At 36.5% G+C, this 47,226-nt stretch carries 41 protein-coding genes and 5 pseudogenes; 42 read left to right on the top strand and 4 right to left on the bottom strand.

Annotated features, from left to right (window positions below):
- The first annotated feature begins 339 nt into the window (after nt 1–339).
- The 3 genes from AB7942_RS26130 (at nt 340) to AB7942_RS26120 (ending at nt 3,209) form a co-directional block, all read left to right on the top strand.
- The gene (locus tag AB7942_RS26130; protein WP_369449111.1) at nt 340–819 is read left to right on the top strand and encodes an HNH endonuclease; all 480 of its coding nucleotides are present in this window, start codon (nt 340–342) and stop codon (nt 817–819) included.
- 84 nt (nt 820–903) lie between these two features.
- Nucleotides 904–2,208, top strand: a complete 1,305-nt coding sequence (locus AB7942_RS26125) for a ParB N-terminal domain-containing protein (RefSeq protein ID WP_369449110.1) — start codon at nt 904–906, stop codon at nt 2,206–2,208.
- Nucleotides 2,209–2,579: 371 nt separating this feature from the next.
- Nucleotides 2,580–3,209, top strand: coding sequence for a DUF4145 domain-containing protein (locus AB7942_RS26120; protein ID WP_369449109.1), 630 nt, complete (start codon nt 2,580–2,582; stop codon nt 3,207–3,209).
- Between the two features lie 452 nt (nt 3,210–3,661).
- Here AB7942_RS26120 and AB7942_RS26115 read toward each other — a convergent pair whose 3' ends face one another.
- Nucleotides 3,662–4,801 (bottom strand): helix-turn-helix domain-containing protein, encoded by a 1,140-nt coding sequence (locus AB7942_RS26115; protein ID WP_369449108.1) that lies wholly within the window; start codon nt 4,799–4,801, stop codon nt 3,662–3,664.
- 181 nt (nt 4,802–4,982) lie between these two features.
- Between AB7942_RS26115 and AB7942_RS26110 the strand changes: the two genes are divergently transcribed.
- The 7 genes from AB7942_RS26110 to AB7942_RS26080 all read left to right on the top strand — a co-directional run bounded on the left by AB7942_RS26110 (nt 4,983) and on the right by AB7942_RS26080 (nt 9,405).
- Complete coding sequence (locus AB7942_RS26110) at nt 4,983–5,924, top strand: hypothetical protein (protein WP_369449107.1); 942 nt, start codon at nt 4,983–4,985, stop codon at nt 5,922–5,924.
- A 24-nt stretch (nt 5,925–5,948) separates the two neighbouring features.
- Nucleotides 5,949–6,161: a hypothetical protein gene (locus AB7942_RS26105; protein WP_098933705.1), complete on the top strand. Its 213-nt coding sequence runs from the start codon at nt 5,949–5,951 to the stop codon at nt 6,159–6,161.
- A complete protein-coding gene (locus tag AB7942_RS26100; protein ID WP_369449106.1) occupies nt 6,148–6,462 on the top strand; it encodes a hypothetical protein in 315 nt (104 codons plus the stop codon). Before AB7942_RS26105 ends, AB7942_RS26100 begins: the two co-directional genes overlap by 14 nt.
- 3 nt (nt 6,463–6,465) lie before the next feature.
- Complete coding sequence (locus tag AB7942_RS26095) at nt 6,466–6,690, top strand: DUF6241 domain-containing protein (protein WP_369449114.1); 225 nt, start codon at nt 6,466–6,468, stop codon at nt 6,688–6,690.
- Between the two features lie 409 nt (nt 6,691–7,099).
- Nucleotides 7,100–7,879, top strand: coding sequence for a hypothetical protein (locus AB7942_RS26090; RefSeq protein WP_369449105.1), 780 nt, complete (start codon nt 7,100–7,102; stop codon nt 7,877–7,879).
- A gap of 95 nt (nt 7,880–7,974) precedes the next feature.
- Nucleotides 7,975–8,757, top strand: coding sequence for a hypothetical protein (locus tag AB7942_RS26085; RefSeq protein ID WP_369449104.1), 783 nt, complete (start codon nt 7,975–7,977; stop codon nt 8,755–8,757).
- A gap of 288 nt (nt 8,758–9,045) precedes the next feature.
- On the top strand, nt 9,046–9,405 hold the full coding sequence (locus AB7942_RS26080; protein ID WP_369449103.1) for a hydrolase: 360 nt from the start codon (nt 9,046–9,048) through the stop codon (nt 9,403–9,405).
- Nucleotides 9,406–9,620: 215 nt separating this feature from the next.
- On the opposite strand, the gene AB7942_RS26075 is transcribed toward AB7942_RS26080, so the two are convergent.
- Nucleotides 9,621–10,229, bottom strand: coding sequence for a TetR/AcrR family transcriptional regulator (locus AB7942_RS26075; RefSeq protein ID WP_369449102.1), 609 nt, complete (start codon nt 10,227–10,229; stop codon nt 9,621–9,623).
- A 114-nt stretch (nt 10,230–10,343) separates the two neighbouring features.
- Between AB7942_RS26075 and AB7942_RS26070 the strand changes: the two are divergent.
- Nucleotides 10,344–10,906, top strand: a pseudogene (locus tag AB7942_RS26070) (cysteine hydrolase family protein).
- A gap of 127 nt (nt 10,907–11,033) precedes the next feature.
- Nucleotides 11,034–12,251, top strand: a complete 1,218-nt coding sequence (locus AB7942_RS26065; RefSeq protein WP_369449101.1) for a multidrug efflux MFS transporter — start codon at nt 11,034–11,036, stop codon at nt 12,249–12,251.
- A gap of 339 nt (nt 12,252–12,590) precedes the next feature.
- Here AB7942_RS26065 and AB7942_RS26060 read toward each other — a convergent pair whose 3' ends face one another.
- Entirely contained in the window at nt 12,591–12,764 is a 174-nt protein-coding gene (locus AB7942_RS26060; RefSeq protein ID WP_180247543.1) for a hypothetical protein, read from the bottom strand.
- 292 nt (nt 12,765–13,056) lie between these two features.
- Between AB7942_RS26060 and AB7942_RS26055 the strand changes: the two genes are divergently transcribed.
- The 30 genes and pseudogenes from AB7942_RS26055 to AB7942_RS25910 all read left to right on the top strand — a co-directional run bounded on the left by AB7942_RS26055 (nt 13,057) and on the right by AB7942_RS25910 (nt 46,616).
- Nucleotides 13,057–13,746: a hypothetical protein gene (locus AB7942_RS26055; protein ID WP_369449100.1), complete on the top strand. Its 690-nt coding sequence runs from the start codon at nt 13,057–13,059 to the stop codon at nt 13,744–13,746.
- A gap of 170 nt (nt 13,747–13,916) precedes the next feature.
- Nucleotides 13,917–15,125, top strand: a complete 1,209-nt coding sequence (locus AB7942_RS26050; protein ID WP_369449099.1) for a methyltransferase domain-containing protein — start codon at nt 13,917–13,919, stop codon at nt 15,123–15,125.
- A 232-nt stretch (nt 15,126–15,357) separates the two neighbouring features.
- Nucleotides 15,358–16,074 carry a GntR family transcriptional regulator gene (locus AB7942_RS26045; RefSeq protein ID WP_369449098.1) on the top strand — a complete coding sequence of 239 codons (717 nt, stop codon included), beginning with the start codon at nt 15,358–15,360 and terminating at the stop codon, nt 16,072–16,074.
- 183 nt (nt 16,075–16,257) lie between these two features.
- Entirely contained in the window at nt 16,258–17,346 is a 1,089-nt protein-coding gene (locus tag AB7942_RS26040; protein ID WP_369449097.1) for an ABC transporter substrate-binding protein, read from the top strand.
- 15 nt (nt 17,347–17,361) lie between these two features.
- On the top strand, nt 17,362–18,420 hold the full coding sequence (locus tag AB7942_RS26035; protein ID WP_369449113.1) for an ABC transporter ATP-binding protein: 1,059 nt from the start codon (nt 17,362–17,364) through the stop codon (nt 18,418–18,420).
- Nucleotides 18,421–18,434: 14 nt separating this feature from the next.
- Entirely contained in the window at nt 18,435–19,355 is a 921-nt protein-coding gene (locus tag AB7942_RS26030) for an ABC transporter permease (RefSeq protein WP_369449096.1), read from the top strand.
- Nucleotides 19,352–20,152 carry an ABC transporter permease gene (locus AB7942_RS26025; protein WP_369449095.1) on the top strand — a complete coding sequence of 267 codons (801 nt, stop codon included), beginning with the start codon at nt 19,352–19,354 and terminating at the stop codon, nt 20,150–20,152. The genes AB7942_RS26030 and AB7942_RS26025 overlap by 4 nt, the downstream gene beginning before the upstream one ends.
- Before the next feature lie 15 nt (nt 20,153–20,167).
- On the top strand, nt 20,168–20,491 hold the full coding sequence (locus AB7942_RS26020) for a (2Fe-2S)-binding protein (RefSeq protein WP_369449094.1): 324 nt from the start codon (nt 20,168–20,170) through the stop codon (nt 20,489–20,491).
- Complete coding sequence (locus AB7942_RS26015; protein ID WP_369449093.1) at nt 20,481–21,569, top strand: NAD(P)/FAD-dependent oxidoreductase; 1,089 nt, start codon at nt 20,481–20,483, stop codon at nt 21,567–21,569. The genes AB7942_RS26020 and AB7942_RS26015 overlap by 11 nt, the downstream gene beginning before the upstream one ends.
- A gap of 34 nt (nt 21,570–21,603) precedes the next feature.
- On the top strand, nt 21,604–21,933 hold the full coding sequence (locus AB7942_RS26010; RefSeq protein WP_369449092.1) for a (2Fe-2S)-binding protein: 330 nt from the start codon (nt 21,604–21,606) through the stop codon (nt 21,931–21,933).
- A complete protein-coding gene (locus AB7942_RS26005) occupies nt 21,934–23,019 on the top strand; it encodes an NAD(P)/FAD-dependent oxidoreductase (RefSeq protein WP_369449091.1) in 1,086 nt (361 codons plus the stop codon).
- A gap of 56 nt (nt 23,020–23,075) precedes the next feature.
- Nucleotides 23,076–23,411 (top strand): DUF1904 family protein, encoded by a 336-nt coding sequence (locus tag AB7942_RS26000; protein WP_369449090.1) that lies wholly within the window; start codon nt 23,076–23,078, stop codon nt 23,409–23,411.
- Nucleotides 23,412–23,644: 233 nt separating this feature from the next.
- Complete coding sequence (locus AB7942_RS25995; RefSeq protein WP_369449089.1) at nt 23,645–24,424, top strand: fumarylacetoacetate hydrolase family protein; 780 nt, start codon at nt 23,645–23,647, stop codon at nt 24,422–24,424.
- A gap of 170 nt (nt 24,425–24,594) precedes the next feature.
- Complete coding sequence (locus AB7942_RS25990) at nt 24,595–25,686, top strand: low temperature requirement protein A (protein WP_369449088.1); 1,092 nt, start codon at nt 24,595–24,597, stop codon at nt 25,684–25,686.
- Nucleotides 25,687–25,755: 69 nt separating this feature from the next.
- Nucleotides 25,756–26,353 (top strand): annotated as a pseudogene (locus tag AB7942_RS25985) (transglutaminase-like domain-containing protein).
- A 169-nt stretch (nt 26,354–26,522) separates the two neighbouring features.
- Nucleotides 26,523–26,972, top strand: a complete 450-nt coding sequence (locus AB7942_RS25980) for a 2-thiouracil desulfurase family protein (RefSeq protein WP_369449087.1) — start codon at nt 26,523–26,525, stop codon at nt 26,970–26,972.
- A 648-nt stretch (nt 26,973–27,620) separates the two neighbouring features.
- Nucleotides 27,621–29,105: a flavin monoamine oxidase family protein gene (locus tag AB7942_RS25975; RefSeq protein ID WP_369449086.1), complete on the top strand. Its 1,485-nt coding sequence runs from the start codon at nt 27,621–27,623 to the stop codon at nt 29,103–29,105.
- A gap of 277 nt (nt 29,106–29,382) precedes the next feature.
- Nucleotides 29,383–29,593 (top strand): annotated as a pseudogene (locus AB7942_RS25970) (mechanosensitive ion channel domain-containing protein); the annotation flags it as partial.
- A gap of 360 nt (nt 29,594–29,953) precedes the next feature.
- Nucleotides 29,954–30,148: pseudogene (locus AB7942_RS25965) on the top strand (hypothetical protein); the annotation flags it as partial.
- Between the two features lie 165 nt (nt 30,149–30,313).
- Complete coding sequence (locus AB7942_RS25960) at nt 30,314–31,402, top strand: GntR family transcriptional regulator (RefSeq protein WP_369449112.1); 1,089 nt, start codon at nt 30,314–30,316, stop codon at nt 31,400–31,402.
- A gap of 281 nt (nt 31,403–31,683) precedes the next feature.
- Entirely contained in the window at nt 31,684–33,441 is a 1,758-nt protein-coding gene (locus tag AB7942_RS25955) for a glycoside hydrolase family 2 protein (RefSeq protein WP_369449084.1), read from the top strand.
- A 26-nt stretch (nt 33,442–33,467) separates the two neighbouring features.
- Entirely contained in the window at nt 33,468–35,264 is a 1,797-nt protein-coding gene (locus AB7942_RS25950; protein ID WP_369449083.1) for a glycoside hydrolase family 2 protein, read from the top strand.
- A gap of 211 nt (nt 35,265–35,475) precedes the next feature.
- The gene (locus AB7942_RS25945) at nt 35,476–36,735 is read left to right on the top strand and encodes an extracellular solute-binding protein (protein ID WP_369449082.1); all 1,260 of its coding nucleotides are present in this window, start codon (nt 35,476–35,478) and stop codon (nt 36,733–36,735) included.
- A 116-nt stretch (nt 36,736–36,851) separates the two neighbouring features.
- Complete coding sequence (locus tag AB7942_RS25940) at nt 36,852–37,781, top strand: carbohydrate ABC transporter permease (RefSeq protein WP_369449081.1); 930 nt, start codon at nt 36,852–36,854, stop codon at nt 37,779–37,781.
- A 3-nt stretch (nt 37,782–37,784) separates the two neighbouring features.
- Complete coding sequence (locus AB7942_RS25935) at nt 37,785–38,630, top strand: carbohydrate ABC transporter permease (protein WP_483310915.1); 846 nt, start codon at nt 37,785–37,787, stop codon at nt 38,628–38,630.
- A 35-nt stretch (nt 38,631–38,665) separates the two neighbouring features.
- Nucleotides 38,666–39,076 (top strand): hypothetical protein, encoded by a 411-nt coding sequence (locus tag AB7942_RS25930; RefSeq protein WP_369449079.1) that lies wholly within the window; start codon nt 38,666–38,668, stop codon nt 39,074–39,076.
- A gap of 377 nt (nt 39,077–39,453) precedes the next feature.
- A complete protein-coding gene (locus AB7942_RS25925) occupies nt 39,454–43,461 on the top strand; it encodes a carbohydrate-binding protein (RefSeq protein WP_369449078.1) in 4,008 nt (1,335 codons plus the stop codon).
- A 759-nt stretch (nt 43,462–44,220) separates the two neighbouring features.
- Nucleotides 44,221–45,249 (top strand): Gfo/Idh/MocA family protein, encoded by a 1,029-nt coding sequence (locus AB7942_RS25920; RefSeq protein WP_369449077.1) that lies wholly within the window; start codon nt 44,221–44,223, stop codon nt 45,247–45,249.
- 97 nt (nt 45,250–45,346) lie between these two features.
- The gene (locus tag AB7942_RS25915; protein ID WP_369449076.1) at nt 45,347–46,045 is read left to right on the top strand and encodes an SDR family oxidoreductase; all 699 of its coding nucleotides are present in this window, start codon (nt 45,347–45,349) and stop codon (nt 46,043–46,045) included.
- 196 nt (nt 46,046–46,241) lie between these two features.
- Nucleotides 46,242–46,616, top strand: coding sequence for a FixH family protein (locus AB7942_RS25910; RefSeq protein WP_369449075.1), 375 nt, complete (start codon nt 46,242–46,244; stop codon nt 46,614–46,616).
- A 355-nt stretch (nt 46,617–46,971) separates the two neighbouring features.
- On the opposite strand, the pseudogene AB7942_RS25905 reads toward AB7942_RS25910, so the two are convergent.
- Nucleotides 46,972–47,226, bottom strand: a pseudogene (locus tag AB7942_RS25905) (hypothetical protein); the annotation flags it as partial.

Raw genomic sequence — 47,226 nt, 5'->3', positions numbered from 1 at the left:
ATTTTTTCTTAATTATACAAAAAAGTACCCGATAGGTAGACTTTTTTATAAGTGTCTACACTATCGGGTACATTTTAACTGTTGGAAGGATTTTTACTTTCTACCTTTGATTCATTTAATTTTATTATTATATTAATTTCGCACATTATTGAGGTTTGGTGTTTTTTCAGGAAAAGTGAAAAAATGTTTATATCATTTTTTGTGAGGTTATATCAAATTGTTGACAATCTCATTTTTTCTTGATAAATTAAATATATCAAATAATCTATTAAATTATTAAATTACATAATTATTATTAAACATCACGTACCTCAAAAAAACTCTTGGGAGGAATTTTTTATGAAATTATCCAACGAACTAAATTTCCTTGATGACATACAAATTAATCAAGAAGAAATTGCGGCACAAATTCTACCGGAAATACAATATCTTGTACTGGAACAATTACGACCTTCCGAAAAGCAGCTACAAATTTGGCGCTGTAGTGTAGGAGGAAGAAATTTATTTGAGCAGCATTTGTCTTCCTTTTTTAATTACTCATTAAGTAGGAACTTTACTCGTTTTGCATGGGACTACTACAATTTAAATACTAGTAGTATCAGAAATCCTGAAATAAAGAAAAAATTCTTAAGGATGCAAGAGAATAAAATGAAATGTCGTCATTGTTGCACACGTAACGGGGAATTTGAAGTCGATCATAAAATCCCCTTAAGTAAAGGGGGAAAAGACGAGATTAGCAATTTACAAATTCTCTGCAAAAAATGCAATCGAAAAAAATCCAACCGCTTCGATTTCAAATTAAATGTTTTAGTAATGTAAAAGTAAGCCCATAGTTAATATCTTTTGAATTTACTATTGAATTTCTCTTAAAATTTAAAAATATATAAAAGCGAGGGATTACTAATGAGCAAAAAACATTATTCTAAAACCAAAACAGAACACATCACGCTACTAAAAGGATTAATTAATCGTTTTGGAGATTTTTATGAAATGATTCTCCAAAAAATTGACCAAGAAAACAATTTTTCAATGTACACAGGTAAAATGTCTGTCGATGCTACTTTTACATTAATTAAACGGTTACCTCGTGATTATGAAAATCTTGACGGTGTTCAACGTGCATTAAAGCTACCTAAAATTAATAGTATTAAGAAATTAGCAACAGAAGATCCTGCTATATATTCTCAGCCCAACTCAGTAGTTATTAGCCTAGGTAAACCAAACTCACCTGAAGATCAAATTGTTTCTATTAGGACTATTCATAATTTTCCAGACTTGCTTGTTTACAAAATTAACCTTAAACAAATGCTACAACGTGTTGAGGTTGCAGAAGTAGACAGTCTAGGCTATATCATTAATGAAAAAGAACTTTTCCTCGGAACATTGATTGACGCTCATCATAGACTTGAGGGGCTATTTGCTGGCGAACGTTTTACCTTTGAAGTTCCAATAACAGTTTATCTCGATCTTCCTCGCAAAGAAATATATCGGGTATTTATTAATATTAATAAATATCAAGAGAAACCAAGTAATGTTCACACACTAGCAATCGAACAAGAGGCAGGTATTTTCGCCGACGAAGATGAACAATCAAAACGCATTATCGGTATGTTGAATTCTGATATGGATAATCCAAATCTTTATCTTGGAATGGATGAGAAGAGTGCCAATCAGCCACAATGGTCTATTTTATTTGATCGGATTAAGACTGTTGACGCTAAACGTCCTTCTAAAGCCCGAAAAATTTATGTTACAAACAGTACATTCGATAAATTAATTAAAGATAACTTATTTGATGTGGTAAGCAAAGAGTTAAGCGTTAATAGAAAAGCCGAAATTCTTAACGACTATTTCATTGCTTGGTCTAAGTGTTTCACGGGAGCATGGCAAGATTCAAAAGATCATGTTTTAGTTAAATCAATGGGCTTCCAAATTATGATGAAACTATTCCCAACAATTTATGCACCATTAAGTTACGGGAGAGTGCCTACTCAACATGATTTCATTGACTTTATTAAACGAACGTTAAATAATGGTGAACCTCTCATGATGGGTGATACACCTATTGACATAGAGTGGGATAGTAATACATTTGGGGGTTATTCAAGTGGGAAAGGTATTGGACAAATTGTCAAAGCCCTAAAACAACACATAAATTCTCAAGCGCAATCTCAAGCCCCTACACCATCATTAGTAGGTATGCCTTAAAAACATAAAGATTTGGACATGTTATTTGTCCAAATCCTTTTTTTATGAAGTAATCCATCACTGACCCATAATAATTAAGATATATATAATAAAGCCTTCCACAATTTGAGGGCATTTGTGATTATAATAATCATAATGAAAATAAGGAAGCAAGCTATAAAACTATTTAGTCAGATGACACACAAGTAAATAAAAAGTATCCACATAGATTTGGGTTTGAAACATCTCATATTTCTAAATTTTCAAATGTTACCTTTAATCAGTTACAATTTTAACCTTTGAGAAAATTAAAAGAGGCTGTAATGAGGTCACCAATACAAATTGATTATTCCCACTTTTTAGAGTTATATCATGTTGTGGAGGGTATTTTTATGAAATCAATAATGTTTAAAGTAAAGAAACAAGATGTCGAATGTTTTCAGCACTCGGATGCAATTACATATGAATTACATATGAAAATCCCAATATTGGCTGCGTATTCAGTTGAATATTTTTCCGTACATTTTAATCCTGTTTCGGGTTTATTTACTCCAGATTGCATAAAAGAAAACGAGTTGGTGATTGCAGTTGAATATATACCAATAGAAGATATTGAGGTGGTACTTCATTATCATGGAATAAGAGATTATAGCTTATTATTCCCTTGGATTCAGGATGCAAAATTACGTAAGAGAGTAGGCTTGTTTTATGAAGAAGCCGATAAAAACTTTGAAAAAGGTGCTTGGTTATCATTTGCACTAATGTGTGGGGCAGTGTTTGAGGGGATGCTTTTTGCAAAATTGAATATGCCTGATTATCCAAACAACTCTTTAAATAAAATGATTATAAAAGCCTCACTGAATAGGATTTTGACTCAGGATGAAGTGGATATTATGCACAAAGTAAGGGAATCGAGAAATTTGGTACATGGTAATAACTTTCAGAAACCTTTCATTTCAAGGAAAGATGCAATGGATATTAGAAGCACATTAGATCAGGTAATAAAAAAGTTTGCATATTAATTTTTTGGCACTGTATAAGTATACTAAGGCGTTACAAGTAATAGGGACGTGCATTAACACACTATTAAATAAATATCCAAACGACTCAAATATTAATTTGTTGAAGTCTGATAAAAAGTTACATTGTTAGTAATAAATTGATATTGTTCGAGAGCTTTGTCCGAAGAAAAGTTCCTCCCTTAACCGAATTAATTAGAAAGAAGAAAAGTAAATACTGCTACTCTTTTGCTTTGTATTAACATGGTATAATATTCCTATACCGTAGGTGGGGATAATTACTAATTGAAAATGCATTAGTTAGTTGCACAAAATTAAAAGCTGAATATCCGTGTAGTGCTAGAGTGATGTATCAAAAATCAAACTTATTTAATTATTAGTGAATGTGTGATTAAATCTTTAATATTTATAGTAAATAGGGCTATTATAAATAGCCCCATTTAAATCAATGCCAATTACAATATGGTTAATAGAGTCAAAACTTTTCGTAATCGAGGATTATATACGGATTGTTCATTAACCGTCTCATTTTCCTTGGCATCCACAAACCAGCACGATGCCGGCACTTCCCCCTCTCTAATCTCTTCCTTCACGCTTGGGTTCGTAAAAAAACTTGCTGCTTTACTCCTATCGTCCACTTTTTCAAATGAAACTAGATTACGACTCCCTGGAAAACTTTTAATAATTTTAGAATTTTGTGACTGGACAACGGCATATTTTTCATTTGCAAAATCGACTAATCTGTTTAAAAGTACGAACAAAGACACATTATACTTTTTATCAGCAAGTTCTTTTAATGTTTCCATCGTAGCATCTTTTTCAATAAAATCGGTTGTTAGTTCGTTTGTAGGCATTAGTATGCTGAAAGCAAATTGATTAGCTTCCATTCCTTCCACTTCTTCGACTAATAGGGTGGAGTGGCCAAACAGCAATTCGTCTCGATCCTTTTTCTTAACCTCTTCATGATCGTATTTTCTAGAAATATAGCTTGATTTTAAATGCCATGGGAGAATGTAATGTCCAATTAACGCGGCTAACGTAAATTTTCTTCTAGTCTCAATTGTAATTTTCCGATCCAATAGGATGATCGGGTGGTCCACTTGAATCAGAATTCCCTCACCCTCGTCTAAATTATCTTCAAATACCTTTATACCTAATTCTTTTGCAAAACCGTAGATATCTATAGGTAAACGATGATCTAATTTTTCTTCGAGATAATATTTAGCGTATTCTGAGGGTGTTTCAAAAAGAGTATCGATTTTTACTTTTCTGCCCGTTGCTAAAAAAGCAGCATACTCAACTAATTTTTCTTTATCCTGCTGCGACAGTGAATTCACAATTCGAAGGATCACCCGGTCAGAATGTTCAAGGGGCTCTTGCGTTTTTTCTTTGGTTAAACCAGAAAGTAAATATTCAGTGGATACCTTCAAGGCAAAGGATAATTTCCTCAAAACTTCAAAGGAAGGCCGCCTTGCACCAGACTCATATTGGCTAATTGCTGGGGGTTTAAGACCCACTTGATTTGCCAATTCAGCCTGTGACATATTTAATTCCTTCCGCCTATTTTTAATTCGTTCATTGATCGAGTTAGGCATTTGTATAACCCCTTCTTACCATTTGTTAAGTTAATAATAACACATAGAAAATATTGTTGACAACGTTGGTACCATGGTTTATTGTGATATTAACGATTCGTTAGTATTGAGTTCACACTTAGCAAAGTGGATAACCCACTCTAATAACTCTTTACCGCGAAACTATTGAGGAGGAGTAAAAATGTTTTTTAATAATTATGAGAATAGCCTGAGAAAGCTGCCTTTAAAAGGGCTATACCAGAAAGAGGATTTACTAACAGATGAGTTTTTGTATGCGAAGGAAGGAAAAGTTGAGGTTTACTGGGCTCCTTTTGAATACATAAACAAAGATGCGAAAGTCATCATTCTAGGAATTACTCCTGGTTGGACTCAAATGGAGCTAGCATTTAATTACGTACGTCACCATATTGATGAAGAGGAGTATGAACACCTAATTTCTAACGCTAAGAATCATGCTAGCTTTGGCGGGACCACTATGAGAAAAAACCTTATTGAAATGCTCGAAGGGATCGAGTTACATAAATTTTTGAAAATTAATAGCTGTGAACAGCTATTTAATGACGAGCATTCTTTATTACATACTACTTCGGTCCTGAGATACCCTGTGTTTATTGAAGGTGAAAATTATAGTGGCAGCAGCCCAAAGCTTTTTAGTCAAGAAATTTTCCTAAGAATGATCGATGAATTATTAGTTCCAGAACTTAATCAGGTAAAAAATGCTGTTATTATCCCTACCGGTAAGGTAGTCTCTGATGTGCTTAGATATCTAGTTGACGAGGGGAAAATCGCGCATGAATTGATTCTTTTTAATTTCCCTCATCCGTCTGGGGCTAACGGTCACCGTAGAGAGCAGTATGAAAATAATAAAAATACCTTTAAAGAGCTTTTAATAGCAGCTGGAAAAAGAGGCCAATTTCAGGAAACTATCAACCAATTAAAACCATCCGAGGACCAAATGTCTGAATTAATTAAGCATTTGAAAATAATTGGTGAGGAATTAAAAAGAGGGAATGACCTAAAGGAAAGAAATTCCTATAATGAAAAACGATTGTTACAACTTGCTGACGAGATTGAACCATACGATCACAAAATTGCATTAGTCATTGAACATTTGCTTAGATAACAATGAAATGGAGTGAGAGTCAATATGGAAAAGAGGCTTAAAAATATTTACAAGAAGACATTATTTGTTGAGTTAGTGAAACTTGGCCATGATTTTCACCACAGCATGAGAAACAAGGACAATCCTAAATATCAAGTGTACGTTATGGTGGATACACCTAAGTTAAGGAAAGATTTGGTGCAGTTATCAGGTCAAACCTACATTGAAGGGTATGAAGGGTATTATGGGGAAATATAGAAGTGCCATCGTTATCGTTATTGCCACTCTAGTCTTGGGCATTGGGTACTATGTATCTACTAGTTTGCTAGGATCAAAAGAAGCGGTTAAACACGTTGAAAAAAACGAAGAAAAGGAGGCCATTGAAACATGGATCCCTACTGATGAAGCTTCGGAAGCGGATGAAGTAATTGAAACGCAAGTGGAAACAGAATTTCCAGAAGGTATGACTGAAGATGAAGTTCAAGACGCGATCCATTCCATGAGTCATTCTAAGGTATATGCTTCGGAGAAATGGAGTGATTTAGAACCAACTCAATAAAGAATTGATCAATTACTTGATGCGGTTAAACGAGATCAGAACGGTTTAGATCACAGTGATCTATACATAGGCATCTTAGAGAAATGGCAAGTGGGTGATTTTAGTAAAGCTGTTTCAGACCATAATAAAATTTGGGAGCTTCAAGGAGGTTCAGTTGGAGAAGCAACCAGATTGCTTACTAAAGAAGAGGAGGCGGAGTATAGAAAAGAGCGCTTTAACGAGTTTTAAGATGTCGATTTAGACTTGGATATCCCTTTGTTGTACCAATCTTTTCTCATTCAATTGAAAAAAGACATTCATCTTTATAAAATCCCCTAAATTAGCTAAGATTGGAAGTATAGGATAAAAAGGACATTTGCAATCGCACCATCTATGACTGCAAAACTAGGAGAGGTTTTAAATCCTCATGTTCCGTTCATGGTTGGAGCCGTTTTTGTTCTATTCTCTGTACTATTTGTCTGGTTAAATTATAAACCCATTAAGCATGTAAACAGCGTTTCATCAGCTCATTAATAATAATCGAAGGATCTGGCTACGTGGCAGATCCTTTTTTCTTAATTTCTATAATATAACTGACTCCCCTTTCTTCATACCTGAATAGGATATATTGTTCATAAAATATAGGGGGTTTATAGATTTGGATAATAAGAAAAAACCAAGTTTCTGGTCTAGTTTCCTATTTAACAAGTCTCTCAAAAATGAAGAACAAGAAGATGGAGCAAAATATGTTAACCTCGGCAGTGAGACTACGTTAGTTAGAGTAGTGCAAACCGAACATGAAATCATTTTGCAAAGTAAGGATGATCAAACAGGTGAATGGGTAACCGAATATAAGAAAACAAAAATAGCCCCTAAAGATTATCGGATTTCTTCTGGCTATTTTAAGCTAGTTAAGCAAAATGTAGTGATTCTTTCTACCTGGATGGGAAGCGGTGGGTATTTAGATTATACAATCATCGGTAGAAGGAAAGGAAAAATTGTTGAATTGGTTGACACTGGAGGTGTTTATAAGGGAGACATCTTTTTTGAAGATGGCAAATTACTAGAGAAAAGTACTAATAGGTATTCCATATGGGTCATCAAAGATGGCAGATTAATGTTGATTCCCTATAAAATTCCAAAGATTCCCGGCGCGCTTCAGATTGAATATTACCTTTTTCCAGACGGACGTGTAAAAGTTGAAAAAATCCATTATATTGTTCCAGTAGGAACAATCGTTCAATTTATCCGAGCCGATTTAAATGAAAGTCCCTGGCAAGGATACTTTCACGAAGATGAACAATCGATTAAGTTGATTGAGGATTTTCCTGACCTGGCACAAGCCTTTAAGATTGTTAAAAAAGGAAAGGTTGAAGGGAAGATCATTCCTGACTCTCATAGAGATAAGGGGATTACAATTACAATAGTAGCAGAGTAATACACTTTTTTATACGTAATAGATACCCATTGTCCCTTTCTCGAATAGGATTTATTGTTTCACAATATTTTGCTGCTTTAAGGAGGATAGTAGAATTGGATAGACAAAAAAAATCAAAATTTTGGGATAGTTTCCTATTTAATAAGTCTATAAAGGACGAAAAACAAGAAGATGGTATAACCTATATAAACCTAGGTGGAGAGAATAGTTCAGAAAGAGTGGTACAAACGCCTCAAGAGGTTCTTTTACAGAGAAAGGATGAGAATACAGGAGAATGGGTTACAAAATATAAGGAAACGAAAATACACCCTAAAGAATATCGGATTACTTATGGCTTTTTAAACCTAGTTAAACAAAATGTCGTAATTTTTTCCACCTGGACGGGTAACGGAGACTTTTTACATTATACAATCATCGGTAACTTTAAAGGAAAAATAGTTGAATTGGTAAGGAGCAATGATCCGGTATATAATGGAGACATATTTTTTGAGGATGGTAAACTTATACAGAAAAGTGCGAACAGGTATTCCAGGTGGACAGTTAAGAATGGACGCTTAGTTTTAATTCCTTATAGAGTTCCTAAGATTCCCAGTGCCCTCCAAATTGAATTTTATATTTCTTCGAATGGCAATATAAATGTGGCAAACAATCACTATACTGTGCCAGTAGGAACCGTTGTCCAATTTGTCCGTTCCGATTTCAATAAATATCCCGAACGAGGCTTCTTCTACCAAAATGAACAATCACTAGATTTGGTTGAGTATCATCCTGAGGATACACAAGTTTTTAAGATTGTTAAAAAAGGGAAAATCGATGGGAAAATCCGCTGCAACAGTAATTTTGATACTGAGATAACCATCACAATTGATACAGTTTAAATTACCTGAACAAAGCTCAACAAACTAAACATATACAAAAAACCTCCAAAAATTAAAATTTTGGAGGTTTTTCATACTAAAGTGTTTTAAAATGTCGATGAAGACTTGGATATCCCTTTGTTGTACCAATTTTATCTCATTCAATTGAGAAAAGACATTGACCTGTCAAATAAAAAAAGCATGTAGAAAAGTCCAAATGAAATTGTTAATTTGAAATACAGATTACTCATAACCGTTTCAGACTTTCAGAGTTGTGGTATACATCCAAAAAGGATAGGAGATGATCTGATGGATGAACCAAAACACAGCTATTTTATTAACATTCAATCTCACGAGATTTTTAGTGAACCTAATGGAGTGGAATGGGATTTTAAGATTGACGCAACGGAAAGTCAAGTTGCTGTCTTAGAACGGCTGTTTGATAAAACCGAGGAAACAGATTGGGAAAGTTATTTCCGAGCCCACATTCCTTATCTTGAATATCATCATCAGCCCCAAAATAAAGAATACGACCTACGAATTTTGCTGATCTATTCCTTACTATATTATTTGGGTGATGAAAAATCTCGGGCACATATTCGCGAAATGAGAATTTTAAATGAAGACTTTGTAAACGAACAGGCCATACTGGGGTACCGAGAATTTTGATTTATTAAAAAATAGAGGTTATTTTAGTAGTTTAATATTTTAAAGTAATGGGGGTCTGACCCCCACTTTATTTAGCATATTCTGCGAATGTTTCAAAAAGAAAATCGAAATGAGCGGTGAAACCATTCATAATCAAATAATCCACAGTGACGGTTCTCTAGGTTCCATTGAAAAATATTGGACTACATAAACCGTCCCCATGGTCCACACTTCGATTAATTGGAAATAAAAGTTGAACAGAGCAGTTCCAAAATTTCCTCAGGTGAATAACCACGTACATCTTTTTGGAAAAAATACGAATCGCTGCTTAAAGCCATGAGCACCATATCAGCATTAAAGACACTGTACGAATGGATCTGTTCATTTGCTGCCATTTCGTCAAATAGTTCGACGAATATTTGATGTAATTCAACATATAAAGGGCTTTGGGCACGGGACTTAAGTGGGTTTGTTGACTTGGTTTCCTCGACTCCTGTCAGCAGCTGTGCCTTTTTTTCTCTGAAACGAATAAAAAAGCTTAGTATTTGTTTTAATCTTTGTTGGGGCGGAACTGTATGGTTTTCCTTCAAATATTCCTCAATTTCCTCGAAAAATAGATCAATGCTGTCTTTAATTAAATCCAGACATAGTTCACCTTTGTTTCGATAACGGCGATAGAGTGTTCCCGGACCAATTTGTGCTTCAGAGGCAATTTGATTCATACTTACCTGTTCAACACCATATTGCTCAAATAGCCTTTGGGCTGTATTCAATATCAACTGTCGATTCCTGGCAGCATCACGTCGCTCAGTCCGAGTATGGGTTGTATTCTCGTCATTAACCATTCCATCACATCCTAAACATCAATACATATCTTGACAACCGGAGAGGTCTCCATTTAAGATTAAGTGGAGAGGTCTCCGTTTCATTTTAATCCAAAAAGGAGGAACTTACAAGGTATGCAAAATCAAAAAACGGCATTGTTAGTAATGGATCTACAAAATGGTATTGTATCCAGTTTCGCAGAAAATACAGCAGTTCTTCATCCATTTCAAAAAGCTGTTGAAGCCGCTCGTCAAAACGATTTCCCGTTATTTTTGTTCGAGTGGGGTTTAGCGAGGGATATCCAGAGGTCAGCCTACAAAATAAGGTATTCTCCGCTATTTCTCAATACGGCGGAATGACCGTCTCTGATTCAACCACACAAATTCACGAATCTGTTCAACCCAAACCAAATGAACCTGTTGTCACGAAGTATCGGGTTAGTGCATTCGCTGGCAGCAATCTTGAAGTCATCCTTCGTTCCCAGCAAATCGACACACTTGTTCTTTGCGGTATTGCTACAAGTGGAGTGGTCTTATCAACATTGAGGGAAGCGGCTGATAAAGACTTTTCCATTACGGTGCTTTCGGATGCATGTCTCGATGTTGATGCTGTTGTTCACCGTGTTCTTATCGAAAAGGTATTTCCGCGCCAAGCAGATGTAAAGACTGTTGACACTTGGATTGGTCTATTAAAGTGATATCGATTGTCTCAATCCATCCTAAGAAAATATTGCTTTAAACCAACAAGCGCCTCTTATCCCAATGAGGTGCTTATTGGTTTTAATGACGTAGTCACTCCAAATGGTGAAAGGAGAGGGTACATTCATGCCGATTTGGAAAAGGAACTTAATGGTATGCTGGTTTGGAATGTTTATGTCCAGTGTCGGGATGAGCCAAATTGCACCGGTATTACCACTCTATATTAAGCATCTTGGCGTTCATAATACGGCTTTAATTGCTCAATTTTCAGGATTGGCTTTTGGGGCTACTTTCATTATTTCTGCTGTGTTTTCCCCTATTTGGGGAAGTGCAGCTGATAAATACGGACGAAAACCGATGCTCCTGCGGGCAAGCCTCGGTATGGGAATGGTGATAGGATGTATGGGGTTTGTACAAAATGTCTATGAACTGATTGGATTAAGATTATTGCTAGGTGTGATTGCTGGTTATGGTTCAGCCTGTACAGCTTTGATCGCGACCCAAACAGATAAAGAACATGCAGGATTTGCTTTAGGTACACTATCAACTGCAGGTACGGCAGGTTCCTTGATAGGGCCGCTGATTGGCGGTTATCTGGTAGAGAGCACTGGATTGCAAAATGTATTTTTCATAACAAGTTCCTTGCTGGTTATTTCATTTATTACTACTGCTTTATTTGTAAAGGAATCCTTTCATCGCCAAGATAAAAAAGTGCTTCCTATTAAGCAAATATGGAATCAGGTTCCAGAAAAAAGGTTAACGATCACGTTGTTTGTCACATTTTTTGTATTAACTTTCGCTCTTTATTCAATTGAACCGATCATAACAGTTTATATCACACTATTAACAAAGAACTCTAGTCATGTTGCTTTATTAGCTGGAATGACCTTCTCAGCTTCGGGACTGGCAAGTATCATTGCAGCCCCACGACTTGGTGAACTGTCGGATAAAATTGGAGCACAGAAAGTCATCTTTGCTGCACTTATTGTGGCAGGATTAATTTTTATACCGCAAGCCTTTGTTAATAATCCCTGGGAGGTAATGGTGTTAAGATTTATATTAGGATTGGCATCAGCAGGACTAATGCCTTCGGTAAATACATTGCTTAAGAAAATTACACCTGACTCCCTTACGGGTAGAGTGTTTGGCATTACCATGTCAGCGGGGTATTTAGGGGTCTTTGGAGGTTCAACTTTAGGTGGACAGATAGCAGCGTATTTTGGAATCAGATCTGTACTTCTTATTACGGGTGCCTTATTACTTATGAATGCAGTTTGGGTTTATTTAAAAGTCTTAAAAAAACTTAATCATAAAGAAAATACATCGTATCAAGCGATAAAATGAAAACGAAGAAATATATAAATAATATCTGAATAAATACCGGTGAGCCGGCTTGTGGGAATAGAAGGGGCGTATACAAGGCGTTCCTATGGGTGTCATCATCTTTTGTTCAAGTTTTCTAGCTTTTCTTTCCTATTTTGTGTTGGTACGAAAAGCTTCACTGCGTATACAAATATCCAATGACCATTGCTCAGTAAAGAAACGCAGTATCTAAAAATATAAATTTAAAGGAGAACACATTTCGTTAACTCGCAAATGTGTTCTCCTTTATTTTTCTGCTATTAATCTTAATAAGAACATATAGTTTAGGATTTTTCCTTTCAATATATTTTTATATAAAGGTTAATCCGTATATTTAATACCTTTTAAGATCATATTGACTTTTAATTTAGTATCTTGGACGATATTTTTTCGAAATTCCTTTGCCTTTTTGAAGGCATCCGTCATTCCTGATGCTAAAATCTTGATTTCTCTAGTGCCCACCGGTTCTTCTAGTAGAAAAATATACTCCTTCATGCTGTTTCACCTCTCAATTTGTAATTTTAATATAATTATATACGATTTTGTAAGCGATTACCACATTTTTTGTGAACATTTTCACATATCTCAGCATCTTTTGTTTAGGTTAATTAAAATGAAGGTATAGCTGTTTTTGATAGGATTTAGAAAATAATACTTATTAAATGAGGGCCAGCCATTGAATGAATGATTGGCTTTTCGTATTTATATATTAATTTATATAGCTAGCTAATTAAGAACTTCGGTTTTTTTTAACCGAGAGGTTCAGATGAAATAGGGGGAAGTCACTATGTCAACTATAACAGGGTTTCTGCCCAGCACATCCGCTTTTAAATTTGGAAACAGCTTTCCACAAGTTCCATTAAAGAAAGTAGTTCTGGGTCGGCGGATTACAATCGGTGATGCTTCGTATGGTCTCTGTGGCGGCATGATTTATACTGTCATGGATTACTTTGAAGCAAAAATGCCGATCCCCTCCAATCCGACAGCCCCTTCCTCTGGTCCATTGTTCGAATATATCGTAAATCGGCAGATTGAAAGCTTTCATTTGCCCTTAGGTCTTATGAAATATATGGTACTGATGAATCCTTTTCTCCCGGATCGTGAAACAATAGTTAGTAAAATTGGATTTGCGCCGCACGGGAGGTTGTGGAGAATGATAAAAGTGGAATGGCCAAGGATAAAAAATGATCTTGATAACGGAAAGCTTACACCACTTGGGTTAGTCAGAGTAAAATCCCTTAATCCTTTTCAAATCAGTAAACATCATCAAGTTCTTGCATATGGGTATGACTTGAAGGAAAACAATCTATCCATTAACATATATGATCCTAATTATCCGAATGATGATCATGTAACCTTATCATTAAATATAGAAAAGCCGGTATCGACTCCTGTGGTTCATTCAAAATCATCTGAACCGATTTATAGTTTCTTTAGAACGAATTACAAGTTTACAAGGCCGGTAGATTTAAACTAGATTTCAAGCAATTCGTTGTCTCAGGAACGATATTAATCGCAAAATATTAAGGCCTAGCATAGAAGAGGAATTTTTTGAAAAATTAGCAAATACCTATTATAATAAAACTAACATTTTTAAGACCAAGTCCTAATATGTAGTAATAATCTTAACTAAACTGGAGATATACCATGCCAATCGAGACAAAACAAAGGAAACCAAGTATTTCAGCCTATTTTAAGACACTGGGAATCAAGGAATGTAAAAGCAAGCGTGGCTTTTGGAAACACGTTACTGAAGTAGATTCAGTCTTGGCTGAGGATCTTGAACCGCTAATATCCCGAAAAAAGCAGGGGAATCTTTATGTGGTGAAGAATGCTGCACTACCCTTTAGCTTGGCAGTGGAATCATGGACGAAGTCCTTTCATCAGTCTTTCCTGACCTGGATAAACCGCCAAGACCAACTTAAGCCAAAGCGAATTTTGGAAATCGGATGTGATAATGGATTGTTGGCCTGCTGGTACGCCACTCGTTTTCCGGATGCGGAAATAGTTGGGATCGATCAATCGGCAAACGGAATCCGGTGTGCCAATGAGTTGTCTAAGCAGCTGGGTCTTGCTAACGTGAGCTTTTATAGAATCGATTTTAACGAATTAAGAGAGCGTTTTTTGATGAACTCATTTGATCTGATTATTTCCGTGCGAACCTTTCATGAAATTATGGGACCTCTTTTCATTCCAAAGTATTGGTCACTGCCAGATTGCTTGAAGGAAAATCCAACGTATGGAGACTGTTTGTATTTGCAAATAGTGGATGAATTGTTAACCGAGGATGGAACCTATCTCTCTTGTGAGCGATTCGAAAACCCTGCAGATGTCGGGAAGTGGGCAAATTCACTGAAACAAGCAAATCTACATGTCCAATGGGATGACTGCGATATTATCGATTATCATGAGTTAGGAACCAAAAAGCGTTCTCCTATCATTGTGGCGACAAAGAGGGAGACAGGGATTACAACCTTAGAAGGTATGGAACACCTTTTTACGAAAGATTATCCTTTAGTATTAGAAGCAGGGAAATCTTACAATGGGGCGAAAGCTGAGTTTGCCTATCACCGCTTGGGTGAGAAAATCTTCAAATCTGGCCACTCTCTGGATGTGCCCGGCCACTGGCATGTGTTTCGGTTTGAAATTTGGGAGACGAGCGTTTTTCTGCTTGTCTATAGCTATGGGAATATGGGGCATCGTCATTTGGACATTCTTCCTGCAGGGGCAGACTTAGATGCCCAACTGCTGATAGAGGAGGCAATCGTGCAGTACAGTCACCTCGGACCAATTGTACAGTACTACCACCAGGAAGATTGTCCAAAAAGCTATATTATGTCTACCATGGAGAAATAGCAGCGAAGACTATGGCAAACTCTATTGTATAGTGTTTTAGATTAGTACCTTTCGGAAGTGAAGGGTACTTTTTTACAAGAATCTATCCTTATGATTATGGTTGTTAGAATAATATATTTTTAAAAAATTCTAAATATATTGACAACGGAGGAAAATCACGGTAAATTATGTATTAATAGGAAATATAATATAAGATTATAAAGTTATAATATTATAAATTAGGTGTGATTTTATGAAAATAGATAAACATAATCATGTTCCTCTCTATCGTCAAGTGGAACTGGTATTAGAGGAAAAAATTAAATCCAAGCAGTGGGATATAGGTTATCAGCTGCCAACAGAACAGGAATTAGCTGATCTGTTTGATGTGAGTACCATTACGGTCAAACGGGCAGTCATTGAATTGGTAAACAAAGGGTATCTTTACCGGCAAAGAGGGAAAGGTACTTTTGTAGCGGGTTCCACTAATGAACAAGATATTAATGTGTTCTTCTCCAAAACAACAGAAGAAGAGGAACATCCGCATGAATTACTCGGTTTTTCGATTGAAAATGCGGAAAACGTGGTGGCAGAAAAACTAGAATTGCAGCCTGAAGCAAAAATTATTAAGATCAAGCGTTTAAAAATTGAGAATGATGTTCCAGTTGCACTTGAGTACTCGTATCTACCTTATGATCAATGTCCTGGCCTGACGCCAAATGATATAAATAATGAACTTATCTACAATATTCTGAGAAATAAGTTTCATATTTTGTTAGGAAGGGCTAGGCTATTAATTAAGCCGTATATTGCTTTAGGTGAAATGGCAGAATGGCTTCAGGTTGAACCAGGTACGCCCGTGTTTGAATGGGAGAGGTTTACGTATACCAAGCAGGGAAAGGTAATTGAATACTCGAAATTTTATGTACGCCATGATCAAGTTACCTATTATACTGAGATTCATTTTTAGATAAGCATAAAATATAATATTATAATTTAATAGATTATAATATTATATTTTTTTGAAAGCGCTTATCTGAAAATTTAAAAAATTACATCAATGATTACTAAAATAATTTAAAAGGAAAGGGAGGAAAGTCGAGTAGCTAAAGTATTGCCGCATATGAGAGATATCTATATTTGAGGAGGAGTAATGATGAAAAAAAGAAAAGTGTCGTTAGCTCTATTAATTATTCTTGTTCTGGGTATTATTTCTGCGTGCAGCAGCCAAACGGGCAATTCGTCTGAAAAATCAGCAGGAGAAGGCGGAAAAACATTAGTATTTGCTGCCTATGGTGGAAGCTATGAAAAAAAGATGAAAGAGACACTTATTCCAAAGTTTGAAAAGGAATACGGTGTGAAAGTGAAGTATATTACCGGAAGTTCTGTTGATACACTGTCAAAACTTCAGGCACAAAAGGATAGGCCGCAAATCGATGTCGCTTTCATGGATGATGGACCGCAGGCTCAGGCAAAAGCTTTCGGTTTACTAGCACCATTAGATGAGAGTATTGTGACAAACCTAAAAGATGTCTATGATATTGCCAAAGATAAGGACAAGATCGGAGTTGGTTTTGGGATTATTACGACGGGATTAGCTTATAACAAAGATACCTTTAAACAAAATGGCTGGGAGCCGGTTAAATCCTGGAATGACTTAGCAGATCCTAAGTTTAAAGATAAATTAGTTCTGCCATCCATTGCCAATACGTACGGAGTGCATATGCTTCTCATGTCAGCTATAGCAAACGGCGGAAGCGCGCAGGATATTGAACCTGGATTTGAAAAAATGAAGGAAATTGCTAAAAACGCAGTGACATTTGATAAAACCGCTGATGTTTCTAACTACTTCTTACAAGGTCAAACAGTTGCAAGTGCGTGGGGAAGCAGCCGCGTGTACACACTGCAAGATACAGGATTCCCAATTGAGTATGTGATACCAGAGGAAGGTGCCCCTGCACTTATGGCAACGGTTAGTGTGGTAAAAGGTGCTCCAAATGAAGAGCTGGCCCAAAAGTTTGTTAATTTTATTTTAAGTGAAGATACCCAAGCGGAATTTGCAAACGCCTTATTTGACGGTCCTGTCAATAAAAACGTGAAACTAGATGGGGATATTACCAAGAAGATCGTTTACGGTGAAGAGGAAATTGCAAAGCTTGTTAAAGTAGATTGGGAGTATGTCAATACAAAGAGAGCCGAATGGACAGAGAGAGCAAATAAAGAAATTGAAGTGACCCACTAATGAAGGGGTGAAATGATGAGCTATTTATGCCTTGAAAACGTAGTAAAAACCTTTAATAAAACAGAAGTTGTAAAAAAGATGAGCCTTGAAATCAAGCAGGGAGAGCTTGTTTCTTTCCTTGGGCCATCAGGCTGCGGAAAAACAACTACCTTAAATATGATTGCTGGGTTTCTAGATGTAGACGGCGGAAGAATCGTGGTGGATGGGAAGCCTGTTCACCTGCTTCCTCCTAATAAAAGAGAAATGGGCATGGTTTTTCAAAACTATGCTCTCTTTCCCCACATGACCGTATTTGATAATGTTGCCTATGGTTTAAAGCTTCGCAAGGTTAGTAAAAGCGAGATTCATACCCGTGTGACAGAAGCGCTTGAGATGGTCCGGCTGGCATGCTATGAAAAACGCTATCCAAAGGAGCTGTCCGGTGGTCAGCAGCAGCGTGTTTCACTAGCAAGAGCACTCGTGATCAAGCCGAAAGTTTTGCTTCTTGATGAACCATTAAGCAATTTGGATGCCAAACTCCGTCAAGAAATGCGTGAAGAAATCGTGGAAATTCAAAAAAAGGTTGGGATTACCACCATTTTTGTAACCCATGATCAGGAAGAGGCACTTGCGATTTCAGACAGAATAGCGGTTATGTATGAAGGCAGAATTGAACAGGTCGATACTCCAGTGGCCATTTACAACCACCCTCAGACTGATTTCGTCTCTAGGTTTATTGGCGAAGTAAACCAGATTCAAGGTCAGGTGCTCGAGGCACTAAGTGATCATCAATGTTTAGTGTCTTTGGACGGCTATGAGCAGGTTCTATCGGTTCACCAGCCGAAGGATTCTATGATTGACTTTTATATTAGGCCTGAAAAAATACAAATTTCGATAGAAAATAGTGATGGTCTTCAGGTTAGCGTGGAAAGGAAAATGTTTTTGGGTGCGAAAACCCGGTACATTTTATTAAACAAGGAGAATCAATTCATTGCTGATATTTCCAATGTTGCGTTAAATCCTGATCTGGTTCAAGAGGGGAATCATGTATGTATTAAATGGAATCCAGAGGATTTATTAGCTACCAAAAAGTGAGGTGACTCTATCCAATGCAGGCTGAAACAGCGTATCAGGAACAGGAACTGCTATTCAGGGAGAAAAAAAAGCATTTAACGAAAAAAAAGCTTGATTATTTGCTTTTATTACTTCCGACCCTCGGTATTTTTATTTTCTTCTTTTTGCTTCCGTTGTTCTTCCTTTTTATCACAAGCTTTAAGACTTTTGACGCAGCAAGCGGGATTGGCAATGACTGGACGCTACAGAATTATATTAAATTTATTACAGATAAATTCTATCTTGGGGTTGTATGGCGGACGGTCAAAATAGCGCTGATTACTACTCTGGCTGCGATTGTTATTTCGTTCCCAGTAGCCTATCAAATTACAAAAGCAAAGGGAAGGATGAAGAATTATTTAACCCTTTTAGTTCTGTCACCCCTGTTAATCAGCATGGTCATCCGTTGTTATGGCTGGGTCATTTTGTTGTCCAATAATGGAGTGGTCAATCATACGTTAATGAAAATTGGGTTGATTGATAAACCATTAACCTTGCTCTATACGGAGTTTAGCGTGGTCATAGGAATGGTGCACGTGTTATTTCCTTATATGGTGTTAAGTATTATGGGTTCGCTTGAAAGAATCGACCCTTCTGTGATCCGAGCTTCACAAAATTTAGGTGCCAGCTCGATTCGAACCTTCTTTTCCGTCATCTTGCCTTTAACGCTGCCTGGTATATTTGCTGGTTCCGTTATGGTTTTTAGTTTAGGCGTGAGTTCCTTTGTTACTCCTGCGATTCTAGGGGGGCCTCAGGTAAAAGTGATGTCATTCCTTACATATGAACAGGTTGGTATCATGCTGAATTGGCCTTATGGGTCGGCTATTGGGTTCCTATTAATCTTTATTGCCACTATTACCATCATTATTTATAGCAAATTACTAACTAGTTCCAAAAAAGGGGTGGCCATTCAATGAGGAAGTCATTACCAAAATTCGGCTTAAATTTCTTTTGTCTGATCGTCTACATCTTTTTGGCTGCCCCGATTGTCGTTGTTTTATTGTCTTCCCTGACAACCACTGAGTTTATCGTGTTTCCTCCCAAAGGGATCACGTTCAGGTGGTATGTCGAATTAATCCAGCATCCTGAATTTATGCAGTCCTTTATGCTCAGTATTAGCGTTGCATTTGGTACGGCAATCCTTTCAACGATTATCGGAACGATGGCTTCTATTGCCGTTGTCAGATATCAATTTAGAGGGAAAACAGCCATCATGCAATTAGTTGGTTCACCTCTCTTAATCCCCTCCGTTGTATTTGGGGTGGCTCTTTTGCAGTTTTATTCCTGGATTGGTTTGGCCGCGAGCCCGGCAGCTTTAATTATTGGTCATATAATCTTAACCATCCCCTTTGTCATGCGTCTGGTTGTTGCCAGTTTAGTAGGCTTCGACCGCACGATCGAGCAAGCGGCTATGAATCTAGGGGCGGGAAGCCTCAGGGTATTTTTTCAAATTACTCTTCCTATCATTAAATCGGGTGTAATAGCAGGAGCTATTTTTGCATTCATTACCTCTTTCGACGACTTAACCGTTGCCCTATTTATTGTCAGTACCGATGTGGTTACGCTGCCAGTGCGAATTTATACCTATATGCAATATCAGTATGATCCTATCATCACCTCTGTTTCTAGTATCATGATTCTTTTAACAGTCGTATTAATGATTGTCATCGAAAGAGTATTAGGCGTAGGAAAAGTATTTGAGTCGAAAAATTAATAAGTAGGTGTTTTTATGCACATTAAACATCATCCCGTATTGGGGGAACAGCTTCAAAAACAAGTAAAAATCTTTTTTAAAGATGAACCGCTTGCGGCCTATGAACACCAATCCGTGGCTGCAGCCTTGATGGCCAATGATATAAAAAAATTAGGTTTGAGCAGGAATTTAATTCAGCCAAGAGGCTTGTTTTGCTCGCGGGGCAGATGCTGCAGCTGCTATATGACGGTAAATGGGGAGGATCATGTACGAACGTGCATGACGAAAGTCGAAGAAGGCATGAAGATTTATCCGAATGATGGAGATCCAGACGTTAGGAGTGAATGCCGTGGAGACTGATGTTCTAATTATTGGTGCTGGTCCCGCAGGTCTTACCGCTGCTTTGGAAACAGCATCAAGAGGCTTAGATGTAACCATAATAGAAGAATCTTTTTCAATGGGCGGACAATTAATTCAACAGACCCAAGTCCTTCATTCGCTGCCTTCTTCCTATCAACCTTTGCGCGGGTTTGAGTTGGCCGATCTTTTAACGAAACAAGTAGAAGATTACTCGATTCGTTGTTTGCTAGGTCATCGAGTGATTGGTTTTTACAAGGATGGAAGTGTTGGTCTTTCAGATGAGGTAAATGTATTCCCTCTAAAAGCGAAAAAAATAATCGTGGCTACGGGTGCGGCTGAAAATGCCCTTGCTTTTCCGAAATGGACGCTTCCGGGAGTCATGACCATAGGTGCAGCCCAAACCTTAATGAATCGCGATTTTGTAATACCTGGTAAACATGCCGTTATCGTAGGATCCAGTGACTTTGCGATGGATGTTGCCCTCCAGCTTTCTGAGCTAGGTGTACAGATAAAGGGGATTATTGAAAAAACTCCAAGCTTAACGGCACGGGATGCAGAAAAAGGGGAAGAGGTTCGAAAAAAAGGTATTCCAGTTTATGTAAATTCCTCTATCAAGGAAGCCAGGGGAATTGGTAAGGTAGAGGAAATTGATATCGAGAACGGAGAACAGATTCTTACCGTAAGTGTTGATGTCGTATGTATAGATGGCGGCCGATCACCTATTCTCGATGTTTTTTACCAGCTTGGCTGTTCATTCAGTTATCAAAAAGAACTAGGAGGCTGGATCCCGCAATACAACAAATCTTTACAAACAGACCGGGAAGATGTTTTTTTAGTGGGGAACGCTGCCGGGGTCAGTTCTCAGGGAGTTTTACTAACAACAGGTATGATAGCCGGGGTTCATGTTTCTGAATCCCTGGGAGCTATCAGTAAGCAAGAGGCCGATATCGAGACCATGTCTCTATGGAGAGAACTCGAAATTCTTGAGACGAAACTTCATCCAGATACATGGAAAGCAAGAATCCAACATGTTGAAAACTTTGAACATCCCGTCCTTAAGGACCAATTTATCTCTTAGTTCGAAGAGATTAAGAGACTAGAAGGTGAATAAATTGGATAAAACCACGATTATTTGTCGATGTGAAGAAATCAGTTACGAAGAAATTGAGGAAGTCATTTCGAATGGCGCCAAGAGATTTGATGATATTAAAAGAATGACACGCTGCGGCATGGGACCATGCCAGTCAAAAATATGCAATAGCCTTGTGGCCACTATCATTCATGAGAAAACAGGCATATCTATTCATGAGATTCCACTGCCGCGGATGAGGATGCCGATAAGTCCAATTAAGCTTGAAACCCTAGCAACGAATAGTACCTCATTTTCCTTGGTGAAATCTGTTTTAGATGAGGTGGAGCTAGAGGATGGGAAGGTGAGATAAATGGAAACTAGTTATGAAACGATCATTATCGGGGGAGGGGTCGTCGGAAGCAGCATCGCTTATCACCTTTCGGAACGAACAAAGGAAGGAATTCTGGTACTGGATCAAAAATTCCCTCTGTCGGGAACTTCAGGTTCCACACAAGCGTGGGTATGGGTTCATAATAAAACACCGTCTTGGTATGCAGAGTTTAATATGTACAGTGCCGAACTTTATCCTTATTTATCAAAAAAAATTGGGGATGTAGAATATAAACGGACTGGCGGACTTTCCCCATTTTTTAATGAAGCCGATCGTGAAAAAGCGTTACGGCTTGCGGAGGCCTACAAAAAAATTGGCATCAAAATTAAGGTTTTATCCCGTGAGGAGGCCTTAGAAAAGGAACCATCGCTCAATCCGGAGGTTGCAGGCGCTACGTATAGTTCCATTGATGGCAACGTCAATCCTTTTCGGTTAGTCGATAGGTATATGAGGGCGGCCCAGAAAAATGGAGTTCAATACTCTACTTATAATAAAGTAACGGACATTCAAAAGCTTCCTGGGAAATTCATTGTTGTCTCACAAAAGGGAACGTTCGTTTGTAAGAATCTTATTCTTGCTGGCGGCACCTGGTCAAGAGAATTAGGAAAATTAGTAGATATGAACATTCCGGTCAACCAGTTAAGAGGGCAGATTCTTGTTACCGAACCCCTAAAACCATTTTTACATTATACCATCAGCGGGTTAAGACAGGCCTTTAATGGCGAGGTATTAATCGGTTATTCAATGGAAGAAGAAGGATTTAACAGAGCAACCACATTGGATGTCATTCAAGAAACGGCTAATATGGCTGTTCACTATGTTCCACAATTAAAAAAAGCAAAGGTTGTTCGTGCTTTTTCAGGAATTCGAGCCATGCCGGAAGATGGTTTTCCCATTCTGGGGAATATCCCGGGTATTGAAAACCTTTATGTGGCAGCTACGCATAGCGGCGTAACTCTATCGCCGCTAATAGGGACTCTTATGACTGAGTTAATGCTGGATGGGGAAACTTCAATCCCAATTGATCGCTATTCCATCAGCAGGTTTGATTTGGCCCTTAGATAAATTAGTGTCATAATTTATCTAGTAAAAATTTATAAAACCTTACAGGAGAGATTTGTATGCCACATTTAATCATTAGAGGAGTTTCAGTGGATCAGGTAAAAACGGTTAGTACTTCAATAGTACAAGATTTGGCGGATTTATGTGCATGTGGAACGGATAATTTCACCTTTGAAATTGTCCATTCTACCTATGTATTTGATGGCAATGAAGTGCCGGGTTACCCATTAATTGAAGTAAAATGGTTCAATCGCGGTCAGGAAATTCAAGATCAATTTGCCAGCATTGTAACAAAACATATTCAAGCACTCGAATTTCCAGAAGTAGAAGTCGCTTTCAGCACATTTCAGGAGTCCGCTTATTATCTGAATGGAAAGAGTTTTGCCTCATCGTGACATAAAAGATTTTTATTGATTAGAAATCTCTTTTAGTAAAAAAATGGCGTTCCTAAACTAGTATCAGTTTGGGCACGCCATTTTTATAAAATTATTGAAATTTTGGGTAATCATGCTGTTTTTTAAAACAATAACACCGGGTTCCTTGACAGAACCGGTGAGGCTGCCATCAAAACGGAAGTGGCTCGAAAGAAGATTGAACTAGAATACACTGTTTGAGAGGGAGTATCGCAATGAAATTTACTAGATTTACTAAAGGTTCGTCCGTTTACACAGGTGTGATGTCTGAAAACACGATACAAGAAATTAATGGAGATATTTTTGGCGATAATTGGGAGTATACAGGACAAATATTTTCTATAACTGAAGTGACACTGCTGGCGCCTATAAAGCCAAACCAAATTATTGGAATTGGAGCAAACTATGTTTCTAACCTTGAAGACCGACCTTCAGAGCTTCCAAAAATTCCGGTATTCTTCTTTAAACCAATATCCTCCGTTATTGGGCCTGAGGAAGATATCATCATTCCGGAAGGGATCGAAAAGGTGAAGTTCGAATCAGAGTTAGCCATTGTCATTGGTAAGGAAGCTAAAAATGTTCCTGAATCAGAAGTGTTGGAATACGTGTTCGGATACACGGTTGGAAACGATGTAACAGCTCCTCAATTTTTTCATCAGGACGGGCATTGGACCATTGGTAAGTCCTTTGATACCTTCACACCACTAGGGCCAGTTATTGAGACAGAATTAGATCCATTTGCTGTGAATGTGGAAGCGAGACTGAATGGTGTGGAGAAGCAAAATAGTGCAACCGAGCTAATGATTATTCCTATCCGAAGAATGGTATCTTATCTGACAAAAGTGATGACACTTCAGCCGGGGGATGTCATCCTGACTGGCAGTCCGGTTGGAGCAGAGTTTGTCGGTGCCGGAGATACAATTGAATGTAAAATTAAAGAAATTGGGACATTAAGGAATTCATTTGTATTGGCAAAAGAGCAATTTAAATCTTAATCACTAAATAAGTGAATATACATTAAAGTAAACCTTTTATACTCGATTATAAAGCTCTTACTTTCACAATCCTTCAGTTTGCAGTTATACTTCCGTAAATGTGATAATCCATTTATCGACTAAACCATAAAAAATAAAAATGGGTCAAAAAGGGTAGGGAGGGTATAGAAGTGCAAGAAAAGAAAGTTACATGGTTAGAGCTTTTTTATGATTTATTATTTGTGGCGTCTGTTTCGGTTGCTACCCATGTTTTACTTCATGTTGAAGATGGATATATTCATACAGAGTATTTATTAAAGTTTGTGTTGATTTTTATTCCTATCTGGTGGGCTTGGGTAGGGCAAACCATGTTTGTGAACCGGTTTGGACAAGATTTGTTTCATCAACGGCTATTTTTGATACTACAAATGTTTTTTGTCCTAATAATGACATCAAGCTTATCAGTTGATTTTGATACATATTATCTTTCTTTCTTAATTGGATATATTGGTTTGAGAGCAGTAACGGCAATACAATATCTTGTTGTCCGGCGCATAGAAGCGGGTCCTCGTAAAGAGGCAGCACAATATTTGGGTAGGTATTTTTGGATAGGAATCATTATTTCATTATTTTCACTCCTTTTTGATTCTTGGTTCCGATATGTTTTGTTATATTTAGGTATTTTTATTGATATTATGGTCCCTGTGGTTGGCCGAAGGTATTTAGTAAAAGTGCCCACTAATACAGCACATTTACTGGAGCGATTTGGTCTATTCACTATTATTCTTTTTGGTGAGACGCTTATCAGCACCCTTGCGGTAATTCAACCTACACAAGGAGATTGGTATTCAATAGGCTTTTCGATCCTTTCATTTTTGCTGATTATAGCGATGTGGTGGCAGTATTTCGAAAATGTAGAAAAGAAAGTAGACAAGTCGATACAAACTGCTGGCCAAACCATTATATACGGTCATCTGTTTATTTTAATGTCTTTGAGCATGATAGCAGCATCCATTAGACTTTTGTTTTTACAAGAGGTCCAATATTTATTTATCCAATATTTCGTTTATGGTTCTGTATTACTCTATTTCTTCTCCACTACTTTTGTTTTCCACCAATATAGACATCAGCACCACAGATTGAAAATATATCATTTAGGATTATTTCTAGGGATTTTAGCATTCTTTTTTATTATTAATTTGATTGTGTCAGTACCAAATATTGTAGTAATTGGGGAATTAACCTTGTTTTTTATCATCTATGCTAAATTGACAACGACTTAAAAAGGGCTTGATTAGAGGGAACAATATTGTTGAATTTTTTCAACGGGGCAAGAGTTAGGAGTGGAGCTAGTGCATCTAATTTGTGAAACTGATAAATTAGAAGATTATTTGCTTGAATTGAACGAAATTAATTATTCTAACCCTTTGATAAAGTCGAAAGTAGATGAACTTTTTAATCCATCTCAAACTGAAATTGAAAAGGCAAAGGTTGCTTTTGAATTTGTTCGTGATGATATATCTCATTCTTGGGATATCCAAGGGAAACAAGTTACATGTAATGCATCAGATGTATTAACCTATAAAGAAGGGATATGCTATGCAAAATCCCATTTACTAGCATCTTTATTACGTTCTCAAGGAATACCAACAGGTTTTTGTTATTAACGTTTGATGTTGTTTGATACACCAGAAAAAGGGTAATGTATTCATGCTCTTTTTAAAAACACTTAATAAATGGCAAAGGCTAGATGCTCGTGGAAATAAACAAGGAATTGATGCCCAATTTTCAATTGATGTAGACAAATTAGCTTTTACTCCTCAAGAGAAATTTGATGAAAAGGATTATCCTGTTATTTTTGTGAAGCCACATCCAAAAACGATATCTGTGTTAAATGAACATACGGATGTATTAGAGATGTATAAACATCATTTGCCAGAGAGTTTATAGTTGTTTCATTAAAGGGCGCGTTTATTTAGGAACGCGTCTTTTTCGTGAAATGGGCCATATTCTTGAATAAGAGAAGGATTAGAGAGTAAATCAAAAGCTTTAAGTTATTAAATTAACCGGGAGTTAGTTGTACAATGTCATAAGGTGCTATTAAAGTGAGGTGTTACCAATGATTTTAGTGAGTTCTTGTTTAGCAGGGTTAGAGGTAAGATATAACGGTACGCATAGTTTAAATCATAAGATCAGTAAACTAATAGAAGTGAATAAAGCAATACCAGTATGCCCGGAATTGCTTGGTGGTTTTTCAACCCCCAGAGAACCTGCTGAAATAATAGGTGGTAACGGGGAAGATGTATTGGATGGAAAAGCTAAAGTAGTCGAGAAATCAGGTAGAGACGTTACGGAACTATACATAAAAGGAGCTTACACTATTTTAAAAAAAGCTAAAGATGTTAATGCAACAGTAGTTGTTCTTAAGGAGTATAGTCCATCCTGTGGAAGTTCAATGATTTATAATGGTGAATTTATAGGAGAGAAAATTGTAGGGAATGGAGTTACAACTGCTTTATTACAAAATTCTTGTATTCAGTTATATCATACACTAAATCTAATAAATTAATTTTTTGCAATAAACTTTCCAAGTATATTTCTCCTTTCTGAAACAATAATAAATAAGCTATGTAAATTGTATCATTTAAACAATAGAAATAGACAAAAATTATCTTTTAACAGAAGATTAATTGAAAAGTTAGTGAACAGTTCGCACATATTATGTAGAAGCTTATTCAAGAATCGGGGGCTTTAGTTAAAGAAAAATTAAGTGATTTTAAAACTAAGGCTATATTTAATTATTCCATAATAGGGCTCAATTCTGTAGCAAGAATTGCGCTCGTTCTTTATGTATTGGGTTATATTGTGGTAAAAGAGGTTGTAGTTGTTTTAATTAAATATTCTTATTGAACTGATAGGCAGATTTTTAAGATCAACTTCAGTGATGCATATTATCCTCCCTAACCCCAAAATTCTGAACCTTAACGGATTGATTTGATTTCTCCCTATGCTGAATCTAACTTCATTCTCCTATAGACTCTTTAGCTGCTCGTATACCAGATTCAACGGCTATCAATCCCACCTTTTTGAGAGGTAATGTCAGTATGTCCAAGTTTAATAGATTTTTTGTCCTTCCATGCATAATTCTACTTTTTAGTTGAATAAGATGGCAGTAAGCCATATTACGGTCTAATTAGAAGTGTAGAGGAGAAAAAACATGTTAAATTACGTATTTCCTAAGCTATCCTCTGATCAAATGATTTCAATCATCAGAAATGGACTTGAAAAAACCAAAACACCTAAGAAGATCATTATTATTGGCGCAGGTATGTCAGGACTGGTCTCGGCCTCTTTACTTAAGCAAGCTGGACACAATGTTACAATCCTTGAAGCTACTGATAGGGTGGGAGGGAGGATCTATACGTTAAGAGGCGATTTAAGGGATGGGCAATATCTTGAGGCTGGGGCAATGCGAATTCCTCATACTCATTTGTTGACTTTGGAATATATAAAAAAATTCAAACTTCCGGTTAATAGGTTTCTCAATTCGACTCCTAATGACATTATCTATATTAAAGGAATCAAAACTCGTTTTAAGGTGTATGAACAGAACCCTGATATTTTGGGCTTTCCCGTGTACCCACAAGAAAAAGGTAAAACCGCTAAGGAGTTGCTTCAATTAGCAATAAAACCGGTGACAGATTTTATTGAACAAAACCCAAAGAGAAATTGGCCTTGGGTCATAAAAGAATTGGATAAATACTCGATGGACACTTATTTGAGATATAACCCGTTTGGAGTCACATTATCTCCGGGTGCCATCGAAATGATTAAAGTAATTCTTACACTGGAAGGACTTATGGAGCTTTCTTTCTTGGAACTGTTACGTGAACTGTTAATCCTATTTACCCTTGATATCACCTTTTATGAAATCACGGGCGGTAACGATCAACTTCCTAAAGCATTTACGACTCAATTGAAAGAAGAAATATTTTACGGACAAAAAGTGAGGAAAATTGTGCAGTCTGACAACCAAGTAACCATTTATTCTGTCCATAAAATCTTAGAGCCATTTCAAATCACCGGTGATCTTGCGATTGTGACCATTCCTTTTTCAGTGTTACAATTTGTGGAAATCGAACCGCGAAATTCTTTTTCTGAAAACAAATGGAAGGCAATTCGGGAACTTAATTATGCGGGCTCTACGAAGACCGGCATCCAGTTTAAAAACAGGTTCTGGGAAAGGCAAGGTTTGTATGGTGGGCAAACGGTTACGGATCTCCCTATTAAATATATTCAATACCCGAGTTATGACCTCGGTACACAAGGATCGGGTGTTATTTTAGGGAGTTATACATGGGAGGATGATGCTGTACCTTGGGACAGTTTGGAAAATGATGATCGCTTGGAATATGTATTAAAAAACTTGGCAGCCATTTATGGTAAACAGGTGTTTAGTGAGTTTCAAGCAGGAGTGAGCCACAGTTGGGTTCGATATCCGTATTCTGCTGGGGCATTTACGATGTTTAAACCCGAACAGGTAAAAGAATTATCTCCTTATATTTCTACTCCCGAAGGAAGAGTTCATTTTGCTGGCGAACATGCCTCAACTACTCATGCTTGGATCCAAGGTGCAATCGAGTCCGGAATACATGCTGCTTTTGAAGTCAATGACTTACCAAGAACTTTAATTCAGGTTTAATCAGCAAAAAAGGTAAGGTTTATTCAACAATACTAGCAAATAAAAAATGTGTGTTTATTTAATTAAAGGGCGCGTTTTTGGAAGATCATAAGTCTAATTCCCTGCTAAAAATACGGAGGGATTAGGCTTTTTTATCTTTCAAAATCCTTAACATTGTAAATTCGGATTCCTGACGTTACCGATAGGTAAATGCATTGGCGATAAGTGGAAAATCTAGTGGCAATCGCTGGTAAAAAACATGACAGAAGTGGTACATTCTTATGGCTGTAATCACTTAACACCTAGCTTGGAGGGGATAGTAGAAGATATTAATTTCAGAAGTACTAAAATTCGCACGTTTAGTCAAGCACTAGTTACAGTTTCAAATGCAACACTTGCAAACGAAGCGATTACCAAATTGGAGTCGTATGGGGAAAAGACGAATCCCTTTCCACTTAGGACTTAACTATCAAACCACCAAAGAACAAATTGAGAGAGTCGTTAAACGTTATGGGTTAGTCCGAAAAGCATCGCTTCGGGTACAAGCTTCAAGATCACAGATGGAATAATTATACTAAAATAACAGAAAACGTACCAAACCTTCGTAAATCTGCGAGGGTTTTTTTATGAATCCTAAGTGCACATTGAATACGAATGACGAATAACTTGGGTTTTGACAGGCACGACTTTTATTGGAGATAGAATTAAATGGAAATGGAAAGTATACACTATTTTTATGTGAAAGGTATTAACGTTCCCATCTTCACATCAGTATTGATGGGGATATCTAAGTACATTATTTGAATGGAAGTAGTTGCACTGGCTTCAGAAGATATAATAGGCCTATTTTTTTAAGAAGGGATGTTGTCATGAAAAAGCTTGGGTATCCGAGTGCACAAGGTTTATATCTGCCAGAATATGAACATGAAGCTTGTGGAATCGGAATGGTCGCTAATATAAATGGAAAAAAGTCACACGACATCGTGGAACATGCGATAACGATTTTATGTAATTTAGAACACAGGGGCGGACAATCTGCAGACATTAGCACGGGAGACGGCGCTTGGTGCGGATGTTAGTTTAGCAGATTGGTGGTTTTGGAACCAAATTCCTGTATTAGTTGAGGTTTTCTTTTTTAGCAGAGTAACTAAATTTGTTGTTAAAATTTATACTAAGTATTAATATATTTAGTATAAGAATAGAATAAATTGAGCTAAGGGTGAGCTGAGATAAAAAATGAACCTCTATATCAACAAATAAAAAATAAAATTAAAGAGCAAATTCTATCTGGTAAGCTGCGAGTAGGTGATCGTGTTCCCTCCGAAAAAGAGTTAACAGAGGAATTTCATGTAAGTCAGATTACTACTAAAAACGCACTTTCTGGTCTTGCGGAAGAAGGGATAGTAGAAAGAATTAAAGGGAAAGGAACGTTTGTTTGTGAAAGTAACTTAACGACTTCAATCAGACAACCGAATAAACCGACTGAATTAATTGGACTTATTCTTCCTAGTATGAAAACAAGGATTGAACTAGAGTTTGTCAATTTTATTGAAAAGTATGTTTCAAAGAATGGCCATAATCTAATAATAAAAATAACAAGAGAGTCTCAATTTGAAGAAGCAGATGCTATTGAGATGTTTAAAAAAATGAAAGTTAAAGGAATGATTATTTTTCCTACCGAAAAAGATAATTATAATGAAGCAGTGCTAAGGCTTACACTGGATAAATTTCCATTAGTATTAATTGACAGGTATATGGAGAATATTTTAACTTATAGTGTTACCTCTGAAAATGAGGTTGGGACTTTAGAAGCTATCTCATTCTTATTAAATAAAGGCCATAAAAATATTGGGCTTGTGTCTCCAATTATTACAAATACAGTAACTGACGAGAGAGCTAGAGGGTTTGAAAACGCTTTTTTGAAAAGGAGAACTACCATTAATAAGAATCTATGGCTGACATTAAGTTTCAATGAAATTTCTCAGAATAAAACTCCAAAGTTAATTAAAGAATTTCTAATGAGTAGACCTGAAATGACAGCTGTATTTACAATGAATGCTGAATTAGCTGTGTATACTCATTTAGCAATAAGTTCTCTTAAGAATGAAACATGTCGAGATATTGAATTATTAACCTTTGATTCACCAGGTATTCCTGGAATCTCGTTTATAAAGCAGGATATTGCTGAATGTAGTAAAAAAACAGTGGACCTACTATTAGAACAAATTGGAGGAATTTATAAACCGAAAAGAATTTATGTACCTGTCCATCTTAATGTAAGTGAAAATGTAGATTGGTTGGAAACTATAATAACCTAACTATGGTTACACTATATGAAAATAAAGTAGCTCAATGTATATATCCCATTCAAAAGGTAGTAAACCCAAACCTCCTCTGTCGTCGTTTGGGTTTTTTCATGAGATTATTTCTAAGGTAAAAAAGGTAGGAAAAAATTAACTTTTCAACAAATAGTATAATTTATATTAAATTTAGTATATAAAAGTTAATTTACTTAATATAAGATGTAAATGTAAGCACTTCCAATGGCTGGATTATCAAGAAATCATTAATAAGTTTCATTTAAAAGGAGTTATATAAAATGACAAAAAAAAACATTCCAAGAAAAGAATATCCACGTCCCCATTTTGAAAGGGAAGACTGGCTGAATTTAAATGGGGAGTGGAATTTCAAATTTGATAGTGAAAACAAAGGTGAAAAGGAAAAATGGTATGAAAAATTAAACTTTGATAAAAAAATTATTGTCCCTTTTACATATGAAACAGAATCAAGCGGCATTGGAGAGGAAGTATTTTGTCCTAATGTCTGGTATCAAAAAAGCATAATTATTCCAAGTGAATATGAAAATAAGGAGATAATACTTCATTTCCAAGCTGCTGATTATATAACGAAGCTATGGGTTAACGGCACCTTTGTTGGTAAAAAAAAGGGTGGGCAAATAGCTTTTTCTTTCAATATTACTGATTTTTTAGATGGGACAAATGAATTAACTATTGTTGTGAAAAACGAAGATAGTCAAAGCTGTTTTCAGCCAAGAGGAAAACAAAGATGGTTAGATCATAGTTATGAATGTTGGTATGTTCAAACAACGGGAATTTGGCAAACTGTATGGCTTGAGTTTTTAAATGAAGCACATGTTCAGGCAGTCAAAATAACTCCAGATATAGATATAGAATCAGTTGAGTTTGCATATGAAGTTTCAGGTAACATTGATCATTCCTTAGAGTTAAGGACATCCATATATTTTAAAGGTCAGCAAATAAAATCTTTCGACCAAACCGTATGCCGTCCAAATCAAACAATTACTACTAATATTGCAAGTGATTTTCATCATTGGAGAGTTGTATATTGGAGTCCACAATCTCCCAATTTATATGATGTAGAATTTACATTAACTAAGAATGGTAAAGTAATAGACTATGTAAAATCATATTTTGGGATGAGGAAAATCTCTATAGAGAATGGGAACGTATTGCTTAATAATATTCCACTTTATCAAAAATTAATTTTGGATCAGGGTTATTGGGGAGAGTCACATTTAACACCACCTTCAGAAGAAGCGATTATTGAGGATATTGATCGTACATTAGAGATGGGCTTTAACGGAGTAAGAAAACATATGAAAGTGGAAGATCAACGATTTCTATATTGGGCAGATAAAAAAGGGCTACTTGTTTGGTCTGAAATGGCGGCGACATATGAGTTTTCAGATGAGGCTGTTCAAAATTTTACAGAGGAATGGATAGAGGTTGTTAAACAGCATTATAATCACCCATGCATCATTACATGGACACCGTTTAATGAATCTTGGGGCGTGAAAAATATTTATACAGACTTTAAGCAGCAAAAGTTTACAGAGGGGATCTATCATCTTACAAAAGCTATTGATAGTATGAGACCTGTTATTGTAAACGATGGCTGGGAGCATACAATTTCTGACATTATTTCCTTGCACGATTATGTAGAATACGGTGATGAATTTTTAAAGCGATATATTGATAAAGAAAAAGTAGTTCATAACGATTTAGCATTTAATAATTTTAAGCATGCTATGGCACAAGGCTATAAATATAACGGTCAGCCAATTATTATTAGTGAATATGGTGGTATTGCAATCAATTCCGAAAAAGGCTGGGGCTATGGTGAACAAGTAAATAGTGAAGAGGACTTCTTGAATCGTTATGAATCTATTACTCAGGGAATTAAAGATACTTCATATATTAGTGGATTTTGCTATACACAACTTACTGATGTGCAGCAAGAGGTTAATGGATTGCTAAAGGAAGATAGAGTACCAAAAGTAGACTTAAACAAAATTAGAGCAATTAACAGTAAATAAATTTTTAATAGTAAAAGGAGACAGTTATGACAATTCGCCAAGAATACCCTCGCCCACAATTAATAAGACAAGACTGGCTTAATTTAAATGGGGAATGGGATTTTGAATTTGATGATCAGAATATAGGATTAGGTGAAAAATGGTTTAAAAATAATAGGGAATTCCAACAAAAAATAAATGTCCCTTTTGCCTATCAGTCTAAGCTGAGCGGAATAAACGATTCTACTTTCCATGACTGGGTTTGGTATCGTCGTAAATTTGAAATTCCTGATTCAATGATTGGAAAGCAAATTATCATGCATTTTGGTGCAGTAGATTATCGAGCTATGGTATTCATAAATGGAAATTTAGTAGGTACTCATGAAGGTGGGCACACACCATTCTTATTCGATATTACTAATTATTTAATAAATGGAACACAATCTGTTGTTGTAAGAGTTGAAGATCCCTCTATTGAAGAGACGATTCCTCGCGGAAAGCAATATTGGATTGAGAAATCAGATGGAATTTGGTATACACGGACTACAGGAATTTGGCAGACGGTTTGGTTGGAGGCGGTGAATAAAACTCATATAAACAAGGTGAAATTCACTCCAGATATTGACAATGGCGATATTATTATTGATGTTGAATTAACAGGTGACTATATTAATAAAAATCTTGAAATTGATATCACGTTTAAAGGTGATAATGTAGCGAATGATTCAGTGAAAATTCATGAAGGGTTTTTTAGGAGATCAATTAATCTCTATAATAGGAAAATTTTTCGAACAGGTTTCCATCATGCTGGATGGAATTGGACACCAGAAAGTCCTAATTTATTCGATGTGAATATACGTGTAAGAGAGAAAGCGCAAGTACTAGATGAAATTACTACTTATTTCGGGATGAGAAAAATTCATACTGAAAATGGGATGGTCTATTTAAACAACAAGCCATATTATCAAAAACTAGTGCTTGATCAGGGGTACTGGCCAGAAGGGTTATTAACTGCTCCATCAGAGCAAGATTTAAGGAAAGATATCGAACTATCAAAAGAAATGGGGTTTAATGGCTGTAGGAAACATCAAAAGGTAGAGGATCCACTATTTCTTTATTGGGCGGATAAATTAGGTTTTCTGGTTTGGGGAGAATGTGCTGCGGCTCCTTCATATAGTGAGGAAGCAGTTGCACGTCTGACAAATGAATGGATTGAAATCATTAATCGTGACTACAATCATCCGTGTATTGTAACTTGGGTTCCCCTAAACGAAAGCTGGGGAGTTCCTCTTATCTGTAATAATGAACAACAAAAGCATCACTCGGCAGCAATGTATCATTTAATACATTCACTTGACACAACAAGGTTAGTCATTTCTAATGATGGATGGGAATTAACGAAAACTGATATATGTGCTATTCATAATTATAACCATGGACATAAGGATGAATTTGAAAAATACAATGAGTTTCGAAATTCAGTATTAACAAAAGAAAACCTACTTAACTCAAGACCAGCAGGACGAAGGATTTACACAAAAGGATTCGATCACTGTGGTGAACCAATTCTTTTAACAGAGTTTGGTGGAATCGGTTATAAAGTTGGAATTGAAAGTGGATGGGGTTATACTTCCGTTTTGAGTGAAGAAGATTATATAGCTGATTTTGAACGAGTTATGAAAGCAATCTATGAATCTAATTCATTACATGGTTTTTGTTATACACAGTTAACAGATGTAGAACAGGAGATCAATGGTATATTAACATATGATCGCACCCCAAAATGTAATTTAAAAAGGATTCGTGAAATTAATGATATGTGGCACAAAAATGTTATAAATTAATTTTTTACATCATTATCAAGATTGATAACAAGTAGGTATGCACCTGTTTGATTGAAAATTATGAGAATTCAGTTAAATGGGTTTATATAAAGTAAAATGCTTAATTATAAATGTGTTTTTTATTAATTAATCTGTGCCTAAGTAGGAGGGGGTCCAAGTTACAAGCTGTTAGTGGATTAGTTTTAATAATAAAAAATCGGGGGGAAAACAAATGAAGAGAAAAGCAGTATTAATGTTTTCTATACTTTTTACAATTATGTTGGCTTTGTCAGGATGTAGTTCATCCAGTTCAGGTTCTTCAGCCTCGGCTAAAAATGAAATTATCTATTGGAATCCGTTTACAGGACCTGATGGCGAAAATATGAAACAAATCGTTAATGAATATAACAAGACAAATCCAAAATTCAAGATAAAGAATGTATCAATTGAAGCTGATGATATGTATAAAAAGATCCCAACTGTTGTTAACTCTGGAAAAGGTATCCCTGACCTTACAATTGTCCATGCTGAGAGAATTAAACAGTTTGTTGACAATGACCTATTAACAACTTATGACGATAAGTTGGCTGACTATCCTGAAATTAAAGCTGAAAACTATGTACCTGCTGGTTGGAAAATTGGTGAAATCAATGGAAGTAGATATAGTGTTCCATTAGATGTACACAGTTTTGTAATGTATTACAATAAAGATTTACTCGAAAAATATGCACCAAATGCACTCGATGATAATGTTATAACCTTTGATGAAATAAAAGTGGCTGGAGAATTATCTAAAAAAGACAAGATTGCAGGTATTGGAATAACGTGGACACGACCAATCTTTTTATCGATTTACAATCAACTGGGTGGAGATATCACTAGTGACGGTGAAACACCAACTCTTAATACTCCAGAAGCTAAGAAAGCATTAGAATTATTAAAAGGGTTAGTTGATGACAAAATTACTAATAAGGATGGGGAAGATCCTGGTCAGTTATTCAAATCCGGTAAAGCAATCTTTTTTCCAGAAGGAATATGGATGCAAAATAGTTTAAATGAAGCGAAAAAATTAAATTGGGGTTTAACAAGCTTTCCTCAGATTTCACCTGATAAAATTGTAAACTGGACTTCTTCTCATCAATTCGTTATGTTTAAGGACAAAAATCGCTCTGAAGAGAAGACGAAGGGTATTATGGATTTCCTTGATTATGTCAGAGAAAACTCGCTTCCATGGGCTAAAGCAGGACAAAACCCTGCAGCATTAGCGACATTAGAAGATCCTGAATATCAAAACTTACCACAATCATTTTTAGTGAAAAATCCTGAAATGCAAAATACGCTTAAAATCTTTGATTATAAGTACAATGGTTTTGTAGCCGAAGAAGTTGATAAATTGGTCGGTGATGCTATATATGGAAAATTGGATATTGATAAAGGACTAAAAGCGGCTCAAAAAGCAGTTGAGGATAAAATTGCAAATAATAAAAAATAAGAATACTAATAATTAGCTTAAAAATATTGGGTGTTAGCAGAATTATAGAGAAATCCTTATAAGAGCTTAAGGGTTTCTCTCTCTATTCGATAAAGTAAGAATAGGAGTTAAAACTTATGATAAATACTGGAGTGAACAAGGAATTAAATATGTCTGCAGTTATAGACAAAAAATTGAGTCGAAAACGGTTTCTTTCTCCGTATCTTTACATCGGACCCCATCTACTATTATTTGCGATTTTTTTTCTACTTCCCACTTTATATGGTATTTATATTTCATTTACCAACTGGGATCTAATAGGAGATCCCGAATTTGTAGGATTCGCTAATTATAAAGAAATTTTGCTTAATCAAGAATCTACATTTTACGACCAACTTCGTATTGGGTTGGGGAATACATTTAAATTTGTGATTTTTACGGTTCCAGCTTGTATTATTGTTCCTCTACTTTTAGCTGCAGGCCTTAATACTAAACCAAAGGGATTGAAGTTTTTTCAAGCTTTATTTTACATGCCAACTTTGTTCTCGGTTTCTGCAGTAATGATTGTTTTTTCAATGCTTTTTAGTGTTTCTTTTGGACCAATTAATCATTATCTAAAGGTTGATACTAACTGGCTAGCTACGCAGCCATTCTCTTGGATTACATTAGTTATTGTTACTGTTTGGTGGACAATCGGTGCTAATATGATTATTTATCAGGCGGCTCTGAACGGTATTTCAAAAGATTTATATGAGGCTGCCTCTATAGATGGAGCAAATAGTTTACAAAGATTTTTTAGAATCACTCTACCAAGCATACGATCTCAAATATTATATACAGTTGTCATTACGACAATCTCGCAATTCAATGTATATGGGCAACCACTCATGTTAACAAAAGGTGGACCAACGAGTTCAACTACAGTTTTGTTAATGTACATTCAAGAGAACGCATTTGGATCTGGAATTTCCATTGCTGGTATTGGGGCAGCTATGGCTGTAATCCTGGGTTTATGTATTATGGCTGTTTCTGCAATCCAATTCTTCTTTTTAAGACAACGTGATTAGGAGGTGCTTACCTTGGGGAAAAAAAGAGTATCAAAATATGTTTCTTTAATCTTTTTACTATTCATGGTGTTTATATGGATTGTACCTGTATTGTATACAATTATAACTTCCTTCAAAAGTGAAGCTGATATTCAATCAAGAGCTTTTACGATTTTACCCATTAATTGGGTGATTGGTAATTACCAGGATGTACTGTTTGGTAACACAAGTGCTCCAGTTGCAAAATGGTTTATGAACTCGCTTATTATATCAGTATCACAAACAGTATTAGTATTAGTAATCGTTTCATTAGCCGGTTATGGATATTCAAGAATGAAATTTAAAGGAAGAGATGCTCTCTTTGTCTTTTTAATGGCAACGATGATGTTCCCGGCAGTCGTAAATCTTATTCCACTCTATAAAATAATTGATACATTAGGTTGGGTAAATAATTATTTAGCAGCGATTGTTCCAGGGGCAGCTGGAGTATTTAATATCTTTCTCGTAAGACAGTTTATGCAGGGGATTCCGAAGGATTTTGATGAATCTGCAAGAGTGGATGGTGCTTCTGATTTTCAAATTTTCACTAAGTTAATATTGCCATTAATAAGACCTGTATTGACTGTTGTAGCGTTGTTTACATTTACAGCCTCTTGGAATGACTTCTTATGGCCATCGATTGTGTTTAATGATGTTGAAAAAATGCCAATTACACCAGGATTACAATTACTTCAGGGAATGTATGCGCTTGATGTTGCTCATGCTTTAACTGGAGCACTGGTAGCAATTGTTCCAACATTTATTCTTTATCTATTCACACAAAAATACTTTATGGAATCACTATCGTTGTCATCCGGAGTTAAAGGATGATTAAAACAAATGCTGCTTGTTAAGGAGGTTTTATTGTGAATAGAAAACTAGAAAGAAGATTAGTTATGTTCGGTTCTATTTGGCAAATAGTCTCAGGGCTCCTTACCATTTTTGTTTATGCTTCATATATTAAAAATGAAGGACTGAATTCTTCGTATAACACACTTGCTAGACTTGAGGCTGCTCAATCCATTTTTGGTAGTTTGTATATGTTTTCAGTTAGCTTTGGAATGCTATTTGTTATAATGGGAATCTTAAACTTTGTTTTAGCTAAAACATTGAAGGATGATACAGCAGAAGTTAAAAAACCTATATGGTTTATCCTATTAGGGTTTGGATCCTATATTGTGATGGATCTTTTAGGGGCTTTAATGTTTCTATCGGCAGGAATTTTAGCTTTAGCTAAAAATAAATCAATATCAAAGATGGGAAACTATCAATTTTAAAAGCAATAATATAGTTATTAGTCTCACTATTCAATATGGTATATAGCAAATCAATAGTATCTAACCAAAGGGAATGTTAGCTCTCAATCATTTCCTTTGGTTATAGGTTGATTTTTTTTTGGCTGTTTTTTCGATTTTGAGAGTAGCACAAGTTAAATCGTTACATTTTTGCGTAGAAGGATTTGGAGAATTTATGCAAATACTTAATAGAATTTTAGTTTGAATGATTGCTAGGAGTATAAATAAAGGAGGAGATTTTTCTGAAAAAGTTTGTAACGATAGCCATTTTAGCCGGTTTAATATTATCCTTGCCATTATCGGCCTTTGCCTACAATAACCCCTTAAAATTATCAAATTCATGGACATGGGATACAGGAGTGTTTTATGGAGAAGGAGATCCCTATATTTTAAAACACAACGGTACTTATTATCTTTATGTGAGTACGGTGGATGATAAGAGTGGTGTAAAAGCTTGGAAGTCAGAAGATTTGGTCAATTGGGAGTATGGTGGCCTAGTGACGGAAGAACCTACAACCAAGGCTGCCTATGCCCCTGAGGTTGTATATTGGAATGGTGATTTTTATATGTACACTTCACCCGGGGGAAATGGTCATTATGTGTACAAAAGCTCAAATCCATTAGGTCCCTTTGTGAAGCAAACTGGTAACCTAGGCATGGGAATTGATGGTCATGTGTTTATTGATGATGATGGAAAATGGTATTTCTACAGTACGGGAGATCGAAGAATTGATGCACGTCCAATGACAGATCCCTATACCTTTGGTCAAGTATCAAACACTGGTGCAGAAATGGATGGCTGGACAGAAGGGCCAACGATTATTAAAAGAAATAGTAAATATTTTATGACCTATACAGGAAATCATGTATGGAACAAAGCGTATCGTGTTGACTATGCAAGCAGCGATAGTCCGATTACTGGTTTTTCTTATGACCTTGCACAAAATCCCATATTGCTAAATACAGAAGGGGAGAATGTAGGATTAGGGCATAATTCAGTCGTTCGAGGGCCAGATCTTGACTCTGATTATATGGTGTATCACAGTCATGCGAATCCAGGAAGATATATGAATCTAGATCGAATCGCTTGGAATGGAGATAAGATGCTCGTTCTTGGTCCAACTACTGCAGAACAGCCTAACCCGGATTTACCCGATTTTAGTGAGAGGTTTGCCAAAGCTTCACTTGATGAGAATTGGAAAAATATAAATGGGGGAAGTTGGACTATTACTTCAGATATGCCTGGGTGGCTTCAACAAACGACAATAAATAATACTAATTCGTTTAAACAATTGACGAAAGCTTCCACTGCCTCAGACTATACGGCAGAATTTAATATGAAAGCGATTGAACAAGGATCAAAAAATAATCCACAATTGGGTGCTGTTTTCTCTTATAAGGATGAAAACAACTACGGATTAGCGGTACTAAGTCCTAAGAAAAATCAATTAGAAACTTTCTTTATTGTAAACGGGGTCGAACAGAGCAGCGAAGCAACGGATTTACCAGAGGGCTATGATTATTCTAAGCTCCATCAAATTCGAGTAGAAAAGTCTTCCAGCACCTTTAAGATTTTTGTAGATGGAATGCAAAAACAAACTCGTGAAATTGCTGAGCTAAATGGAGGTCAAATCGGATATACCGCTTTTAATCTACATGCCGCATTTGGCTTTACTGCATTCAGCAATAAAGTTAACGGAAGTAACATTTTTAATGCTTATAAACCTTTACCAGGAAAGGTAGAAGCAGTTCACTATAATGAAGGCGGTGAAGGGATAGGCTTTCATGATACAACTACTGAAAGTACAAAGGGAAAATATAGAGGAGATGCTGTTGATTTTAAAGTGAATTCTGAGGGTGGATATAACGTAAGTTTGAATAAAACCGAATGGCTCAACTACAATGTAAATGTTACAGAAGAAGCTGCTTACAATGTTGACCTAAGAGTATCTGCTTCGAGCGATAATGCACAAGTAAAATTAGTGTTAGATGACTCGACTGAATTGACAGGTGTATTAAATATTCCAAAAACAGACGATTGGAAAACATTTTCGATTGAGGGAATTGATTTACCAAAAGGTAAGCATACATTAAAATTAGTCGTCGAGGATGGAACGTTTGATTTATCGAATATGAATTTCCAAAAAAATAAAGAAGTAAATCAAGTGTCATCAGATTTTAATGATGGAAAGAGTGAAGGCTGGGAGGAAATTGAAGGATTTTGGACGGTTAAAACAAATAAACCTAGCACCTTTGATGCATACAAACCGATACCAGGCTCAATCGGTGCTGCCTATTATATAACTGGTGGTGAGGGAGTAGCTTATCATGAAACAACTCCCGAAAATATTGGCGGTGTATTAAGAGGAGATTCTGTAGATATTCGTGATAATCCAAAAGGTGGTACTGCAGTTGGATGGAATCAAACAGGAGAATGGTTTAAATACAATGTCTCTATTAAAGAAACAGGTTTATATAATGTTCAATTAAATACAGCAACAACATTTAATGCGGCAAAAGTTCGGTTATGGCTAGATGATAAAACAGATTTAACGGGTGTGTTGGATGTTCCTAACACACGTGATTGGAATAATTGGCAGCCAGTTATTAAAAAAGGAATTACATTGCCGGAGGGCGAGCATACGATTAAGGTAGAGATAGTAGAAGGAGAATTTGATTTTACTAGTCTAGATTTTACTTCTTTTGATATTCATAAACCAGTTCCTGGAATCATTGAAGCCGCAGAATACAATCTTGGTGGTGAGGGTGTAGGATACCACGATAACACTGTGGAGGAAAGTGGACAAGAATACCGAGACGATTCTGTAGATATTCGAGTTAATCCAGAAGGGGGTTACGCAGTTAGCTCCAACCAAACAGGAGAATGGCTGGCATATGATGTTAACATTGAAGAAGAGGGCACATATGGTTTAGATATTCTTACATCTGCAACTAGAGATGGAGGAAAAGTAAAGCTCCTTTTAGATGATAAGATCGATTTAACAGGAGAAATGACCATACCAAATACAGGAGATTGGAATAGTTGGCAAAACATTTCATTAAAGGACATTTTATTACCAGCTGGAAAACACACATTAAAGCTAGTAACCCTTCAAGGAGAATTTGATATTTCCAGATTAACACTCCACAGATTTGATAATCATAAGAAGCTTCCAGGAAAAATAATGGCGGTTGACTATATTACTGGTGGCGAAGGTTTTGGTTATCATGATAATTCTCCTGAAAACATTGGTGGTAAATATAGAAGAGATTCTGTAGATATCCGCGTTAATCCAGAGGGCGGTTATAATGTTGGCTGGAATCAAGCAGGAGAATGGTTAAAATACAATGTCGATATTGAAAAAGAGGACAATTATCAAGTAGATATACGAGTTGCAACTGATCTAGAGGGAAGTCAAATTAGGCTTTGGCTTGATGATACTGTCGATTTAACAGGTATCATAGATGTGCCAAAAACAGCGGGCTGGGATAACTGGGAAAGTGTTATTAAAGAAGATATTTCTTTACCAGCTGGAAAACATACTATTAAGGCAGAAATGGTAAAAGGAGAATTTGACTTTAGAAGTATTAATTTTACATCAGATAAAGGCGAAGAACCAACAGCACCTGAAGGGGAATATAGTACAGCACCTGGTACCTTTGCGAAATCGGTAATCGGAGACAGCAAGTGGAAGGATTATACGGTTGAAGCAGATATTAATATTGGAGCAGGGACAGGTGACGGTGGTTTAATTTTTAGAGTAAATAATCCAGCCAATGGTATTGAACTTGGTCAAAATAATCCAAATTTCATGCAAGGTTATGTAGCTTATATCAATAAGGATGGTGTTCATTTAGGGAAATTTAATTATAATTGGACATACTTAAAAGGTGCAGAAATCAATGCCCCCTTAAATACATGGCAGCATATGAAAGTTGTTGCAGAAGGAACCAATATAAAGATATTTGTTGGAGATATGGAAACTCCTAAAATAGATTATACTGACAACAGCAGCACAGCATTTACACAAGGAAAAGTAGGATTTAGATCAAACCATAATTACACGAGGTTTGATAATTTTGAACTGAATCCTATAGAGACAACTCATTCATCAATTATGAACTATCTTGATAAGATGACAAAATCTGGTGATGTTGTTCAAAGTGAATATAATAAGTTAATAAATAAGCTAGAGCAGTCAAAGCATCATTTAGATAAAGGTAGATTTGAACAATCCATGAAACATCTTAATGATTTCCGAGTGTTTCTGGAAAAGGGGAGTAATTTATCAGAGGATGTAAAGCAAGTACTTGAGGCAGACTCTTTAAGACTATTAAAAAAAATAGATGATAAAATTAATGAATGATTAGGAGCTAAAACAGCAAATAGTTTACCAATATTTTTCATTAAAATCTAAATTCTTCATGATATACTTCAAAAGGGCATGCCGAAAAACCTTCCATTTTCTCCTTTTTGGAAGGTTTTTCAGCATATAGTTAGATTTAGGTTCAATGCTATATCCTGGAAAGTAGTTTTATTACCATCACAATTGATGCAGTATAAATTACTCTGAACTATGCTCAACAAATTAAACATACACAAAAAACCTCCAAAAATTAAAATTTTTGGAGGTTTTTCATACTAAAGTGTTTTAAAATGTCGATGAAGACTTGGATATCCCTTTGTTGTACCAATTTTATCTCATTCAATTCTGCAATCTTCTTCTGAAGCAATTCAGTGAGAATGTCATATAGGAGTTGAACAGCGGCAGAATTGAATCGTTCTTTTAGTCCTTACAGTCTGATGAGTACCTATATATTCAAATTAGCTCGATGGACATAGGTCTGGACCCCAAAAAGAAAGGTCTGGAGGGTGTTAAGCGCAATTCGGCCGGAAAATCGATTCAATAATGTCCAATTAAAATGTTAATATTCTCTAATTCTCTGATTCTGGGATTTTGTTATGATGAAAGCGCAAACAAAATTAAAAAACACGAAAGCCCGCATGAATGTCGCTGATCGATTTCCCTGTCTGTAGCCCATTTGGGTCGTATATTCAGAATACAAAAAAACAGCTCAAGGCAAAGGTTTTCATTCCGTTTTGTGTCTTGAGCGAAGCGAAAGGAATGGATATAACCATGGAAAGTAAAATAAAATGGGGATTAATGGGGTCAGGGAGCATTGTAGACAAATGGATTTGTGGTGCAAAACAGTTGAATGATATGGAAATTGTGGCTATATCCTCTAGAACAATAGAAAGTGCGCAGAGGATGGCCCAAAAGTACAATATTTCCGTGGCATTAGAGTATGAAGCTTTGGTAAAGAGAACGGATATTGATGTCGTCTACATTCCAGTACCACATACAGCCCACAAAGAATTGGCAATTATGGCAATGGAGCATGGAAAATCAGTATTGGTAGAAAAACCGGCATGTGTCAATGAAAACGAATTGATTGAAGTGTTGGAATGTGCTAAGAAGAACAATGTATTCTTCATGGAGGGCATGTGGACAAGATTTTTTCCAATAATGAATAAGATAAAGTCACTCTTCAATGATGAGGGCATCGGTGAAGTAAGAGCCATGAATATGGCATTTTCTTTCAGATTACCGGTTGAACTCCGTGATCAACGATGGATGAATCCCGAGCTTGCTGGTGGCGGTCTTCTCGATGCAGGTGTATATAATCTTCATTTTGCCGAAGAAATATTAGGGAAATATCCAGTTGCACTTACAGGATACGCAACTATTGATTCTGATGATTACCATATACAAGTCGATGAGCAAGCAAGTTACATTGCCAAGTATGACAAAGGTGAGCTTGTCGTCATGAGTAGCGGTGTGAGAACGGATATGCTTGATGTTGCCATGATCTATGGTACTCAAGGCTATATTGAAGTGCCATCCTTTTGGAAACCTACCTTAATTAATGTGATGAAGGATGGTAAGATCACTACCTATGAAGAAAATATACCTCAAAGAGTCGAAGGCATTAATGATGATGGATTTCAATATGAGATTGCACATGTGAATGAATGTATAAGGAAGAATCTGAAAGAATCGCCAATCATGACATGGAAACAAAGCTTATCCATTATCAGGCAGTGTGATGATTTACGACGTCAATGGGGGCTTAAATATCCTTTTGAAGACTAATCGATAACGAGAAGGTGAGCCAGGCGTACACGGAATTTTTTGGCTTTGAGAAGCCGCATATCATCATTACCGAAGGCATAATAAAGGAGGAATAACTATGAATCTGCTAATTTCAGGCGCGAGCCGCGGATTGGGCTATGAAATGACGGCCGAAGCGCTGAGGCGCGGTCATACCGTGATTGCCGGCGTTCGCAGGCAAGGAACGAGTATTGGCAAACTGGTCGAGCTTGCCGATAAGCACGGCGATCGTCTGATTGTGGCCGACCTGGACGTAACGGACGAAGCGTGCATCGCTGCGCTTGCCTCTCAGTTGAAGAATGAAGGCAGGGAGCTTGGCGCGATTGTGAACAATGCGGCGATCCTTACGGCGCGCAACACCCCTATCGAGAAACTGTATATGGACGAAGTCATCCAGTCGTTCGATACGAATTTGTACGGGCCGCTGCGTGTTGTCAAGCATTTTTTGCAGCTGTTGACGGAGCAGGACGCATCGGTCATCAACATTTCCTCGGAAGCGGGGAGCATCAGCAACGCCTATCCAAACGATTACCCATACGCAATCTCGAAGACGGCGCTGAATATGTTCAGCCAACAACTGCAGGTTTACGTCAAAGACCGGGGAATTCAGGTGCTCAGCATTCATCCCGGTTGGATGAAGACGGATATGGGCGGAGAGAACGCGCCATCTGATCCTCGCGAAGCCGCACGCGGCATTCTGGATCTGATCGAATGCAAAGTGATGCCCAAGACAAAGTTCCAATTCGTCGATCATACCGGCAAGGAGATGCCGATCTAAGAGGATACGGGCGAGAAGGACAACACTAAGCCAGATATGCCGAAGCATATCTGGTTTTTTCGTTTCCACAATAAAAAATATAGCCCTTCCGTTCAAATGAAATATTTGTAACTGTCATAGTTTTGGATGATAATCTTAAAGGGTGAGTGCCTCATTTTATATTATCAAGATAAAACTAAAGAAAGGATGGGGAGGAATGAACAAATGTACGAGTTTAATTATTGGCCTCATATTAATTTTGATAACAGGCTGCAGTTCAAATAATTATGAGATCAAGCTAGTTACCCCCAAATCATTTACACCCGATCAATCTACTCCTATTCAAATAAAGATTTTCGATCGAGAAGGTAAACCAGTAAAAGGTGCAAAGGTTAGCGCAGATTTAGATATGCAAGGGATGAGTCATGGAGATATTTCTATGAAAATGAAGGAAACAGGAAATGGTGTGTATGTTGGACAAGCTACATTTGAAATGGAAGGGGATTATACGGCTACCATTAAAATAGATGACAACGGAGAAAAGTGGTTGGGCGAAAAAAGATTCTCGATTGTTTACAATGTGGCACAATAGTACCCAATTTACGAATTCGAAATGATCGGGTGTCAGGCACTTCTTTAAACTTTTAATAAAATCTCTTCACAGCGGACTCCTTAGATAGGAACCGTCTTTTGCTTACCGGACATGCAGCTGCATGTCCGGTCTTTTTTATGAATTTGATCAATCGATAATAATATACTAAATATAGGTAAAAGTTTATTGATATTCGATAAATATTATCCTATAATCAATTTTAAGGAAATATAGTGAGGTGCTTTTTATGATACGAGCATATGAGTATCCCCATAGCTAAAGCTAGGGGTTTCGAAAGAATAGGCTATAAAGCCGCATTGTCTTTACGAGGGCTACCACCAGTCCCGCTACTACATCAGGCCGAGACCTTCAGCTTTGCATTTCTTTTCTTCATGATGATTATTTTTCGTGGGGATTGGAGGAATTGTTTTCTTTCCAATCCTTCGAAGACATCCTTGGTATGTTTACGGACAATATTAAAAGCTCCATTCACATCCGCATGGATCAAAATCTTAGAACCTTTGATTTTGTAAAAAGCTCGACTGCTTCTATACCCGCTAAAATTAGTTTGGTGCTCTTCCCCGTAAGTTGGAATCGGGTCATGATTCAA

The sequence above is a fragment of the Neobacillus sp. BF23-41 genome (assembly GCF_041106275.1).
This window is presented reverse-complemented; position numbering and strand designations above follow the sequence as displayed.

Coding starts and splice junctions, on each gene's coding strand:
- AB7942_RS26130 (WP_369449111.1), top strand. CDS start 340: ATGAAATTATCCAACGAACTAAATTTCCTTGATGACATACAAATTAAT.
- AB7942_RS26125 (WP_369449110.1), top strand. CDS start 904: ATGAGCAAAAAACATTATTCTAAAACCAAAACAGAACACATCACGCTA.
- AB7942_RS26120 (WP_369449109.1), top strand. CDS start 2,580: ATGAAATCAATAATGTTTAAAGTAAAGAAACAAGATGTCGAATGTTTT.
- AB7942_RS26115 (WP_369449108.1), bottom strand. CDS start 4,801: ATGCCTAACTCGATCAATGAACGAATTAAAAATAGGCGGAAGGAATTA.
- AB7942_RS26110 (WP_369449107.1), top strand. CDS start 4,983: ATGTTTTTTAATAATTATGAGAATAGCCTGAGAAAGCTGCCTTTAAAA.
- AB7942_RS26105 (WP_098933705.1), top strand. CDS start 5,949: ATGGAAAAGAGGCTTAAAAATATTTACAAGAAGACATTATTTGTTGAG.
- AB7942_RS26100 (WP_369449106.1), top strand. CDS start 6,148: ATGGGGAAATATAGAAGTGCCATCGTTATCGTTATTGCCACTCTAGTC.
- AB7942_RS26080 (WP_369449103.1), top strand. CDS start 9,046: ATGGATGAACCAAAACACAGCTATTTTATTAACATTCAATCTCACGAG.
- AB7942_RS26075 (WP_369449102.1), bottom strand. CDS start 10,229: ATGGTTAATGACGAGAATACAACCCATACTCGGACTGAGCGACGTGAT.
- AB7942_RS26065 (WP_369449101.1), top strand. CDS start 11,034: ATGCCGATTTGGAAAAGGAACTTAATGGTATGCTGGTTTGGAATGTTT.
- AB7942_RS26060 (WP_180247543.1), bottom strand. CDS start 12,764: ATGAAGGAGTATATTTTTCTACTAGAAGAACCGGTGGGCACTAGAGAA.
- AB7942_RS26055 (WP_369449100.1), top strand. CDS start 13,057: ATGTCAACTATAACAGGGTTTCTGCCCAGCACATCCGCTTTTAAATTT.
- AB7942_RS26050 (WP_369449099.1), top strand. CDS start 13,917: ATGCCAATCGAGACAAAACAAAGGAAACCAAGTATTTCAGCCTATTTT.
- AB7942_RS26045 (WP_369449098.1), top strand. CDS start 15,358: ATGAAAATAGATAAACATAATCATGTTCCTCTCTATCGTCAAGTGGAA.
- AB7942_RS26040 (WP_369449097.1), top strand. CDS start 16,258: ATGATGAAAAAAAGAAAAGTGTCGTTAGCTCTATTAATTATTCTTGTT.
- AB7942_RS26035 (WP_369449113.1), top strand. CDS start 17,362: ATGAGCTATTTATGCCTTGAAAACGTAGTAAAAACCTTTAATAAAACA.
- AB7942_RS26030 (WP_369449096.1), top strand. CDS start 18,435: ATGCAGGCTGAAACAGCGTATCAGGAACAGGAACTGCTATTCAGGGAG.
- AB7942_RS26025 (WP_369449095.1), top strand. CDS start 19,352: ATGAGGAAGTCATTACCAAAATTCGGCTTAAATTTCTTTTGTCTGATC.
- AB7942_RS26020 (WP_369449094.1), top strand. CDS start 20,168: ATGCACATTAAACATCATCCCGTATTGGGGGAACAGCTTCAAAAACAA.
- AB7942_RS26005 (WP_369449091.1), top strand. CDS start 21,934: ATGGAAACTAGTTATGAAACGATCATTATCGGGGGAGGGGTCGTCGGA.
- AB7942_RS26000 (WP_369449090.1), top strand. CDS start 23,076: ATGCCACATTTAATCATTAGAGGAGTTTCAGTGGATCAGGTAAAAACG.
- AB7942_RS25995 (WP_369449089.1), top strand. CDS start 23,645: ATGAAATTTACTAGATTTACTAAAGGTTCGTCCGTTTACACAGGTGTG.
- AB7942_RS25980 (WP_369449087.1), top strand. CDS start 26,523: ATGATTTTAGTGAGTTCTTGTTTAGCAGGGTTAGAGGTAAGATATAAC.
- AB7942_RS25975 (WP_369449086.1), top strand. CDS start 27,621: ATGTTAAATTACGTATTTCCTAAGCTATCCTCTGATCAAATGATTTCA.
- AB7942_RS25955 (WP_369449084.1), top strand. CDS start 31,684: ATGACAAAAAAAAACATTCCAAGAAAAGAATATCCACGTCCCCATTTT.
- AB7942_RS25950 (WP_369449083.1), top strand. CDS start 33,468: ATGACAATTCGCCAAGAATACCCTCGCCCACAATTAATAAGACAAGAC.
- AB7942_RS25945 (WP_369449082.1), top strand. CDS start 35,476: ATGAAGAGAAAAGCAGTATTAATGTTTTCTATACTTTTTACAATTATG.
- AB7942_RS25940 (WP_369449081.1), top strand. CDS start 36,852: ATGATAAATACTGGAGTGAACAAGGAATTAAATATGTCTGCAGTTATA.
- AB7942_RS25920 (WP_369449077.1), top strand. CDS start 44,221: ATGGATATAACCATGGAAAGTAAAATAAAATGGGGATTAATGGGGTCA.
- AB7942_RS25915 (WP_369449076.1), top strand. CDS start 45,347: ATGAATCTGCTAATTTCAGGCGCGAGCCGCGGATTGGGCTATGAAATG.
- AB7942_RS25910 (WP_369449075.1), top strand. CDS start 46,242: ATGAACAAATGTACGAGTTTAATTATTGGCCTCATATTAATTTTGATA.